The following is a 57370-nucleotide window of genomic DNA, read 5'->3' on the forward strand; positions in this document are numbered from 1 at the left end:
TCGTGCGCGACATCGTGGAGACGCTCCCTCCGCCCATTGACGCCCCCTGGCACGTTGTCGAGCCCGTCGCGCCCCTGCTCGATGAGCGCGAGCTCTACGGTGCCGTGCCCGTCGATGTGCAGGAGAGCTACGACGTGCGGGAGGTCATCGGGCGCCTCGTCGACGGCAGCGAGTTCCATGAGTTCAAGCGGGAGTATGGCGAGACTCTCGTGACGGGGTTTGCGCGCATCCACGGGCATCCGGTCGGTATCGTCGCGAACAACGGCATCCTCTTCAGCGAGTCGGCGCAGAAGGGCGCGCACTTCATCGAGCTCTGCGACCAGCGGGGCACGCCGCTCGTCTTTCTCCAGAACATCTCGGGCTTCATGGTGGGGCGTGACGCCGAGGCCGGCGGCATCGCGCGGCACGGAGCGAAGATGGTGACCGCCGTCGCGACGACCCGCGTGCCGAAGCTCACGGTGGTCATCGGCGGTTCATTCGGTGCGGGCAATTATTCGATGTGCGGCCGGGCGTTCTCGCCGCGGTTCCTCTGGATGTGGCCGGCGGCCCGCATCTCCGTCATGGGAGGCCTGCAGGCCGCCTCCGTGCTCTCGACCGTGCGACGCGACCAACTTGAGGCGCGCGGCGAGAAATGGAGCGCCGACGATGAAGCGGCCTTCGCCCGGCCCATCGCAGGACAGTACGAGGCGCAGGGCAGCCCGTACTACTCGACCGGCAGACTCTGGGACGACGGCATCATCGACCCCGCCGACACCCGCACGGTGCTGGGGTTCGCCCTCGGGGTGTGCGCCGGGGCGCCCCTTCCCGAACCGGCCTTTGGCCTCTTCAGGATGTGATCGGCATGCACCCCCTGTTCGATGCCGTGCTCGTCGCCAACCGCGGTGAGATCGCCTGCCGCATCATCCGCACCCTCCGTCGGCTCGGCATCCGCTCGGTCGCCGTCTACAGCGATGCCGATGCGGATGCCCCGCACACGCGTCTCGCCGACGAGGCCGTGCACCTCGGCCCGGCCGCCGCGCGGGACAGCTACCTCAGCGTTGACGCGATCATGCGCGCGGTGGCGTCGTCGGGCGCCGGAGCGGTGCATCCGGGCTACGGCTTTCTCTCTGAGAGCACGGCGCTCGCCGAAGCCTGCGCCGCGGCCGGCGTGGTGTTCGTCGGGCCGCCCGTCGCGGCACTCGATCTCATGGGCGACAAGATCCGTGCGAAGGCCCGTGTCGCAGAGTCGGGGGTCGCCGTCATCCCCGGCGCTGGTGCCGCTGGGTTCGACGATGACACGCTCGTCGATCTGGCCGCGGGTGTGGGGTTCCCGCTCATCGTCAAGCCCTCGGCGGGCGGCGGCGGCAAAGGCATGCGCATCGTCGACAACCCGGCGCAACTGCGCGAGGCGCTGTCGGGGGCTCGCCGGGTCGCGCTCGCCGCGTTCGGCGGCGACGAGCTGCTGCTCGAACGTGTCATCACGGTGCCGCGGCACATCGAGGTGCAGGTGCTCGCCGACGCCCACGGCACGGTCGTGCATCTCGGCGAGCGAGAGTGCTCGCTGCAGCGTCGGCACCAGAAGGTCATCGAGGAGGCACCTTCGCCCCTGCTCGACGAGGCGACGCGGGCCCGGATGGGGGAGGCGGCGTGCGAGGTTGCGCGCGGCGCGGGGTATGTCGGCGCCGGCACGGTCGAGTTCCTTGTCTCGGCCGAGCGACCGGGGGAGTTCTTCTTCATGGAGATGAACGCCCGGCTGCAGGTCGAGCATCCCGTCACCGAGGAGGTCGTCACGATCGGCGGCGAACGCCTCGACCTCGTCGAGCAGCAGCTTCGCATCGCGAGTGGTGAAGCCCTCGGGTTCGCACAGCACGAGGTCGCACTCTCCGGGCACGCGATCGAGGCCCGCGTCTATGCAGAAGACCCGGCCTCGGGCTTTCTCCCGTCGACCGGCACGGTGCTCGCCTACGAACCGCCGAGCGGCACCGGCATCCGCGTCGACAGCGGCATCGTGAGCGGCTCCACGGTCACGAGCGACTACGACCCCATGCTGGCGAAGGTCATCGCCCGCGGCGCCGATCGCGGCGACGCCCTCCGCCGGCTCGACCGTGCGCTCGTCGACACGGTCGTGCTCGGAGTGCACCACAACATCGCGTTCCTCCGCGCGCTGCTCGCCGAGCCGGCCATGGTCTCGGGCGAGCTCGACACGGGGGTGATCGAGCGGATGCTGCCATCCCACGATTTCGGCACGGTGGAGCCCGCCGTGCTCGGCGTGGGGGCGCACGCGTTGCTCGACAGGAGCGGCGCCCCCGACGGCGGTCCGTGGCACCGTCGCGATGGGTGGCGCCTCGGAAAGCATCGCCAGGCGACCGTCATCGTCGAGGCGCGCGGTGTGCGCACGGCGGTGACGCCGGTGCCGGATGCATCCCTTGCGCACGTCCGCGACGGCGACACCGTCTGGATCGCGCACGAGGGCGACGCCATCGCCGTGCGACGCGTCACCCGCGAGGCGGCGCTCGCAGACCGGCTCGCCGCGATCGACCGGCCGAGCGGCGCCGCGAGCCCCGACGTGCGCTCGCCCATGCCCGGCACGGTCGTCGCGGTCGGCGCCAGGACAGGCGACGCGGTCACGGCTGGCCAGCCGCTCGTCACGGTTGAGGCCATGAAGATGGAGCATCCGCTCGTCGCCCCCACTGACGGCGTTGTCACGGTGCGCGTCAGCGTCGGCGACCTCGTGCGCCTCGACGGTGTCGTCGCGAACGTCCTCTCCGCAGCACCTACCGAGTCCGCAGCACCCACCCAGACTGACCAGCCACCGGCAGCCACAAGCGAGCCGGCCGCATCATCCGCCACGAGCACAGGAGCCCAATGATGAGCACGACCCTGACCCCCCGGGACACGACAGATTTCGACCTCAGCGAGGATGAGCGCGACCTCAGCGCCATGGTGCGCGAGTTTGCCGAGGAGGTCGTCGCGCCGGTGTCGTATGAGGCCGATCGCACGCACACGCTGCCGCTGGACGTCGTCGCGCGCATGGGGGAGCTGGGCCTCTTCGCGCTGCCCTTCCCCGAGGAGGTCGGTGGCCAGGGTGGCGACTACTTCGCGTTCTGCCTCGCGGTCGAGGCGATCGCGCGGGTTGACCAGTCCCTCGCGATCACGCTCGAGGCGGCGGTCGGGCTCGGCGCCATGCCGCTCTTCAGGCACGGGACCCCCGAGCAGCAGGCACGCTGGCTCCCCGACCTCCTCACCGGGCGCGCGCTCGCGGGCTTCGGCCTCACGGAGGCGGGCGCGGGCTCCGACGCGGGCGCGACCCGCACAACGGCACGGCTCGACGGCGACGAGTGGGTCATCAACGGCAGCAAGCAGTTCATCACCAACTCGGGCACCGAGATCACCTCATTCGTCGCGGTTGCCGCCGTGACGGGCACCGCCGTGATGGACACCGCGAAGGATGCTTCCGGTCGCGAGCGTCGCGAAATCTCCACCATCATCGTCCCCAACGGCACACCCGGGTTCACGGTCGAGGCCTCGTACGACAAGGTCGGCTGGCGGGCGTCGGACACGCACCCCCTGACGTTCGACAATGTCCGCGTGCCGGCGTCGAATCTGTTGGGGGAGCGGGGCCGGGGCTTCGCCAACTTTCTTGCGGCACTCGATGAGGGTCGCATCGCGGTCGCGGCCCTCGCGACGGGTGCCGCGGAGGGCTGCCTTGAGGAGGCGGTGCGCTACGCGAGGGAGCGCGTGGTGTTCGGTGTGCCGATCGCCTCGCACCAGTTCGTGGCGTTCACCATCGCGCGGATGCGGGCCCGCGTGCACACGGCCAGGCTCGCGTGGCACGACGCGGCACGTCGCCGCGATGCCGGTGCCCCGTTCGCCGAGCAGGCCGCGATCGCGAAGCTCACCGCGAGTGACGCGGCGATGGCGAACGCGCGCGACGCGACCCAGGTGTTCGGCGGCTACGGCTTCATGAACGAAAGCCTCGTCGGCCGCCACTACCGCGACTCGAAGATCCTCGAAATCGGGGAGGGCACCAACGAGGTGCAGCTCATGATCATCGCCCGCGCGCTCGGGCTCGGGGCCGGCAATGCGTGAGATCGAGCAGCGCGGGCTGTGGTTTGAGGAGTTCGAGGAGGGCGTGCGCTACCTTCACCGCCCCGGCCGCACCATCACGGAGGCCGACAATGTGCTCTTCACGACCATGACAATGAACACGCAGGCGCTCCACCTCGATGCGGCCTGGTCGGCGACGCAGCCCTTCGGTGAGCGCCTCGTCAACTCGATGCTCACGCTCTCGACCATGGTGGGGGCATCCGTCGCACAGCTCACGCAGGGCACGATCGTCGCGAACCTCGGCTTCGAGCGGGTCACGTTCCCGCATCCGCTGCACCTCGGCGACACCCTCTACAGCGAGACCGTTGTCATTGGCCTGCGGCGCTCGGAATCGCGCCAGGGCGAGGGCATCGTCACCCTCGAACACACGGGGCGTAACCAGGACGGCACGGTCGTCGGGGTGGCTGTGCGCAGTACCCTCGTGAGGTGCAAGGAGCAGCCATGACGTTCACGATGGGGCCCGCCATTCTCTTCTGCCCGGCCGACCGGCCGGAGCGTTTCGAGAAGGCGGCGGCACGGGCGGATGCCGTCATCCTCGATCTTGAGGATGCCGTCGCTGCCGACCACAAGGCGTCGGCGCGCGAAGCTGTGGTGGCATCATCGCTCGACGCCGACCGCACGATCGTGCGCGTGAACAGCACCCGGAGCCCTGAGTTTGCCGCCGACCTCGCGGCCCTCGAGCGCAGCGGTTACGACACCGTCATGGTCGCGAAAGTGCAGTCGCCCGAGGAGCTGGCGCCGCTCGCTGCCTTCCGCGTCATTGCGCTCATCGAATCGGCGGCCGGGGTGCTCGCGGCGCCGCAGATCGCGGCCCTGCCCCACGTCGTCGCACTGTTCTGGGGTGCCGAAGACCTCACCGTCTCGCTCGGGGGCACGAGCAGTCGCGGCCCCGACGGTCGCTACCGTGATGCGGTGCGGCTTGCTCGCGCGAGCATCCTCCTTGCGGCCCGCGCGCATGGCGCCGCCGCGATCGACGCCATCAACGTCGACTTCACCGACCTCGACATGCTCACGGAGGAGGCGACGGATGCCGCGGCGAGCGGTTTCACGGCAACCGCCTGCATCCACCCCGCCCAGGTCGAGGCGATCCGCTCCGCCTACCGCCCGGATGCCGCCCAGCTCGACTGGGCGAGGCGCGTCGTCGAGGCTGCCGCCACCAGCGCGGGGGCCTTCAGTGTCGATGGTGCGATGGTCGACGAGCCGGTCATCCGCCACGCGGAGGTGCTGCTGCGGCGGGCCCGCGCCGAAACGTAACGCAGGGGCCTTCGCTGAGGACTCGTCTGGCAGGCTGGGAAGAGATCCGCGCCCAGCGCGTTGGGTTCACTGCACGACACCCGGCCACAACCCTTTGGAGCCCCCATGACCTACGCCGTCACCGGCGCGACCGGCAAGCTCGGCCGCCTCGTCCTCGCCAGCCTGATCGAGCGCGGGGTCGCGCCGGGTGAGATCGTCGCGATCGGCCGCGACACGGCGAAGCTCGCCGATTTCGCCGAGCGCGGCGTCACGGTGCGCGCCGCCGACTATTCGGATGCAGCATCCCTCGACGCCGCCCTCGACGGCGTCGACCGTCTCCTGCTCATCTCAAGCAGCGAGGTCGGCCGTCGCGTCGCCCAGCACGGGAATGTGATCGAGGCGGCGAAGCGTGCTGGCGTTGGTTTCGTGGCCTACACGAGCGCGCCACACGCCGACACGACGAGCCTCGCACTCGCGCCGGAACACAAAGCGACGGAAGAGCTGGTGACGGCATCCGGCATCCCGTTCGCCCTGCTGCGCAACAACTGGTACACCGAGAACTACGTGCAGGTGGCTGAGCAGGCGAGCTACACGGGCCTCATCATTGCGAGCCTCGGCGACGGGCGCATCGCGAGTGCGAGCCGACGCGACTACGCGGAGGGCGCCGCCGCCGTGCTCACCGGGGAGGGGCACGAGGGCAAGACCTACGAGTTCGCGGGCGACCATGCGTGGGACTATGACGAGCTCGCCGTCGCCATCTCCGGCATCGTCGACCGCGAGGTCACCTACAAGCGGGTTTCGTCGAAGGAGCACCGCTCGATCCTCACGAAGGCGGGCCTCGACATGGGCACCGCAGGCTTCGTCGTCACGCTCGACACGAACACCCGTGAGGGGGCCCTCGCCGACGCAAATGACACACTCAGCGGACTCATCGGGCGGCCGACAACGCCGCTCGCCGAAGGCCTCGCCGAGGCTTACGCTGCGGCGCTGGATGCCAGGGAAGCCGCGGCTGCGGAGTAGGGCGCTATTCGTCGAACGTGTTGAGCAGGGAGTGCGCTGCCTTGTCGAGATACGACCACAGTGTCGCGTCGTCGAGGGGGCTCAACTCAAGGGTGTCGAGCGCCGCACGCATGTGGGCGAGCCAGCGGTCGCGGGCATCCGGATTCACCTTGTAGCCTGCGTGCCGCATGCGGAGCCGCGGATGCCCGCGCTGCTCCGAATAGGTGCTTGGGCCGCCCCAGTATTGCTCGAGAAACCCCGTGAGGCGCTGCACGGCACCCTCGAGGTCATCGGAGGGGTACATGGGCCACAGCACCGGATCGCTCTGCACGCCGTCATAGAACGCGCGCACGAGGCGTTCGAAGGTCGCCCGACCACCGACCTGCTCATAGAAACTGCCGCCGCCGGCGGCCGCGCCGTGCTCGCTTGAGCGCAGCGTCACCGGACTCTGTACGCCCATCGCGGGTGGGGGCGGAGCGCCATCCTGGCCAGCATTCACGTCGCTCATGTGGTGTCCTTGCGCGGCTTCGAGGTCTTTGAGGCTGGGGGCGCGGCATCCGTCACCGGCAGCGGGCGGGTGCGCGGTGGTCGCGCGCCGCTGACGCTCGTCGCGCCGTCATAGCCCTTGAGCACGACGCTGTTGAGCGCCGGAAGCTTCACGCCCATGTCATCGAGTGTCGACTTGAGGCGGGCGCGCAGTTCGCGCGCGACATCGTCTTTCGACCCCGAGCGGGTCTTCACGACAAGGCGCACGACAACGGCCTCGGCGGAGATTGACTCGATGCCCCAGATCTCCGGCTTCTCGAGGATGCGGCTGCGCCACTTCGAGTTCTGGTACATGTCGATGGCCGTCTCGAGCATGCGCTCCTGCACCGTCTCGACATCGGCCTCGTAGGGCACCGCGAGGTCGATGATGACGCGGGCCCAGCCCTGCGAGAGATTGCCGACGCGCAGAATCTCGCCGTTGCGCACGTACCAGAGGGTGCCGTTGACATCGCGCACCTGCGTGACCCGGATGCCGACCACCTCGACGACACCGGTCGCTGGCCCGAGATCAACGACGTCGCCGACGCCGAGCTGGTCTTCGGCGACCATGAAGATGCCGTTGAGCACGTCCTTTACGATGTTCTGCGCGCCGAAACCGAGACCAGCGCCGACCGCAGCGCTGATGATTGCGAACGCACCAGAAGCATTCGGAAACACGATGCTCACGAGCAGCAGCACCGCGATGATGACGATGACCGAGGTGACGGCGCCATTGAGCACGGTGCCGAGGGCGCGGGTGCGCTGCACGACGCGTGCCGCAGCGAGGGGTGACGAGAAGAGGGCGGCCGTGTCATCCACGTTCTGCTTCTTCTTCACCCCGCGCACCACCCGGTCGACGACGCGACGGATGATTCGCAGCAGCACCCAGTGCAGGGCAACAGAGACGACGATGACGAACAGCACCTTGAGGGGCACCTGCCATACGTCGATGAAGGCGAGGACGCCGGCCCAAAAGGCGGTCCAGTCGAAGGCTGCAGGCATCTCTTCCATCGGCCTCATTCTACCGAGCACGGCCCCGGGGTCTCCCGTGAGGGGACGCCGGGGCCATTACCCGAGGTCAACGGCTACTTCGCGTCGCGCTCCTGCACCCGCAACGCTCGCTCGACACCATCAAGGTTCTCGATGACGAGGCGGCGCAGTGCCGGGATCTCCTGGTTCGCGGCGAGCCAGGCGCGCGTCGCATCGACGAGCCCCTGTGAGGCGAGCGGCGTCGGGTAGAGCCCGACGACGAGTGCCGAGGCGATGCCGTAGCTGCGCGACTCCCAGAGGGTGAGCAGGCTCGAGAAGTAGCGCTCAACGATGGGCTCGAGCGAGGAGGAATCGTTGACGTGTTGCACGCCCATGCCCGTGTGGCGCACGATCATGTTCGGCACCGTGTCGGAGTCGACGATCGAGGCGAATGCTGCGAGCTTCGCGTCGGCGGTCGGAATCGTCGCCCGCGCCCGTGCCGCCGCTTGCTGGCCGTTCGCCGTGTTGTCCTTTTCGAGCGCTGCGGCAATCTCCGCCTCGCCCGCCGCACCATTCAACACGAGGCCCTCAAGGAGCTCCCAGCTGAGGTCGGTGTCGATCTCGAGGCCGCTGAGCGCGCTGCTGCCGTCGAGCAGAGCGCGCAGGATGGCGACGTGCTCCTCGGTCGAGGCGATCGCCGCAAAGAACTTCACGAACTGGAACTGGGCGTCCGAGCCGGCCTCGGCCGCTGTCGCGAGCGTCCACAGTTCGGTGCCGACCTGCTCGATCGTGGCGGCGCGCGATTCGGGAGTGACATACATGCGTGCGACCGTGAGCAACTGCGTCAGCGTCGTGCGGATCGTGGTCGACTCCGTCTCGCTCGCGATGTTGCCGAGCACGAGCTTCACGTAGTCGCTCGCCTTCGTCTCGGCGTCGCGCGTGGAGTCCCACACCGAACCCCACACGATCGCGCGCGCGAGCGGGTCTTCAATGTCGCGCAGATGCTTGAGGGCCGTCGCGATCGACTGCTCGTCGAGCCGAATCTTCGCGTAGGCGAGATCGTCGTCGTTGATGAGCACGAGCGCCGGTTTCTGAAGCCCGACAAGCTCGGGCACCTCAGTGCGGTCACCGCCGACATCGATCTCGACGCGGTGCGAGCGTGCGAGCTTCGCATCCGCGGCGTTGCTGCCGAGCTCATAGAAGCCGATCGCAAGGCGGTGGGGGCGGATCGTCGGGTAGTCAGCCGTCGCGGACTGCACCACTGAGAACGCCGTGATGCGGCCGTCGGCATCCGTCTCAATCTCGGGGCGAAGCGTGTTGACGCCCGCCGTTTCGAGCCACACCTCCGACCACGTTGAGAGGTCGCGGCCGCTCGTCGTCTCGAGTTCGCGCAGCAGGTCGATGAGCTCGGTGTTGCCGAACGCATGCTTCTTGAAGTATGCGGCGACACCGGCAAAGAACGCCTCCTCGCCGACCCACGCCACGAGCTGCTTCAGCACCGATCCTCCCTTGGCGTAGGTGATGCCGTCGAAGTTCACCTGCACGTCTTCGAGGTCGTTGATGGTCGCGACGACGGGGTGGGTCGATGGCAGCTGATCCTGGCGATACGCCCAGCTCTTCTCCATCGCCTGGAAGGTCGTCCACGCCTCGGTCCACTCGGTCGCCTGGGCCGTCGCGATCGTCGATGCCCACTCGGCAAACGACTCGTTGAGCCAGAGGTCGTTCCACCACTTCATCGTGACGAGGTCGCCGAACCACATGTGGGCGAGCTCGTGCAAGATCGTGACGACGCGACGCTCCTTGATGGCATCCGTCACCTTGCTGCGGAACACATAGGTCTCGGTGAAGGTGACGCAGCCCGCGTTCTCCATCGCGCCAGCGTTGAACTCGGGCACGAAGAGCTGGTCATACTTCTCGAAGGGGTAGGCGTAGTCGAACTTCGCCTCGTAATACTCGAAGCCCTGACGGGTCTTCTCGAAGATGTAGTCGGCGTCGAGGAACTCGCGCAGCGAGCGGCGGCAGAAGACCCCGAGCGGGATGGTGCGACCGTCGGAGCTCGTGAGCTCGCTCCGCACGACGTCATATGGGCCGGCGACAATTGCCGTGATGTACGAAGAGATGCGGGGCGTGGGGGAGAAGCGCCACGTGCCGACATCGCCGTCGATCTCGGGCTCGGGTGTCGGCGAGTTCGAGACGACCTGCCACGCCGCGGGAGCCGTGATCGTGAAGGTGAACTCGGCCTTGAGGTCGGGCTGCTCGAACACGGGGTAGACGCGACGGCTGTCCGGCACTTCAAACTGCGAGTAGAGGTACACCTCGCCGTCAACGGGGTCGACGAAGCGGTGCAGGCCCTCGCCGGTGTTCGTGTACTCCATGTCGGCGTCGATCGTGAGCACGTTGTGCTCGGCGAGGTCGTCGAGACGGATGCGGAGGCCATCGGCGGCCGCGACATCCACCGAGGCACCGTTCAGGGTGATGGCGTGCACCGTGCGGGTGATGGCGTCGATGAAGGTCGATGCACCGTCGGTCGCGCTGAAGGTGACGGTCGTCGTGCTGCGGAACGTCTCGGCGCCCGTCGTGAGGTCGAGGGCGATGTCGTAGGACTCGACCGAGAGGAGTGCGCTGCGCTCCTGGGCCTCGAGGCGTGTGAGATTGTCTCCGGGCATGGGGGTGCTCCTCTTGTCTGGTCGAATGTCGTCGGGGTGCGATGGCATTCGGCGGCCGGTGAACGCCGCTTCCGATCGACGTCGTGCGTGATCGTCGGGCGTCGCGAGCCAGCCTAGCCGGGGGAGTCAGGCCAGTGTCGACCCCGAATGCGACAGGCGCGCTGCCACGGTGTGCTCATCGACCCGGTTGCGGCTGAGGAGCGCTTCGCAATCGTCGATCGTCGTGGCGAGCATCAGCCGGAGAAGGGCATCGGGGGAGTCGATGCACGCCTCGGCGGCACCGAGCACGGCGGTGCTGACGATGGAGCGCCCGCGGCGAGAGAACGACACGGGGCGCCGGACTTCGATGCTCGCGCTGAAGTCTTTGGCCCACGCCATGGCGAGGGGGGCGACTCGTTCGGCATCGGCGATCAGCGCGTGCGCCTGCTCGGTGAGGCCTCCGGCATCGTCGAACGCCGAGCGGCACGCGAGCACACCGACCGCGAGCGTGCGCTGTCGCGACTCCGCGACGACACCGATCGGGGTCACGGCCGCGCGGAGCGCAATCGCCGCGTCGAGCGCGGGTTCGTCGCCGTCGAGCCCCACGACCGACGGCACGAGCGTGGCGAGCGCCTGGCGCCCCCGGTCGCTTGTGAAATCGTTCACCCCGCGGGCAAGGAAGGCGAGAAGCGGATGCGTGCACTGCGGATGATCGCTCCACCGTTCGCCGGCGAGATACGACGCGAACTCCATGAAGCATGCGCCCTGTTTGGGGCGGCGATGCCGACCTCTCGCCAGCATCGGCACGAAGCCGGGCGCCTCCCAGGAGTCGTGGTCACTCGATCCGCTCATGCGACACCTCCATGTCACGCCGGATGCGCTTCTTCTTCAAGTGTGCGCTCGCTCACGGCGGAATACCAGCCCCCGCCCCAATAGCGTTGACGTATGACCGACACCACTGCCTCAGCCCCCACCCGCGTCGACTTCTGGTTTGACCCGTCTTGCCCGTGGGCGTGGATGACGAGCCGCTGGGTCGGCGAGGTCGAAACGCTCCGCAACCTCGACGTGCACTGGCACATCATGAGCCTCGCGGTGCTCAATGAAGACCGCGAGGACATGCCGGAGGAGTACCGGCAGTTCCTTCCTCGCGCGCTCAAGTACACGCGACTCGTCGCCGCAGTCGCCGCCCTCGAGGGTGAGCAGATGGTGAAGCCGCTCTATGACGCGCTCGGCACCCGCATCCACCTTGGCGAAGCAAACGACCCCGATGTGGTCATCGCGGAGTCGTTGTCGGCACTGGGTCTCGACGCCGCGCTCGCTCGCCACGCCGACAGTGACGAGTTCGAGCCGCAGCTGCGCGCGAGTCACGCCGAGGGCCTCGCGCTCGTCGGTCAAGACGTCGGCACGCCGATCGTCGCCGTGAACGGGGTTGCCTTCTTCGGGCCTGTCCTGTCGCCGGCACCGAAGGGGGAGCAGGCCGCGGCCCTCTGGGATGGGGTCGTCGCCGTCGCCTCCTACGACGGGTTCTTCGAGCTCAAGCGCACCCGCACGCGCGGCCCCCAGTTCGACTGAGTCTCGCGGCTCGACGCTCCATCAGCGCTCAATACACTGGGTGTATGCGCATCCACATCGCCACCGATCATGCTGGTCTCGACTTCAGCCGGCACCTGCAGGAGCACCTCGCGGGGGCCGGGCATGAGGTCGTCGACCACGGGCCGGTCCAGTACGACGCGCTCGATGACTACCCCGCGTTCTGCATTGCCGCGGCGCGTGCGGTCGCGCGCGATCAGGCGGCCGGCATCGATGCGCTCGGTGTTGTCTTCGGCGGTTCGGGCAATGGCGAGCAGATCGCCGCGAACAAGGTGACGGGCGTGCGTGCGGCGCTCGTCTGGAGCACCGCGACGGCAGAACTCGCCCGCGAGCACAACGACGCCAACGTCATTTCGATCGGAGCGCGCCAGCACCCCGTCGACGATGTCGTCTCGTTCATCGACACCTTCATTGCAACGCCGTTCACGGGTGAAGAGCGCCACGCTCGGCGCATCGCCCAGCTCGGCGAATACGAGACGACCGGGGCGATCGCCGGCCACACGATCGACTGAGCTCGAATCCCGTCCCATGCCAGAGGGTCATTCCGTTCACCGAATCGCGCGGCAGTTCGCCCTGCATTTCGTTGGCCACGAGGTCGCCGTGTCGTCGCCCCAGGGGCGCTTCGCCGCTGGGGCTGCACAGCTCGACGGGCACCGACTGATCGAGTCACTCGCGGTTGGCAAGCAGTTGTTTCTCGCCTTCGATCACGACCTCTGGCTTCGGGTGCATCTCGGGCTTTATGGCGCGTGGGATTTTGCCGGTGACATCACCGCCGACGCGACCACGGCATCCGCTGGCGGGCGAATGGGGCAGACCAACCAGCACGGCACGGTCTTGGATGCTGCGCCCTCAGCCGAGTTCGAGGGCATCGTCGCGGGTGCCGCGGGCGCGCGTGGCGAGAACGAGGCGAGCCTGAGGAGCATCGGCGCACCCCGACGGTCGCGACTCCGCATGGCGGAGAACGAGACGCTGAAGGAAGTTGAGGGCGAGTGGCCGCCCGAGCCGATCGGGCAGGTCCGCGTGCGGCTCCTGACCGAGGCTGCCGTCGCCGATCTCCGCGGGCCGACCGCGTGCGAGGTGCAGTCACCCGAGGAGACGGCAGCATCGATGGCGAAACTCGGGCCCGACCCCCTCGTCGGCGATGTCGCAGAGGGGGAGGAGCGCTTCGTCGCTGCCGTCCGCACGACGTCGACGCCGATCGGCCTGTTGCTCATGGACCAAAAGGTCGTGAGCGGCATCGGCAATGTGTATCGCGCCGAGATGCTGTTCCGCGCAAGACTCGACCCCTACACGCCGGGAAAGCTCGTGCCAGACGAGCTCGTGCGCGCGCTGTGGGCCGACTGGGTGCACCTGCTGACGATCGGCGTCGAGACCGGCCAGATGTTGACGATGGATGGGCTCACGGGAGACGCCTATCGTGCCGCGCTTGCGAGCCGCGACGATCGGCACTGGGTCTATCACCGCGAGGGGCAGCCGTGCCGCGTGTGCGGCACCCACATCATGATGGCGACGGCTGCGGGGCGCAAACTGTATTGGTGCCCGCAGTGCCAGCGGTAGCAATCCGGTCGCAGCATCTTCACGTCCAGCCGAAGAGTGTCAGGCTGGGCACATGAGGCGCACACCCCACTACATCGTGACCGACCCCGACGAGGTCAAGCGCCTCATCCGGGGCAACCCTTGGGCGACCGTTGTTGCCCACACGGCGAAAGGTCTCGTCGCCTCGCACTACCCGGTCATGCTCGAGGAGGGTCGAGACGAGATCACCCTGGTGAGCCACGTCGGCCGTCCGGATGATCGGGCGCTCGAACTTGGCGCCGGCGAGATCATGATCATCATCCAGGGGCCACACGGGTATGTGTCGCCCGGCTGGTACGACGGCGCCCCGTCCGTGCCGACCTGGAACCATGTCACCGCGCACCTCTGGGGCGTGCCAGAAATCCTCAGCGACGACGAGAACTGGCGCATTCTCGGCGACCTCGTTCACCACTTCGAAGACGGTATGCCGCATCCGAACCTGCTGGAACACAACGAGGAGTACGGCCGGCGCATCATGTCGGGCACCGTCGGGTTCCGCTTCGTCGTCACCCGGTTCGAGGCACGCGCCAAGCTGAGCCAGGACAAGTCGGAGCAGGTCGTCGACTCCGTCATCGAGAACCTCGCGCACGGTGATCACTACGCCAGCCCCGAGTTGGCTGACGAGATGCGTCGAGTCCACGGCGGCGCCGATGAGTGAGGCCGCTCCTGATGCGCCAGTCGTTCTTCGCAATGCCCGACTGACGCTCGGGTCAAATCGCGCGCCCGTTGATATCGCCATCGAGCGCGGGCGCATCACCCGCGTGGGCACCGTCGACGGGTTCGCAGGGCAAACCATCGACCTGGACGGCCGCTCGGTTGTGCCGGGGCTCTGGGATCAGCACACGCACATGAGCCAGTGGGCGCTCCGCACGCACCGCCTCGACATCGCCGTCGCCGGGTCTGCTCGCGAAGCGGCGGCCATGGTGGCCGAAGCACTCGCTGCGACGCCGCCCGAGATCGGGCCAGACGGCGACCCCGTCACGTTCGTCGCCAACGGCTTTCGCGATGCTGTCTGGCCGGATGCCCCGAACCTCGCCGACCTCGATGCGGTGAGCGGCAGCATCCCGGTCGTGCTCATCAGTTTTGACCTCCACGCAACCTGGCTGAATACCGCCGCGCTCGATCGCTACGGTTACTCCGGGCATCCGACTGGGCTGTTGCGTGAAGCCGAAGCCTTCGATATCGAGCACCGCGTCAATGCGGTACCCGATGTGATCCTCGACGCCTGGGTTGCCGAGGCGGCGAAGGGTGCAGCGCAGCGTGGCGTCGTCGGTGTCGTCGATCTCGAAATGACCTGGAATCTCGACGCCTGGCAGCGACGCATCGCGGCCGGCCTCACCCATCTTCGGGTCGAGTTCGGCATCTACACGGAGCACATCGAGCGCGCCATCGGCCTCGGACTCACGACCGGGCAGCAACTTGGCGAGCTCCTCACGGTCGGGCGACACAAAATCCTCACGGATGGCTCGCTCGGCACCAGGACCGCCTACTGCTTCGATGAATATCCGGGCCTTGAAGGCCACCCGCATTCACGCGGGCTTCAGACGGTGACCCCGGCCGAGCTCCTGCCACTGCTCAGCCGCTCGGCGGACGCCGGCATCCTCGCGACCGTGCACGCGATCGGTGACCACGCAAACTCCCACGTGCTTGATGTATTCGAGCAGCTCGGCACCGCCGGCCGCATCGAGCACGCCCAACTGCTCACGCCCGAGGATGTCGTGCGCTTCGGTGCGCTCGGCATCGAGGCGAGCGTGCAACCCGAACACGCCATGGATGATCGCGACATCGCCGACCTCCACTGGCAGGGCCGCACACACCGGGCCTTCCTGCTCCGCTCGCTGCTCGATGCTGGTGCCACACTCCTGCTCGGCTCGGATGCGCCCGTCGCTCCGCTCGACCCGTGGGTCACGATGAGCGCCGCTGTCGGTCGTGCCCGCGATGGACGCGCGCCGTGGCATCCGGAGCAGGCAATCTCGGTCGACGAAGCCCTCGCGGCGTCCGTGCGCTCGAGCATCGCGGCGGGGGAGCCCGCCGACCTTGTCGTGCTCGACGCCGACCCGCATGCGCTCGATGCGGATGCGCTCCGCTCGATGCCGGTGGCGGGCACCATGCTCGGCGGTCGTTGGACGCACCGCTCGGCAGGGATTGCGTGAGCACGCAGGCGCAGGGAACCAGCGCGAGCGGACTCGCGGCCGAGCGCCCGCGCTTCGCCGTCGGCTCGCCCGACGACATCCTTCAGCGGGCGAGTTCCGTGCCCGAACAGCACGATTTTCCTTCCGTCGATGAGCTTGTCGCTGCTTTCAGTGCCATTGAGGCTCGGGCACCGGGGCTCGTGACCTCGCAGCGCATCGGTACGAGTCGCCTCGGTGAGCCCATTCGCATGTACACGATTGGGTCGGGGTCGCACTCACATCTCGTAGTTGGTGGGGTCCATCCCAATGAACCGATCGGTGCCTGGACTGCGACGCATCTGCTTGAACAGCTCGTGAGCGATGAGGCACTCCGCAAGGGCCTCGACGCCACCTGGCACATCGTGCCCTGTATTGATCCTGATGGCGCGCGGCTCAATGAGGCCTGGTTCAAGAATCCGGGTGACCGCGCGCACTACGCCCGCAACTTTTATCGCCCGGCGCCAGACGAGCAGGTCGAATGGACCTTTCCCTACGCCTACAAGAAGGCACAGTTCGACCGGATGCTGCCAGAGACGCGGTCGCTCATGCACGCGATCGATCACGCCAAGCCGGCCCTGTACGCATCACTGCACAACGGCGAGCTGGGCGGCGCCTACTACTACGTGTCTCGCGACGTCCCCGAAATCTACGACCTGCTGCAGCGGATACCGCAGTCGCTCGGAATCCCGCTTGACCGGGGCGAACCGGAGGCCGGCCACCTGCGCGAGGTCGCGCCGGCGATCTTTCTCACCGGCCCGCTGTCTGAGGTCTATGACTGGCGCGAGTCGCTCGGGCTCGACCCGTATCCTGCCGGGTCGGGCGGCGATGACTCGACCTCGTACGCCTCGAAATACGGAACACTGTCGATCATCGCTGAGCTGCCGTACTGGCGGCACCGCGCTGCCGACGACCTGTCGGCGGTCGCCGAGAGTTACGCCTCCGTGCTCCGGCGTTCGGGCGCGATGCTGCAGGAGGCTGGGCGTCTCTTGACTGAGGTCTTTGACCAGGTCGCGCCGCATCTCACGCCCGATAGCCCGTTCTTCCGAGCCAGCAGGCGCTTCATCCCCATGGTCGGCGCGGTTGGTGATGCCACGCTCGCGCGAGCTGAACAGCCGGGCACCGAGCGGAGCGCTCGACGTGCCGAGGTGGCGGGGTGCGAAGAGATCGTGCACATGTATCGCCTTCGCTATGGCGGGATGCTCCTGCGGGCGTGTGCGGCGGAGCACGCCGCCGGTGGAGCGCCCGCCGCTGTGTCGGCTGCCGTGCCTGCGGCTGTGCCCGTCGCTGTGCCGGCCGCTGTGCGCTCCGCGGCCGAGCGATTCGAGACGATCTACGCGTCGTGGATTGAGGATGCGACGGCCGCTGATGATGCAGAAGTCATCCCTATTTCGGCGCTCGTTGGGGTGCAGTACGGTGCCATCCTCACTGCCGCGAGCCACCTTGCCACCGCTCACCGTGCCGAGGGTCACCATGCCGCCGGTCAGCCCACGTCCGGCGACGAACGGTCTGCCGTCTAGCGGAGCGAGGCGATGGTGTGCGCGATGCGTTTGGCGTCGCGCAGGCGGTGTTCGTAGCGCACGGCGATGGCCATAACGATGGCACCGCCGATGCCGGCCCAGATGTACCAGTCGGCGAGTTCGTAGACGGCGCGGATTTGGGGCGCGAAGGTGCGCAGCGCGTGGATGATGACGACGACGGTGCCGATGATGAACGGCGCCTGCAGTCGGAGGAAGGTCGCCGCGATGATGACGAGCACTCCGATGACCCCGAGCAGCACGAGCCGCCAGACGGGAGCGTCGACGGTGGTGGCGACAAGGCTTGGCAGCAACAGGAGTGCGACGCCGGGCGCGAGGTGCGGCCAGCTGCCGGTGCTCGGCCTGCGGGCGAGGGTCAGGCCACCGCTGACGATGAGGGCGATCGCGCTTGGCACCGTGACTTGCTCGATGTGGTCGACCGCCTCGACGACCATGCCCGCGAATGCCGCGATCCCCGCTAGCGCGATGACGATCCATGAGGTGGTGCCGCCGTGCGACGTGCGGTGCCGCACGAAGGCGATCGCATGTACCGCTGAGAGCACACCGACGGCCGCGGTGATTCGGATGACGCTGCGAAGGTCGTCGGGTTGGGCGACGACGGCGGCGATCTCGGCGATCGCTGCCATGGTGACGGCGATTCTGGCAAGCCAGGCGGCGTCGACGGTTCGTTTCGCTTTCAGGATGATGGCGCTCACCCCAAGCGCGACGACGCCGGGAGCCAGCCACGCCTCGAGGGTGGCGCCGTCACTCGTGAGGGTGTCTGCCAGCCGCAGGCCCGTGACCAACAGGGTCCCCACGGCGCCGGCGGCTCCGGCGGCGAGGGCAAGCTCGAGAATGCCGGTGGTGCCGGCCGATGGCTCGCCATGAGGCGCTCGGGCGGTGACGACGCTCGCGGCGAGCAGGAGCGCGATCGATGCTGCGAGGGTCGCGATCGCACGAGTGAACTCGGTGGAGGTGTCGCCGCTCGCAGAGGCGAGGGGCACGATTGCGAGGAGGAGCGCGAAGAAGGTGAGCCAGGCGGCGGCGGTGAAACGCTCGCCGAGGCGTCGCGCGCGACGCACGATCAGGAGGGCGATGAGGAGGAGCGCGGCGGCTGGTGGGAGCACATAGGCCTCTGGATTCGTCACCGCTTCTTGATCGAGAGCCCACCACAGTGCGGCGGTCGCAAATGTAAGGGCGAGCCATCCGAGGTGTCGGCGCTGCGATGTCGAGCCGATGAGGCCGTCGGGACTGGTCGCCACAACACCTATGGTGATCGCGGTGAGCGCAAGGGCGAGCCAGCCTTCGCTGAGGTCGCCGACGAGTGCCGCGATGAGGGTCGGCACGAGGGCGAGCGCGACGCCGAGATCGATCGCCGATCGGCGCACGGTGCGCGCACGAATCACGCTGAAGAGAGCAAGCCCGGCAACGAGCGCCGCGGCGATGGCGGGCGCTAGCCACCGTGCTGACGTGTCGGGTGCCGCCACTGTGGCGATGGCGCTGAGCGTGTAGGCGACTGCCGGAGCCAGGAGCCCCGGCGTGACGATGCGTGTCGCCGACAGGGCGTCGGCCGCTGTGTTGTTGACGGCGGTGGTGTCATCGTGCGTTTCGGAGGAGCGGGCCCACGCCAGCAGCGCGATCGTGAAGATGGCGCCGCCGGCGATGGTGGCGGCGGGCAGCGTCATTTCTGGCCCCCACGCCCAGGCTCCGAGGGTCGCAGCGCCGATGCCGGCGAGGAGGGCGAGCCACAGCGCGACGAGCCGTTCGGCGTGCGCAAGCGTTGTCTGACGTACCGCGCTGATGGCGGCGATGACCGAGGCGACGGCAACAACGCTCGGCGCGATCGCATCCGAACTGCCCGTGATCTGTTCGCCTCCGACGCCGGCCGCAATGAGGGCGATCGTCACGGCGAGACCGACGAGGAGGCTCCGCACCCAGAGCATCCGCGTGGTGTGCCGGGCAGAGATCGCCGCGATGGCAGCGATGGCGCTCGCGACGGGCCAGGTCGGTTCGGTGCTCCAGCCTGCGACCCACATCATGCCGATTCCGCCGATTGCCGCCACGATCGCGGCGATGCGGAGTACCCCTGGCCGGAGCAGAAGCAGGAGGAGCGCCGCGATGCCGATAATCGCCCACCCGGCGATGGCGATGCCCGTTGCGGCAAAGAGTGGGGGCAGCGTGAGGAGTACAGTCGCGGCGGCCGTCGTGAGCGTGAGGAACACCCATTGGCGGCGATGCTGTTCCAGGATCCTCAGGATCAGCCCTGCGGTGAGCAGGCCGAGCGCAAGCACGATGGCCGAGTCGAATTGCTCCAGGCGCAGCATTGGGGTGAACGCCACCGCGGAACTCATGGGAGCGAACGGGCTCAGCAGGTATGGGGCGCTCTCGGCGATGGCGACCCCGACGGCCACGAGCACAGGGAACGCGGCGACGACGGCTGCGGCGCCAGTCGCGGTGCCCACTGCGCGGGTCGCTCGCCCCGTGGTGGTCCGGCGGAGCAGGGCGAGCAACACAACGGCGAGCAGCGCCGGAGCGGCCGCGAACGTCACGCGAAGCCGTGTCTCGTCGTCAAGCGCGTCTGTGCCGAAGGTGATGGCGGCGAGAGCGGTGAGGGCCCCGGCCGTGCTTGCCGTGATGATCGCCATCACTCGGTGATAGGTCGGGTCAGAGACGCGCAGGTGCAGCGCGGAGAGGAGGGCGGCGACGGCGGCGCAACCGAGCACAGCGAAACCGACACCGAAGCGGGGTTCGATGCCGAAGGCGGCGACTGTTGCCGCGCCGAGGGCTGGCGCGCTGACGGCGGTGACGAGCACGCGTTCCGGCAGCGCCATCCGCCTGGCGTCGCCGTCGCCGTCGCCCCGCAGGATGGCGGTGTGCTGCACGGTGCCCGAGAGTGCCATCGCGAGGGCGACGATGTAGGCGGCGACGGCGAAGTCCGAGGCGTCGAAGTCTGCAGCGTCGACAAGGCCGGCGACGAGCGTGCCGACCCCGGGCACGACGACGGCGTAGCCGACGAGGCTTGCCGCCCTCACCCCCGCGAGGCGATACCAGGCGACGAAGAGCGCGGCACTGCCGAGCAACACGACGCCCCAGTACAGGCGTGCGTCGGCAGAGTCGAGACCGAAGAGTCCATTCGCGCGGAGGGCGAAGGCATCGAGGTAGACGAGGAGGAGGGCGAAGACGGCGACGGCCTCACCGCTCGCGCTGAGGCCGCGGCGTCGGAGGAGTGTTGCCGCCGCGAAGGCCGCGAGCGTGAGGGTGCCGATGATAATCGAACGCCACACGAGCCCGTAGTTGATGAACGCGAACACCATAAAGAACACCGCGAAGACAGAGAGCAGAGAGATCCCTGTCACGAGCAGGGCGATCTGCACCCCCGAGCGGCGGCCGGTGCGGGGCGGCGGTGGCGACGAAGCATCCTGCGGCGGTGGCGCTTGTGAGGCCTGTGGTGCTTGAAATGCCGGTGGTGCGGCAGGGGCGGTGGTTGCGGGTAGCGCAAGGAGGGCAGGTTCGACTCGGGGCGCGGCCGGCACCGATCGTGCAGCCGTAGCGAGGGCGCGCATTCGCCCCATGAGCGACACGCGATCGTCGAGCAGCGCGGCGGCCCGCGCCGAAAGGTCAGCGAGCTCTGTCGCGCCCGCCTGGCTCAAATCGAGGTGGCACGAATGGCACGTCGTCGATCGGAGGGGGGCGAAGCAGGCGGGGCACAGCGTTGTGTCGCGAAGCTCTGCGGTGCTGCGGGGCATTACTGTGCGCGCTGCGGGTTCGGATTGCGGATGCGACGTGCCGCCTGAGTTCGCAGTGTTCACGTGCCACCTTCCGCTTGAGTTCGCCCGACTCTATCGGGCGGCAGAAGCGGCCGGGGGCAGACCTAGCGGAGCTGTGCAAAAGCGGAGCTGTGCAAAAGCGGCGCTGCACTCAGCGGCGCAGGAGAGTTGACTAGGGGCGGCCGACGAACGGTGTGCGGTAGGCGGTGGAAACCTGAATCTCGGGCCGGGGTGCCTGCACTTCGTTGGTCCACATCATGCCGTTCCACCAACGAACCTGGGGAAGGCCGAGCGGGTCGTGATACCAGCCGGCTGGGGCACCAGTCGTGGTGGCGCTGTCGAAAATTGCGGTAGAAGACATCGGGTGGCTCCTGGTGGCGGGTCGGCAGAGTCGGGGGGTCTGCGCGAGGTGATCGGGATTCTCTGATGGTAGCCCCCACTACGGGGGACATTACAAGAGCGCGCGGGGTACATTTCGCCCCCGGATGGGGGAGCCCCGAAGGGGGGAGGACCGCTCGGTCGCTCGACTGTCGGTGGCGTGTGGATACAATCGTCACCTGCCCAGCTACGGTGCTCGGGGTGGTCCGGCATGGTTCGTGCCGCGGTCCGAGGCTGAAAACCTCCAGCAACTTCTCCACAGAAGCCTGGAGGTTTCCTTTTGTCCCAGCGCACCACATCCACTGTCAGCCGGTGGTGGACGCTCGCCGTCCTCTCCCTCACCCAGCTCGTCCTCGTGCTCGACGGCACAATCGTCACGATCGCGTTGCCAGAGGCCCAGCTTGAGCTCGGGATGTCTGATTCCGAACGCCAATGGGTTGTCACCGCCTATGCGCTCGCGTTTGGTGCACTCCTGCTCATCGGCGGCCGAGTGTCTGACTATTGGGGTCGCAAGCGCGCGTTCGTGCTCGGCATGCTGGGATTCGGCGCGGCATCCGTCTGGGGCGGGTTGGCGCAGGGCGGTGGCGAGCTCATCGCGGCACGCGGGCTGCAGGGCCTCTTCGCCGCAGTGCTCGCGCCCGCGGCCCTTTCGATGCTCACGGTGGCGTTCCCCTCGGGTCGCGACCGCAACGTCGCCTTCGCGGTGTATGGCACGATCGCCGGCACTGGCGCGGCGATCGGCCTCGTGCTCGGCGGCGTGCTCACCGAGTTCGTCGGCTGGCGCTGGTGCCTGCTCGTGAACATCTTTTTCGTCGTCGCAGGCCTGCTCGGCGCGCTGTTCGTGCTCAAGGAGAGCAAGCCGGACGGGAGCCCGAAGCTCGATGTCTGGGGTGCAGTGACGGTGACGCTCGGTCTCGGCGCGGTCGTCTACGGGTTCACCCTCGCGGAGCACGGCTGGGGAGCGCTCGACACGGTGGCGTTCCTCGCCGTCGGTATCATCCTCCTCGCTACCTTCGTGTGGATCGAGTCGCGGGTGACCAGCCCGATCTTGCCGCTCCATCTGATCCTCCACCCCGTGCGCGGGGCGGTGTTCATCGTGCAGGCGTTGATCGGCAGCGTCATGACCGGCACGATGCTGTACCTCGCGTACCACTTCCAGCTGGTCATGGGCATGAGTCCGCTCGTCGCGGGGCTTGCGACGGTCGTCATGACGGGCGTGACCTTGGCGTCGGTCCCGTTCGCGACGCGCGTGCTCACCGCGTTCGGGCCGAGGCCACTCATGGTCGGCGGGCCCCTTGTTGCGGCGATCGGGCTGCTCTACCTCAGCAGGGTTACCGCAGACGGCAGCTATGTCGTCGAGGTGCTGCCCGCGCTCGTCGCGCTCGGCATCGGGTTCGCGATGCTGTTCGCCACACTGCAGAACCTCGCGCTCTCGGGGGTCGAACCCGAAGATGCTGGGGCCGCTTCTGCCACCGTCAACTCCATGATGAACATCGGGGGTTCGATCGGGCTCTCCGTCTTTACCGTCATCTATGCCGGCGTTGTCGGGTCAGGCTCGGCGACGGATGCTTCCACCTCGGCACTGGCAGCAGGGCACTCCGCGGTGTTCGTCGCCTCCGCCGTCGCAATGGGCCTTGCGGCGCTCGTCTCGGCGCTGCTCATCCGCGGCACCAAGGAGCAGCTCATGCCGCACGCCGGGGAATCTCATGCCGGGGAGTCGCATGCCGGGGAGTCTGTGGAGGGGATGACGGGAATCGAACCCGCGTAATCAGTTTGGAAGACTGAGGCTCTACCATTGAGCTACATCCCCGTGCCGCCTGGTCTACAGGCGCGCTCAGCCATCCTAATACACGGCTGGCTTGACCCTGTGCGGGGCACGAGGTGCTGTCGGCTAGACTTGCCGAGGCCCATTTTGGGTATCGCTGGTTTTAGCGGGGCGTAGCTCAGGTTGGTAGAGCGCTCGGTTTGGGACCGAGAGGTCGCAGGTTCAAATCCTGTCGCCCCGACACATTCCCAAGACGCATGACGTCGACAACGAACATCCAGGAGAGTGCAGCACGTGAAGACCACGGTGGAGAAGCTGAACCCGACGCGCGTCAAGCTCGTCATTTCGGTTAGCCCAGAAGACCTCAAGCCCAGCATTGACCACGCCTACAAGCACATCGCTGAGCAGGTCAACATCCCGGGGTTCCGCAAGGGCAAGGTGCCACCCGCCATCATCGACCAGCGTGTTGGTCGCGCCGAGGTGCTCAACCACGCCGTCAATGAGGGTCTCGACGGCTTCTACCGCACTGCGGCAGAAGAGCAGGGCCTGCGCCCCCTCGGTCGGCCTGAGGCCGACGTCACCGGCCTCCCAGAGCTCAAGGACTTCTCGGGCGACCTTGAGGTCACTGTCGAGGTCGACGTGCGCCCTGAGTTCACGCTTCCCAAGCTTGACGGTCTCAAGCTCACGGTCGACGCCGTTGAGGTGGGCGACGACGAGGTCGAGGCTGAGCTGCAGAACCTGCTCGCCCGCTTCGGCACGCTCGTCACGGTCGATCGCCCGGCCAAGACCGGCGACTTCGCGCAGATCGATCTCGTCGCCACGATCGACGGCAGCGAGGTCGACACTGCCAAGGGCATCTCCTACGAGCTCGGCTCCGGTGAGCTCATCGACGGCATTGACGAAGCGCTCGACTCGCTCACCGCTGGCGAGAACACCACGTTCGAGGCTCCGCTGCTCGGCGGCGACAACGCCGGCCAGAACGCCCTCATCAGCGTCACCGTCCTCGCCGTCAAGGAGCGGGAGCTCCCCGCCGCTGACGACGACTTCGCGCAGATCGCCAGCCAGTTCGACACAATCGACGAGCTCAAGGCCGACCTTCGCGAGCAGCTCGGCAAGTCGAAGGTCTTCGGCCAGGGCACGCAGGCTCGCGACCAGATCGTCGAGAAGCTGCTCGAAAAGGTCGAGATCCCTGTTCCCGAGAAGCTCGTCGAGGCCGAGGTGCACCGTCACCTCGAAAACGAGAACCGTCTCGAAGACGACGAGCACCGCGCCGAGGTCGTCGAGTCGAGCGAGAAGACGTTCCGCACGCAGATCCTGCTCGACTCGGTCGTCGAGGCCGAAGAGATCAAGGTCGGGCAGAACGAGCTCACCCAGTACCTCATCCAGGGTGCCGCCCAGTACAACATGGAGCCGGGCGAGTTCATCCAGATCCTCGACCAGAACGGCCAGATCCCCGGCATGATCGCCGAGGTCGCCCGTGGCAAGGCGCTTGCCAGCGTCCTGTCTAAGGCGAAGGTCGTCGACAGCAACGGCAAGGATGTCGACCTGTCGTCGTTCACGGCCGGCATCGACGACGCGGGAGCCGACGTCGAGTTCCCCGCCGTCGACGAGCACGACCACGACCACGAGGGTCACAACCACTAGCATCCGGTTGCCTCTCGGCAATCCCGACGGGCCCGCGCATCACGCATGCGCGGGCCCGTCGGCGTCTGGCCGGGTGAGCACGACACCATGGCACAGGTGTGCGGCGGGCGGCACGCGGCATCCGCGGGCTTTGCCGACAGCGAACGTGGCAGGGTCGGGGTGCCCGCCTCAGATAGATTCGACATACGCGAAAAACTGAAATGGAGCGTAGGCAATGGCCCAACCGGCATTGGTCAGCAGTGTGTTCGACCAACTCCTCAAGGACCGCATCATCTGGCTCGGCTCAGAGGTGCGCGACGACAACGCGAACGAGATCTGCGCCAAGATTTTGCTGCTCGCGGCGGAGGACTCGAAGCGCGACATCTATCTCTACATCAACTCCCCGGGTGGCTCGATCACCGCGGGAATGGCGATCTACGACACGATGAAGTTCGTTCCGAACGACATCGTCACCGTCGGCATCGGCCTCGCCGCCTCGATGGGGCAGTTCTTGCTCTCGTCGGGCACCAAGGGCAAGCGCTACATCACGCCAAACGCGCGCGTGCTGCTGCACCAGCCCTCCGGCGGCTTCGGTGGCACCTCGGCCGACATCCAGACCCAAGCCAAGGTCATCCTCGACATGAAGCAGCGGATGGCCGAGCTCACGGCCGCGCAGACCGGCAAGACCATCGAGCAGGTGCTCAAAGACGGCGACCGTGACAACTGGTTCACCGCCCAGGAGGCGCTCGAATACGGCTTCGTCGATCACCTGCGCGAGTTCGCTTCGGATGTCGCGGGCGGCGGAGGCACCGACATCGCGGCCTCAGTGGCCGAGGCGAAGGAGTAGTGGCCATGGAATTCACCAACCCTTCGATAGGACAGGCTTCGATGCTCAATGCACCCATGCCAGGCGGCATGGCCCGCCCGGCGGAGTCCCGCTACATCCTCCCCAGCTTCGAGGAGCGCACGGCCTACGGCTACAAGCGGCAGGACCCATACGCGAAGCTCTTCGAAGACCGCATTATCTTCCTCGGTGTGCAGATTGACGACGCTTCGGCCGATGACATCATGGCCCAGCTGCTCGTGCTCGAGAGCCAGGATCCCGACCGCGACATCGTGATGTACATCAACTCACCCGGTGGCTCGTTCACCGCGATGACGGCGATCTACGACACGATGCAGTACGTGCGGCCGCAAATCCAGACGGTTGTGCTCGGCCAGGCGGCCTCCGCCGCGGCGGTCATCCTCGCGGCGGGCAGCCCCGGCAAGCGTCTCGCCCTGCCGAACGCCCGCATCCTCATCCACCAGCCCTCCGCTGGTGACTCGGGTCGCGGCCAGGCGTCGGACATCGAGATTCAGGCCCGCGAGATCCTCCGCATGCGCGGCTGGCTCGAGGAGACGCTCGCGCACCACTCCAACCGCAGCAAGGAGCAGGTGAACAGCGACATCGAGCGTGACAAGATCCTCAGCGGTTACGAGGCGCTCGATTACGGTCTCGTCGACCAGGTGCTCACCTCGCGCAAGAACGTGCCGGCGATCGTCAAGTAGTCGCCGACGCAAACGAAGGGCCCCATCACCTCGGTGATGGGGCCCTTCGACGTGTGGCCTGAGCCGCGGATCAGTCCTTGCGGCGAGTGAGCAGCAGGATGATCCCGATCGTGACCACCACGACGATGGCGCCACCGACGATCCACGGGATCGCGGCATCGATCGCCGTCTGACTGTCGCCGCCTTCGGGCCCTGCATCCTCTGACGGTGAGGCGGATGCCTCGGGCTCAGCACTCGGCGACACACTCGCTTGCACCTCTGCTGCGCCGCACACGGGTGCGACCGGCGACCCTGCGGCCACGTCGGTCTCCGCTGCCGGCTCCCACGTGAACGGGATGACTCCGGAGATGGTGTGGCCGTCTTCTGAGACCGCCTGCCAGGTGAGGGTGTAGGCGCCTGCTGCCCCAAGTTCCGCGGTCATGCGTGCGCTCGGCCCGTCGATGGTGACGCATCCGTCGCCGTAGAAGAGGCCGTCGGCATCCGTCACTTGGAGCGCTGCCGCGCCGGTGGCGAGCAGTGGGGCATTGGTGGTGATGTCGAATTCGGCGGGCAGTTCGGTGAGCACCGAACCTTCTGCGGGTGTCGAGGAGATGAGCGAGTTGTGGCCGCTCGCGCTGGATCCCATGCCAACGACGGAGGCGAGCGTCACCGTGAGGATTGCGCCGACGATCGCGAGCGTTCGCGCGATCGTGGTGCCGATGGTGAGGCTCATGGTGCGAGTTCCTTTCGACAAACGGGCCAACTGGTGGCGACGTTTGTTCGGTGTATCAACGATACGCGTGATGGCAGCCACTAGCGATTCCCTGCCTCGCGACGAGCGGAGATACCGAGCGCAAGGCCCGCGGCGCCGAGCGCGAGCGCACCGATGCCGAGCCAGCGCGCAATCGGGTCGTCACTCGCCTCGGTGGCCGCAGCCTGTGGCTCGCTCGTGTCGTCGGCGGTCGCCTCGTGGCCGTGCTCGTCGCTCGGCGTCGCCGCAGTGAGGGTGAGCGTCGGTGCCGGATGCGCTGGTTCTTCTTCTCCGGCTTCGGCGATCTCCGCCCAGTTGGTCGAGCCGACCTCGCACGTTTGGAGTGCGGGGATGGCGACGGCGTCGCCGGCGTCTCCCTCCGGCAGCTTCACCGAGAGCTCGAAGGTGTCGCGGAGGCCGTCCGCGAGCGGCGTGATCGCGGTGTAGACGATTGTCGTGTCGGTCTCCGTGATGGTCCACCCGGCGTTCACCGTGGGGGTCGCTGACTCGATCGAGTCTGGCAGCGTGAACGCCACCGAGGTGGTCGGCGACCCCTCGCATCCGTGACTGACCGAAAAGGTCAGCACAGAATACGAACCCGCCGAACTATTCGATGGGGTCACGCTGACGTGGGCGTGTGCCGAGAGGGGGGCGGCGATCGCGAAGACGAGGCCGGTGCCGATGGCAGCGATGGAGCGTGTTGTGGTGTTCATGAGTTTCCTTGCATGCAGAGTTGGCCGGAGTTTTGGCCGGTGAATGGATGGCTCGGGCACGCGTTCGAGCGGGCGCACCCGTGTGGGCGTGCCGCATCGATGAGGTGAGACTCAGGCGTGCAGGGGAGCCATCGGTGGTCCGCGATGCCGCAGGAATCCGATGAGGGGAGCAAGGTCGCGCAGCGGGATGTGTTCGCGCCACTGGGCGATGAGTTTGGGGGAGCGGAGGGGGCGCGTCGATGCCATCGCGACGGCGGTGCGGAGCGCCCGCGTCCCGGCGCGAACCGCAGAAATCACGGGTCGAACCGCAGAAAGCAGGGCTGTAACGGTGCGCTCCGCGAAGAGCATCACCGCGACCGTGACGGCGGCGGCCGCCGCGTGCGACAGCACCATGAGCGGATCGGGAGGCAGCGTCAGACTACTCTCCGACGAGGAGAATGCCGTGACCGTGATCGCGGCGCCGTGCGAATGGTGCCCAACGGCGGTCGTGGTCGAAGTGCCACCGGGGGTTGCCGCGGTGCCGAAGAGGCTGAAGAGGCCGTGATAGAGCAACTGGCTCGCAGTGACGGCGATGATGAGGCGCGCCCGAGAGAGCCGGCCGGCGAGCGCGATGCAGAGGGGTCCGGAGAGGGCGATGGCGAGCACGATTGCGACCATCGGGGGCCGCCCACCGTCGGCGATAACGTGTGAGAACGCGGCGGCATAGGTGGCGAAACCAGCGACGGCCCACCCACGGCCGAATCGCGCCCAGCGACCGGTCATCCCAGCGCCCCCACATTCTTCGACTCGTCGCTCACCAGTCTAGCGATGGCAGACGTGAGTATTTCTTTGTGGGTGATTCCGCCAGTCGGCAGCGCAGTGTCGCCCGATCGGGTTAGGCTCATACCCACGATTCCAATTGATGGAGGAGGGGGCGCATGGCTCGAATTGGCGAGAGTGCCGACCTGCTGAAGTGCTCATTCTGCGGAAAGAGCCAAAAGCAGGTCCAACAGCTCATTGCGGGCCCCGGCGTGTACATCTGCGACGAGTGCGTCGAACTCTGCAACGAGATCATCGAGGAGCGCCTTGCCGAGGCCGGCGAGGTCACCACGAGCGAGTTCGATTTGCCGAAGCCGCGCGAGATCTTCGACTTCCTTGAGGAGTATGTGATCGGCCAGGAGAAAGCCAAGAAGGCCCTCTCCGTCGCCGTGTATAACCACTACAAGCGCATCCGTGCGCGGAACACGATCGCACCGGCCGATGCCGCGGTCGACGACGTCGAGATCGCCAAGTCGAACATCCTGCTCATCGGCCCAACAGGGTGCGGCAAGACCTACCTCGCACAGACGCTCGCAAAACGCCTTAATGTGCCCTTCGCGGTTGCGGATGCCACGGCCCTCACCGAGGCGGGCTACGTCGGTGAAGACGTGGAGAACATCCTTCTCAAGCTCATCCAGTCGGCTGACTATGACGTCAAGCGGGCCGAGACCGGCATCATCTACATCGACGAGATCGACAAGATCGCTCGCAAGGCCGAGAACCCTTCCATCACCCGCGATGTCTCTGGCGAGGGTGTGCAGCAGGCGTTGCTCAAGATCATTGAGGGCACGGTCGCGTCAGTGCCGCCGCAGGGTGGCCGCAAGCATCCGCACCAGGAGTTCATCCAGGTCGACACGACAAACGTGCTCTTCATTGTCGCCGGCGCGTTCGCCGGGCTCGAAGAGATCATCTCCCAGCGGGCGGGCAAGAAGGGCATCGGCTTCGGTGCCCCGCTGCACAGCAAGGGTGATGACATCAACCTCTTCAGCGAGGTGCTGCCAGAAGATCTGCACAAGTTCGGGCTCATCCCCGAGTTCATCGGCCGGCTTCCCGTCGTCACGACCGTCACCCCGCTCGACCAGGTCGCGCTCATGGACATCCTCACGCAGCCGAAGAATGCGCTCGTGAAGCAATACCAGCGCATGTTCGATATCGATGGTGTCGAGCTTGAGTTCGAGCGCGATGCGCTCGAGGCGATTGCCGACCTCGCGGTGCTTCGCCAGACCGGCGCTCGCGGCCTCCGATCGATCATGGAGGAGGTGCTCGGCTCCATCATGTTCGACGTCCCCTCCGACGACGACATCGCGCGGGTCGTCGTCACCCGCGAAGCGGTGCTGACGGGCGCCGCGCCGACGATCGTGCCACGCAAGCTTTCGCGCCAGGAGAAGTCTGCCTAGTCGGACCGGAGGCCGCAGCAGCGTCTTCCAACCCATCTCCGCAGGGATCGTCGCGGCAGTCAGCGGCTTCGCATCGTCGTTCGCGCTCGTCGTTGCCGGGTTGCAGGCCGTCGGGGCGAGTGATGCCGAAGCCTCATCCGGTCTCCTCGCCCTGTGTGTTGTCGCTGGTCTCGTGACCATCGGGTTGTCGTGGCGGTATCGGCAGCCGATCTCGATCGTGTGGTCGACCCCTGGGGCGGCGGTGCTCGTCGCGGCGGGCAGTGGGGGCGCGAGCTTCGCGACAGCGGTCGGCGCGTTCATGGTGAGCGGCGTGCTCATCGCACTGTGCGGCCTATGGCCGGCGCTCGGGCGGGCGATCACCAGCATCCCGACCCCGCTCGCGAGCGCCATGCTCGCCGGCATCCTGTTTCCGATCTGTTTGGCGCCCGTGACGGCAGTGACCGAGCATCCGCTGCTTGCGGTGCCGATCATCCTCGTGTGGCTGGTGCTCTACCGCCTTGCTCCGCGGTGGGCAGTGCCCGCCGCCATGGTTGTCGCCATCATCGTGATCGTGCTCGCGGCTGGCACCGATTGGCTCGGGGGAGACGGTATCGCCCCCGTGGTCGTCGCCGTCGTTCCGGAGTTCGACCCGCTCGTCGTCGTCAGTCTCGGTCTGCCGCTGTTTATCGTCACGATGGCCGGTCAGAATGTGCCCGGCTTCGTCGTGATGCGCAGTTTCGGCTATGCGACGCCTCCACGGCCCGTGTTTGTGTGGACCGGCCTCGGTTCTGCGGCGGGGGCGATGCTCGGAGGGCACGCCGTCAATCTCGCGGCAATCACGGCGGCGATCTCGGCGAGCCCCGAAGCGCATCCAGAACCCTCGAAGCGCTGGATTGCGGGCATCAGCAGTGGCGCGACCTTCCTCGTGTTGGGGCTCGGTGCCGGCATCGCGACCGCGGTGGTCGCGGCCGCCCCATCGATCCTCATCCTCGCCGTCGCGGGCCTCGCCGTTCTTGGCGCCCTCATCAGCTCGATCACCTCGGCGCTGGAGTCACCGCGCGATCGCGTCGCGGCGATCTCGACGTTTCTTGTCACTGCGTCAGGGCTCACGTTTCTTGGCATCGGCTCGGCCTTCTGGGGGCTCCTTGTCGGCGCCGTCATCATGCTCTGGCTGGGGTGGCGCCGACGCTGAGGTGCTGCGCTGAAGCTTGAGCTTGAGCTGGAACTGAAGCTGAGGCACTGCGGCTGAAGCTGCGGCGCCGCACGCTCGGCGCTGCGCGCTCAGGCCCCGTCGAGGCCGCGGCGACGGAGGAGCGGTTCGATCTCCGCCGTGCGTCCACGAAAATCGCGGTATGCCTCAAGTGGGTCTTTCGAACCGCCAACGCCGAGGAGGCGACGGCGGAAGCGATCGCCGTTCTCACGGGTGAGACCGCCGTGCTCGGCGAACCACTCGACCGTGTCGGCATCGAGCACTTCACTCCAGATGTACGAGTAGTAGCCTGCGGAGTAGCCTCCCGAGAACGTGTGAGCGAAGTACGCGCTGGAGTAGCGCGGGGGGATCGCACTGCTGCGGAGGCCGACCTGCTCGAGGGCCTGCGCTTCGAAGGCCGCGACATCCTCGATCGTGTCTGCCGTCGTGATGCGGTGCCAGGCTTGGTCGAGGAGGGCTGCGGCGAGATACTCGCTCGTGGCGAAACCCTCATTGAACTGCTCGCTCGCCCGCAATCGTTCGACGACGGAGTGGGGGAGAGGCTCCCCGGTCTCGTAGTGCACGGCGTAGCGCTCGAGCACGTCGGGCCAAAGCATCCACATCTCGTTGACCTGGCTGGGAAACTCCACGAAGTCGCGGAACACATTCGTGCCCGAAAACTTGGGGTAGTGCGCCGTCGCGAGGAGGCCGTGCAGCGCGTGACCGAACTCGTGGAAGAGGGTGGTCACCTCATCGAGTGTGAGGAGGGTGGGCGAGCCTGGCGACGGCTTGGGCACGTTGAGGTTATTGACGACGACGGGCGGATGTCCCAGCAGGCCGCTCTGCGACACGATGGGGTTCATCCACGCACCGCCGCGCTTCGAGTCGCGCGTGTAGAGGTCGAGCACGAAGAGGCCGAGGGGGGCGCCGTCGTCGAAGACCTCGAAGACGCGTGCCTCCGGGTGGTAGGCCACGAGATCAGTCCGCTCGGCAAAGGTGAGACCGTAGAGGCGTTCGGCGGCGAAGAACACCCCGTCTCGCAGCACGCGCTCCGCCTCGAACCACGGGCGCAGCGCGCTCGAATCGACGTCGTAGTCTCGCTGGCGCACCTGCTCCGTGTAGTAGGCCCAGTCCCAGGCCTCGATGGGGTGGCCGGCAAGCGCCTCGAGTGTGGCCTGTTCGACTCGCGCATTGCGCGCGGCGGCCGGCGCGAGCCGGCCGAGCATTTCGGCGACGGCCTCGGGGGTGCGCGCCGTTTGGTCTGCCGTGATGAACGCCGCGTGGCTGTCGAACCCGAGGAGCTGTGCGCGCTCGGCCCGCAGTCGGGTGATCTCGAGCACGAGCGCACGGGTGTCGTTGGCGCCGCCGCGGGAGCCGCGCGAGAGCGACGCCTCCACGATCCGCTGGCGAGAGTCGCGACGCGTGAGCCGCGCGAGCACGGGGTGGCCGGTGGGCAGCACAAGGTTCACCAGATAGCCATCGACCCCACGCTCGGCGGCAGCGGCGGATGCTGCGGCGATTTCGCTCTCGCTGAGGCCGTCGAGTTCGTCGGCACGTTCGAAGATGACGGCGAGCTCGTTGGTATCGGCGAGCAGGCGCTTCTCGAATCGGGTGGCGAGGGTCGAGAGGGCGCCGTTGAGCTCGCGCAGCCGTGTCTTGTCGGCGTCGTCGAGGCCAGCGCCGGCGAGGGTGAACTCGGTGTGGTGGCGTTCGACGAGGTAGCGGGTTTCCGCGTCGACGATGTCGTCGCGGCGGTCGTGGACGGCCGCGATGCGCGCGAACAGGCGGGCGTCAAGCTGGATGGCGTCATCGTGGTCGGCGAGTCGCGGGGCGAGGGCCTCTTCGAGCTCGGCGATGAACGGGGTCGAATCGGCCCACGACCGGGTGAAGAAGATGGCACGCACGCGGTCGAGGGTTGCCCCACTGCGTTCAAGGGCGACGAGGGTGTTCTCGACGGTCGGGGCCTCGTCATTCGCGATGATGGCATCGATTTCGGCGCGCTGCTCGAGCATGCCCGCTTCGAAGGCGGGGAGGAAGTGTTCGTTGCGGATGTCGGCGAATGGCGGCAGTTGGTATGGCAGTGTGCTCGGCTCAAGCAGTGGATTCGGCATACGCTCCACTCTAGAAGGAGTCGATATGAGCCCCGCACCGCAGCCATCCGAAGAGCGTTACACGCACGGCCATCACGAGAGTGTGCTTCGCTCACACGCGTGGCGCACGGTTGAGAATTCCGCAGCCTACCTCGCGCCCGACCTCGTCAGCGGTCGCACGGTGCTTGATATTGGCTGTGGGCCCGGCACCATCACGGTCGACATGGCGCGGCGGGTCGCGCCCGCGCGAGTCATCGGGCTGGATGCTGCCGAGGAGGTTATCGAGAAGGCGCGGGCTCACGCCGCGGATGAGGGTGTCGAGAACGTCGAGTTCGTGGTCGGCAACGCGTATGACATCAGATTCGACGGTGATTCGTTCGACATTGTGCACGCGCACCAGACGCTGCAGCACCTCGCCGACCCTGTCGCGGCGCTGCGCGAGATGCGCCGGGTGGTCTCGCCGGGCGGGGTCGTTGCCGCCCGCGATGTCGACTACGCGGGCACCATGGTGACGCCAGCGACGACGGGCCTCGACGCCTGGGCGTCGCTCTATCAGCGCGTGCATCGGTCCAACGGTGGTGACCCCAACGCCGGACGCTCGCTCAAGGTGTGGGCGCGCGCGGCTGGCTTTGCGACTGTCGAGAGCAGTGCATCCATCTGGTGCTTCGCCTCGGATGATGAGCGCGCCTGGTGGGGTGGGCTCTGGCGGGATCGCGCCCTGCAGTCTGCCTTTGCGAGCGATGCTCTCGACAAGGGGCTTGCAACACTCGACCATCTGACCGCGATCTCGACCGCCTGGGATGAATGGGCGGCGTCGCCGGATGGCTGGATGGGGATGCCGCACGGCGAGGTGCTCTGCCGCGGCTGAGATTTCGCGCGAAAACTCGGGCTTGCGCTGCCACTACTTAGCGCTACTATGTACTGGTAGCTAGTAACACTGAGTAGTGCGGAAGAGGTGCCAAATGGGGCGACAGATCACGGAGATGCTCAAGGGCACGCTCGAGGGCATTGTGCTCGCGCTGCTCGTGGGGAGTCCTGCCTACGGGTACGAAATCACGACGCTGCTGCGTGCGCAGGGCTTCACCGATATCGCCGAGGGCACCGTGTATGCACTGCTCGTCAGGATCGAGCAGAAAGGTCTCGTCGACGTCGAGAAACGACCGTCGGAGAAGGGGCCACCGCGCAAGGTGTATTCGCTCAACGACCAGGGCAGGGCAGAGCTTGAGGAGTTCTGGAAGACCTGGGGGTTTCTTTCCGAGCGGCTAGAGCAACTTCGAGAACGAGAGGCATGAAAAATGGGCGTTTCAGATTTCACAGCGAAAGTGATCGGTGAGAAGCGCCGGTGGCGCGAATACCGGGCACGGGTCAAACGACTCCCGGGCGGGTACCGAACTGCGGCCGAGGGCCTTGAGCACTACCTCCTGAACTTCGGGCCAGCGGATGGCAACCTCGCCGCGACCATGTTCGAAGACCTCGCCGACCTCTTTGAACAGGCCGCCATCGACGCCACACCCATCAGGGAGATCGTCGGTGACGACCCGATCGAGTTCATCGAAACATTCTTGAAGAACTACTCGAGCGGCGGGTGGGTCGATCGTCAGCGAGCCAAGCTGATCAAGGCGATCGACTCCGCGGTGGACGAGGAGTCGACACCATGAATGCCGAGGTGGCCCGCCCGGATGCTGCGATCCGGGTCGCCGGGTTGGAGAAGGCCTACAAGCAGCTCAGGGTGCTTCGTGGCGTCGACTTCGAGGTGGCGCCAGGCAGCATCTTCGCCCTCCTCGGTTCGAATGGAGCGGGCAAGACGACGATCGTGCGCATCCTCTCCACTCTCCTGAAGGCGGATGCTGGCACCGCGACCGTGAACGGCTTCGATGTCGCGCAGCATCCGCTTCGGGTCCGAGAGTCGATCAGCCTCACCGGCCAGTTCGCCGCGGTCGACGAGATCCTCACGGGGCGCGAGAATCTCATCCTCGTTGCTCGCCTGCGACACCTCAGCGACCCCGGCACGATCGCCGATGACCTGCTCGCGCAGTTCGGGCTCGCGGATGCGGCATCCAGACGTGTCGCAACCTACTCGGGAGGCATGCGCCGGCGCCTCGACATTGCGATGAGCCTCATCGGCGAGCCGAAGGTGATCTTCCTCGACGAGCCGACCACAGGCCTCGACCCCGAGGCGCGCCTCGACGTGTGGAAGGTGATCAGAGCGCTGGCGCACGCCGGCACCACGGTGCTCCTCACCACGCAGCATCTCGAGGAGGCGGAGCATCTCGCCGACCGCATTGCGATCCTCCACGAGGGGCAGATCATCGCAAACGGCACGCTCGGCGAGCTGAAGCAGTTGCTGCCCCCAGCGACCGTCGAATACGTAGAGAAGCAACCGTCGCTCGAGGACATCTTCCTCGCCCTCGTCGGGCGCGACGCAACAGACACCGGAGCGACTCGGGAGGACACGCCATGACCACGCACTTCTTCGCCGACACGGGGGTGTTGCTCGGTCGCTCGCTGCGGCACATCTTCCGCAGTGCTGACACGATCATCACGACTGCGATCACCCCGATCGCCATCATGCTGCTCTTCGTCTTCGTGTTGGGCGGCGCGATCGAGACCGGCACCGAGAACTACGTGAACTACCTCTTGCCGGGCATCATGCTCATTGCGATCGCATCCGGGGTCGCCTACACGGCGTTCCGCCTGTTCGGCGACCTGCAGAGCGGGCTCTTCGAGCGGTTCCACTCGATGCCCATAGCGCGGTCGTCGGTGCTCTGGGCTCACGTGCTCACCTCGCTGGTGGCGAACGCGATCGCGGTCGTAATCATCGTGCTCGTCGGGCTGCTGATGGGGTTCCGCACGGGGGCGGGCCCGCTCGCGTGGCTTGCGGTCGCGGGCATCCTGACACTCTTCACCCTTGCCCTCACGTGGATCGCCGTGCTCGCGGGTCTCTCGGCGAAGACGGTCGACGGGGCGAGCGGGTTCTCCTACCCGCTCATCTTCTTGCCGTTCATCAGCTCGGCGTTCGTGCCGACCGAAACGATGCCTGGCCCGGTGCGGTTCTTTGCCGAGCACCAGCCGGTCACCGCGATCGTCGACACCATCCAGAACCTGTTCGCACAGCGGCAGGTCGGCGATGAGATCTGGGTCGCCCTCGCCTGGTGCCTTGGCATCCTCGTCGTCGCGTATTTTGCCGCCATCACGGTGTACCGGCGCAAGGTGGCCTGAGCGGCCATCTGTGCGCCGAGGTCACGGTTGCGGGAGCTGTTGCAGGGCGGCGTTCAGCAACTCCGGCAAAGCGGGCAGCAGGTACGGTGCTGCGCCGAGCAGCGCGAGATTGAGCACCACCACGCTCCAGAACGCCCTCTGGAACGAAATTTTCACGGTCTTGTGCCGGAATCTCTGCTGGGCGAGGAGCCCACCAGGCCACCCGCCGAGCGCGTCGAAAAAGAGCAGCCTGAGTTCGGGAACGCGTCGCCGCCCGGTTCCAGCGAGTGACTTGTCGATCGCGTAGCCCGAGTAGGACGCGATGCTCGCCACCCCGTAGAGTCCGATGATCCACTCCCAGGCGATGCCCTCGCCGACCACGAAGATCGCGACCGCGCCGAGGGTGATGAGTGCGATGAAGGCACCCACTCGACGCCCCGTCTCGAATCGGGACGAACCCCGCGCACGATCGCCGTTGCCAAACGAATTTCGGACGCCTCCCGCACGATAGGTGAGCCGATGAGCCCGAGGGCGCCCGTGTGCATCGATCGACTGGGAATACTCCACCGCATCGCCAATCTGCGGTCTGCGCCTGGCGGGAAACGCGGAGATGTGGGCAAAAATGCGAGTCTCACCGTAGTCCGAGGTGATAAAGCCGAACCCGCGATCGTCATTCCACGCTGTCACGGTGCCGCGGGCGCGAGAGGTCTGGTCGGTCACGAGCAGATCGTATCGGTCCCTGCGCGCACTCAGGCGGGCGGGGTCACCACGGCGGTGCCCTCGCCCGTGAGGCGCACGACGGTGCCATCATCGAGTTCCGCGATCGGTCGACCCTCGAGCCAGGTGAGCGTCCAGCGCCAGACCGTCGGGTCGAAATCGGCGGATGCGAGGGCGAGCAGTTCGGCATCGACCCCGGCAATCGCGTCCCGCACGATGGCTGGCAGGCGCTCGGGTGCCGCACCGCCTACCGCCCATCGTGTGCCGAGCTGCATCAGGAGGGCTGTTCCGCGAGCACGATGTCGGTGACCGCGAGGGCCTCCGCCTCTGTGAAGTGCAGCGTCTCGATGCGCCCGACTGCCTTGAGGTCGTCCTCGGCGAGGCGGAGCAGGGCGAGCTGCTCGGCCGGTGCCGCGATGACGGCCGAGGTGACGGGCGTTTTCTGCGAGGCCTTCGCATCCGTCTTGGCGCGGCGGATGCCGATGAGGGCAGCGCTCACCGCTCCGAGCAGGCCGGTGGGCGCATCCGTGCCCGGTGCGACCGGCCATTCGGCCGTGTGGATGGAGTCGTCATGCGTCCACGACCACACCTCCTCGGTCGCGAAGGGGAGGAAGGGGGCGAGCAGGCGGAGCATCACGTCGATCGCGCTGCGGAGGGTGAGCACGGCGCTGGCCTGGCCCTCCGGGGGCGATGCACCGTAGGCGCGCTCTTTGACGAGCTCGAGGTAGTCGTCGCAGAAGGTCCAGAAGAACTGTTCGGTTGTCTCGAGCGCTCGGGCGTGGTCGTACTCGTCGAACGCGGTCGTGGCCGTCGCGACAACCCGGTGCAGCTCGGCGAGCACATCGAGGTCGAGCGGGGCGGTGATGGCGTGGTCGCCGCCTGGGAGCTCATAGGAGTACGCGAACTTCGCCGCATTGAGCACCTTGATGGCGAGCCTGCGGCCGATCTTGATCTGCTTCGGGTTCTGCGGGTCGAACGCGGCATCCGTGCCGAGCCGGCTCGATGCCGCCCAGTAGCGCACCGCGTCGGAGCCGTGGTCGTCGAGCATGCCCGCCGGGGTGACGACGTTGCCCTTCGACTTCGACATTTTCTTGCGGTCGGGGTCGACGATGAAGCCGGAGATCGCGGCATGCTTCCACGGGGCGACGCCGCCGTGCTCAAGCTGCGAGCGGAGCGCGGTCGAGAAGAGCCACGTGCGGATGATGTCTTGCCCCTGCGGGCGCAGATCGTACGGGAACACGAGATCGAAGAGCTCCGGGTCGGACTCCCAGCCTCCCGCGAGCTGCGGGGTGAGCGACGAGGTCGCCCAGGTGTCCATGACGTCGAGCTCGCCGATGAAGCCGCCGGGCACATTGCGCTGCGACTCCTCGAAGCCGGGTGCGGCATCCGATGACGGGTCGACCGGGAGCTGCTGCTCGCTCGGCACGATGGGGGAGTCGAACACGGGGTTGCCGTCGGCATCGAGCCGGTACCAGACGGGGATCGGCACACCGAAGAACCGCTGACGGCTGATGAGCCAATCGCCGTTGAGGCCGTTGACCCAGTTCTCGTAGCGCACCTTCATGAACTCCGGATGCCACGCAATCGTCTCACCGAGGGCGACAAGGCTGTCGCGCAGCTGTTCGTCACGCCCGCCGTTCGTGATGTACCACTGGCGGGTCGACACAATCTCAAGCGGCTTGTCGCCCTTTTCGAAGAACTTCACGGGGTGCGTGATGGGCTTGGGGTCGCCGATGAGCTCGCCGCTCTCGCGGAGCAGATCGACGACGGCCTGCTTGGCGCTGAAGACGGTCTTGCCGGCGAGCTGCGCGTACGCGGCGCGGCCGGCCTCGCTCTCGATCGCGTCGGGCGCTTCGCTCACGATGCGGCCGTCGCGGCCCATGATGGTGCGGTTCGGGAGGTCGAGTTCGCGCCACCAGATCACGTCGGTGAGGTCACCGAACGTGCAGATCATGGCGATGCCTGAACCCTTGTCTTTCTGCGCGAGGTGGTGTGCGACGACGGGCACCTCGACGCCGAAGACGGGGGTGGTGACGGTCGACCCGAAGAGCGCCTGGTAGCGCTCATCATCCGGATGCGCGACCAACGCGACGCACGCCGGCAGCAGTTCTGGCCGGGTCGTCTCGATGTGGATGTCTCCAGCTGGGCCGTGGAATGCAAGCCGGTGGTATGCACCCGGCTGCTCCTTGTCCTCGAGCTCGGCCTGCGCGACGGCCGTGCGGAACGTGACATCCCACAGGGTTGGGGCATCGGCCTGGTACGCCTCGCCGCGCGCAAGGTTGCGAAGGAAGGCGCGCTGGGCGGTTGCCTGCGACTCTGGCGCGATCGTGCGGTAGGTCTGGGTCCAGTCAACGCTGAGGCCGAGCTTGCGCCACAACGCTTCGAACTGCTGCTCATCTTCAACCGTGAGCGTCTCGCACAGCTCGACGAAGTTGCGACGGCTGATGGGCTTCTGGTCGGCCGCCTTCGAGCTCTTGTTGTCGCCGCCCTCGAAGGGCGGCACGAACTCGGGGTCGTAGGGCAGGGTCGGGTCGCAGCGCACGCCGTAGTAGTTCTGCACGCGGCGCTCGGTCGGCAGGCCGTTGTCGTCCCAGCCGATGGGGTAGAAGACGCTGCGCCCGCGCATGCGCTGGTAGCGGGCGACGACATCCGTGTGGGTGTAGCTGAAGACGTGGCCGATGTGAAGCGAACCGGAGGCCGTGGGCGGCGGGGTGTCGATCGAGTAGATGGTGTCGCGCGTCGCGTGCTCACGATCGAAGCGGTAGGTGCCCTGCGACTCCCAGGTGGGGGCCCACTTCTGCTCGAGTCCTTCGAGGGCGGGCTTGTCGGGGATGGCGTCGGCCATGGGATGCTCCGGTTCGATGTGTGCGGCACCGTGTCGATGGTGAGATGCCTGAGTGTTGGTTGCGTCAATCGTACCGGAGGGTCGTTCAGGGCTCGGCGATGCCACCGTTCTGCCTCGCTGCCGAGAGCACGACCGAGAGCGCCGAATTGAGATAAGGGGAGAGCGCCCCCCGCGACGAGCCAGCCTCAGCCCACTCCTGCGCACCAGCGGTCGCAGCACCGAGCAGCGCATACGCGGTGGCCTGCGCGCGGGGCGCCGTCACGCCGGCACGGAGAAGGTATTCGCGCACGCTCCTGGCACCCCGGATGAGGCGGGCGACGGCGGATGCCTGCAGTTCGGCGACACTCCCGATGAGCTCGTGCTGCGTGAGCACGAAGGGCACGCTCGCTGGCCCGAACTCGGCGGCGAGCGTGCGGAAGACGCCGGCGACGGCCGAGAGCGGCTCGGCCGCAGCATCCGCTTCGAGCAGCGAGTCCAAGTGGTCGAGCGTCGCGTCGAGTTCGACCCAGAAGACATCGCCCTTCGCGTCGAAATAGTTGAAGAAGGTGTTGCGGCTCACGCCGGCGCGGCGCGTGATGTGCTCGACGGTGGTGCGGGCATAGCCCTGCTCGAGGAACAGCTCGAACGCGGCATCCTGCAGCAGTTCCCGCGATGCGGCGGGTGGTCGACCGCGAGTATGGCCGGGCGGGCTGCTGGTCATGATCACTCCGCGAAAGGATGCAAGCGCGGAATCGCATCGACGAGACGCTGGGTGTACTCGTGCTGTGGTGCCGCGAAGAGTTGGGCGGGCTCGCCCTCCTCCACGATACGGCCATCGCGCATGACGGCGACACGGTCGCTCATGTGGCGCACGACGCCGAGGTCGTGCGAGATGAAGACATAGGCGAGGCCGAACTCCCGCTGGAGGTCATCGAGCAGGTCGAGCACGATGGCCTGCACCGACACATCCAGCGCCGAGACGGGTTCGTCGCACACGATAACGCTCGGCCGCGCGGCGAGGGCTCGCGCGATCGCGACGCGTTGCCGTTGCCCACCCGAAAGGTGGAGGGGACGACGCCCGAGCACGGTCGAGGGCAGCCCAACCGCGTCGAGGAGTTCGCTCACTTGCACCGAGCTCCCGGCCGCACCGCTCTCCGCGGCCCGCGTCGCATCGCGGAGGATTCGACGCACGGTGTGCCGCGGGTCGAACGAGCTCAGCGGGTCTTGATACACCGCACCGAGCAGATGTCGCCTGGGGCGACGGGCGGCCTCCCGGATGCCGCTGAACCGCTCGCCGTGGAGCATCACCTCGCCATCATCAGGCTCGATGAGACCGAGCATCATGCGGGCGACCGTCGTCTTGCCCGAACCCGACTCGCCGACGAGCCCGAGGGTCGTGCCGGGCGCGAGCGTGAGGAACACGGCGTCGACCGCAAGGAGCGCGGGGGCGTGAGGCCGGGCGAAGCTCTTGCTCACGGCCCGCGTCTCGAGCACGGGCGCGGTGCCCGCCGCCGGCCGAATGATGGAGCTGAAGGGTTCGCGTTCGAGCAGGCTCAGGCGCTCTCCGCGCGGCACGCCTGTCGGCACCGAACGGATGAGCTGGCGCGTGTACTCATGCTGTGGGTGCTCCAGCACTGCCGCCGTCTCGCCGTACTCGACGATGCGCCCATCCCGCATGACGGCGACCCGGTCGGCGATCTCCCGCACGACCGCGAGGTCGTGGCTGATGAGCAGCAGCGCGGTGCCGGATGCGCGGAGCCCATCGAGCAAGCGCAACACCTGCGCCTGCACGGTGACGTCGAGGGCCGTCGTCGGCTCGTCGGCGATGATCACGCTCGGCTTCGCCGCGATGGCGCTCGCAATGAGGGCGCGCTGTCGCAACCCGCCGGAGAGTTCGCCGGCGCGCTGCAGCATCCGTATCTCTGGGTCTGGCATGCCGACCTCGGTGAGCGCTTCGAGCACGCGCTCACGACGGTGGGCAGGCGTCATGGTTGTGTGGAGTCGCAGGCTGTCGGCGATCTCGCGGCCGATCGGGCGCAGCGGGTCGAGCGAGACGAGGGCGTCTTGCAACACGAGGCCGATCTCGCTGCCACGGATGCGCCGCCAGTCACGGGCGTTAGCGCTGAGCAGTGATCGCGGGCCGAGTTCGAGCCGCGCCGCCGTGACGTTCCCGCTCGTCAGGCCGAGGAGCGCCCGCGCAGTGACGCTCTTGCCCGAACCGGATTCCCCAACGATCGCGAGGCATTCGCCCGCATCGAGCGTGAACGACACGTCGCGCACAGCCTCGACCCCGGCGAATGACACGGCGAGCCCTTCGACCCGCAATATCGGCCCCGTCGTCTGCGGCAGCGTCATGATTCTCCCCGCCGCGTTCGTGCCTGAATGCTCCGGCCGAGCGCCGTCGCGGAGGCGGCGGTTGCGACGATCGCGAGCCCTGGGAACACTGTCATCCACCAGGCCACGCTGATGTAGGGGCGGCCGGCGGCGAGCATGGCGCCCCACTCGGCGGCGGGCGGCACGACCCCGAGCCCGAGATAGCTCAGCGACGACGCCCAGACGATTGCCTGGCCAACGCCGAGGGTGGCGAGCACGAAGACGGGGGCGACGGCGTTCGGCAAGATGTGGCGGCCCAGAATTCGCGATGGGCGCTCACCGAGCACAACGGCCGCCTCGACATAGCCGGAGCGACGGACGGCGAGGATGCGGCTGCGGATGATGCGCGCATAGCCCGGCGCGGTCGAGAGCCCGACGGCGATCGTGGTGGTGACGACGCCCGGCCCGGCGATGGCGATGAAGACGAGGGCAAGGAGCAGGCCCGGCAGGGCGAAAAGCACTTCGGTGACGCGGGTTGTCGCAAAATCGAACACTCGGCCGCCGACCGCGCCGAGGGTGCCGAGCACGAGCGCGAGGCCGATGCCGATCGCGGTCGCGGCAAGGCCGATGAGCAGCGACTGGGCGGTGCCGTGCACGACGCGGGTGTAGACGTCGCGCCCCGATTCGTCGGTGCCGAAGGGGTGGGCCCACGACGGCGGGCTGAAGGCATCCGCCGGCGCGATGGCGAGCGGATTCCCCGGAGCAAGCAGATTCGGCGCGAGCGCCGCGACGATGATGATCGCGATGATGCCGATGCTCACGAGCTCGCCGAGTGTCGGCCGTGCCCCCGTGCGAGCGCGCACCCGTGTCGCGGTGAGGTCCGGGCGGGGGGCGTCGAGCGCTGGCGTGCTCACGATGCCTTCAGCCGTGGGTCGGCAAGCCGGTCGATCGCGTCGGTCGCGATCGTCACGATCACGAAGGCGAGAGCCGAGACGAGGGCGATGCCGGTGACCATGGGGATATCGCGGGCGGTCACGGCGTTCATGAGACTGCGGCCGAGCCCCGGCCTCGCAAAGACGGTTTCGACGATGACGGCGCCACTGAGCAGAGCGCCGAACGCCCACCCGGAGAGCGAGATGGCTGGCAGCGCAGCGTGCCGGATCGCATGCCTCCAGCGCACCCCGTTCTCGCTTTCGCCGCGCGCCCGTGCGGAGGTGACGAACGGCGATTCGAGGGCGTCATCGAGCGACTCCCGCATCACCTGGGCGAGAAAGCCGGCGAGCGGCAGCGCGAGCGTGAGCACGGGCAACACGAGCCCGGCGGGCCCAGACACGCTCACGGGGGGCAGCCAGCCGAGGGTCGTACTGAAGAGCAGGATGAGCATCGACGCGAGCCAGAAGTGCGGCACCGCGGATGCCACGACCTCGAGCCCTGACGCGAGCGCCCGCCCGATCCGGCTGCCGCGGGTCGCCCACGTCGCGAGCGCGAGCGCGATGACCCACGCGACGGCGAGCGAGAGCACGGTGAGCAGGAGGGTTCCCCAAAACTGCTGGCCGATGAGCTCGAGCACGCCCCGGCGTAGGGAGTACGAGGTGCCCAGGTCGCCCACCAGGAGGCGCCCCAGCATGAGCAGGTACTGCTCTGCGAGGGGTCGGTCGAGCGCGTGCTCTTCGCGCACGAGCGCGAGCGCCTCCTCCGACGCTTGCGAGCCTGGCCCGCCGAGCAGTGCCTCGGCGGGATCGCCAGGCACGAGCCGGAGCGCGAAGAAGATGAGCGTCGCGATCGCCCAGAGCACGAATGCGCCGCCCGCCACCCGCAGGGCGATCCAGCGCAGCATCGTCAGCGGGTGAGCCAGGCGTCGAGGAACGTCGGCGTCGAGACGGTGGGGAGTGCCCGCATGCCCTGCACCGCTGAGGAGTGAAGGTAGTGGTTCTGCTGGTCGTAGAGGGGCAGCACGTAATAGCCGCTCAGCACGATCTCCTGAGCCTCGGCATACAGCTCGGTGCGCAGCTCCGGCTCGGTCGTCTCGCTCGCCTCGGTGAGCAGTCGGTCGAGCTCGGGGTCGCTGAGCTGTGCCAGGTTGGCAAAGTAGCCGCTCGGCGCCGGGACGATCGAGTCGGAGTGGTACAGGATGCGGAGCACATCAGGGCCGACCTTGGTGTACGGGGCGCTCACGAGGTTGTACTCGTCTGCCGCCAGGGCGCCATACCAGCTTGAGAGGTCGAGCGGCTCAAGCACGACCTCGAATCCGACCTCCTTGGCGTTCGCCTGGATCTGTTCGAAGAGTGACTGCTCTGCAGGCACCGATTGGTTTGTGCTGACCGGAAACTGCACGCTAAGGCGTTCGCCGTCGCGCATCCGGACGCCATCCGTGTCACGCTCGCTCCAGCCGGCCTCGTCGAGCAGCGCCTCGGCGGCGGCGAGATCCTCTTCGAAGTACTCGGGCAGGGAGAGCGACTCCGCTTCGACGCTCGAAAGCACGCTGTAGGAGCGGTCGGCCGTGCCGAAGAACAGTGCCTCGATGCCGGCGTTCACCGATGCCGAGCGCACGAACGCCTCACGCACCCGTTCGTCATCAAAGGGCGCCTTCGAGGAGTTCAGCTCGATGCGGTTCGACGCTCCGGGCCGGGGCGCCGCAATCGCCGTGATCTCTCCGCCAGCGGTCGCGGCGGCGAGCGAATCGGGTTGCGGGTTGTCGATCACATCGACCTCGCCCGACTGCAGCGCGGCGTAGCGCGATGCGGCGTCGGGAATGAAGCGCCACTCGATGCCGTCGAGCCAGGCGGTGGAGTCATTCTCGGCATCCTGCGGGGCCGACGTGTAGTCATCGTTGCGCACGAGCGTGATGCTGTCTTGACGAGTCCAGCTCTCGACGATGAACGGCCCAGTGCCGACGGGGGACTCGCAGTTCGTTGCCTGGTCACGCTCGAGCGCCGTCGGTGACTGGATGCCCAGCCACGGCATCGAGAATGACTCGAGCAGCGCGCTGTCGGGTGAGGAGAGCGTCAGGCGAAGGGTGAACTCCTCGGTGGCTTCGGCCGCCGTGATCTTGCTCACCGCGAGATACCCGGTCGAGGATCCTGTCTCCGGGTCTTGCAGGTGGGCGATGTTCGCTGCGACCGCAGCAGCATCGAGCGGGGTGCCGTCGGTGAACTGCACATCGTCCCGAATCACGAACTCCCAGCTCAGGCCGTCGGCGCTCTCCTCCCACGACTCGGCGAGCCACGGCAGAATCTCGCCATCGCTGCTCTTTGAGACGAGCGATTCGATGTACTGCGTGGCAAGGAGCGCCTGCGGGTAGTTGCCGCCAACGTGCGGGTCGAGGCAGGTGGGTTCGGCGTCACCGGTCGCGTAGACGAGCGTGCCGCCGCGCGTGGGCTCCTCCGATTCGGTGGGGGTGCTGGCGCAGCCTGCAACGAGGGCGAGAACGAGTGCGGAACTCCCGCAGATGGTCATGATGCGGGCGGCGCGGAGCATGCGATCCTCACGGTTCGAAACGACTGATGTCAGGAAAGTGGCCCGCGCTCCTTAGATCAACTCGGTACAACAATCCCAACGATCCAGCATACTGCCGAGACGACGATGACCCGACCAGACCCCCGGCCGGGCCATCGTCAAGTGGGCAACGATCAGTCGCGTCGCTCCGCAAGGCGATCAGAGAGCTTCCACGTCGCGGGGATGACGGCGGTCGCGATAGCCGCTTTCACGATGCCACCGATGATGAACGGGTAGAGACCCCACGCGAGGGTCTCCTCAAGCGTGCCGCCCAGTGCGATGCTGAGGCCGACGAGGCCGAAAGCGAAGATCACAATCGTGCCCGCGCTGAACGACACGGCGGCCCCGAGGAACTTCTTGTCCCAGTTGCGCTGTGCGAGCCACCCGGTGAGGGCTGCGGCGACAACGAAGCCGATGATGTAGCCGCCGGTCGCGCCGAAGAGCACCTCGGGGCCAGATGCACCCTCGCTGTAGACGGGCAAGCCAACGAGGCCGAGGGTGAGGTAGAGCGCCATCGAGAGGGCGCCGCGCGTCGCGCCGAGCGTGCTGCCGACAAGCAGCACGGCAAGAGTCTGCATCGTGATCGGCACCGGCTGCATCGGAATGTACAGCTGCGAGGCGAGCGCGGTGAGCACGGCGCCAGCAGAGATCAGCACGAGGTCCGTTGCGATGCTTCGGGTGAAGAGACGGTCGGCGAGAGTGGGGCGGCCGTAGCTGAGGGTCAAAGTCGACACGCTGCGATCCTTCCGGGGCAGGTGGTGCAGGTGGCCGCCCGGGTCGGGCGCAGGATTCCTCGCCCATAGTAGGGGGTTTCGGGCGCAGCGCGGCGTTCCTCCACATTCTCCGAGCGTTTGGGCCCCGGCACGAGTGCCTGTGTAAGGCTGCAGTCAGCGCGGGCAATCACCCCCGGAACGCTTCGAGCATTGCTCGCGCCCCACCGATCGAAGGAGCGCGAAATGGCCGGCGAGACCAGACTCTCAAGCGGAACCCTCACGACGAGACAGGGGCATCCGGTTGTCGATAACCAGAACACCCGCACGATCAGTGCCCGCGGGCCGGCAACCCTCGAGAACTACCAGTTTCTCGAGAAGATCAGCCACTTCGACCGCGAACGCATCCCTGAGCGTGTCGTCCACGCGCGGGGGTTCGTTGCCTACGGCACCTTCACCGCAACCGGCACGGTGGGCGGGGAGCCAATCTCCCGCTTTACCCGGGCGAAGCTCTTTCGGGAGCCGGGCAAGCAGACGGATGTCGCGATCCGCTTCTCGACCGTCATCGGCGGTCGGGACTCCTCCGAGGCCGCCCGTGACCCTCGCGGCTTCGCCGTGAAGTTCTACACGGAAGACGGCAACTGGGATCTCGTCGGCAACAACCTCGCGGTGTTCTTCATCCGCGATGCACTGAAGTTTCCCGACGTGATCCACTCGCTCAAGCCTGACCCCGTGACGTTCCGGCAGGAGCCGGCCCGTATCTTCGACTTCATGTCGCAGACGCCCGAAGCGATGCACATGCTCGTGAACCTGTTCAGCCCGCGCGGCATCCCCGCGAACTACCGCAGCATGCAAGGGTTCGGCGTCAACACCTACCGCTGGGTCAACGCTGAAGGGGAGAGCCACCTCGTCAAGTACCACTGGCTGCCGCGGCAGCCCGTCGCGAGCCTCACGGAGGCGGATGCCGCCGTCGTGCAGGGCGCGGACCTCGGTCACGCCTCCAAAGACCTCCACGACGCGATCGAAGCGGGCGACTATCCCGAATGGGAGCTGCACGTGCAGCTCATGAGCGACGACGAGCATCCGGAGCTCGACTTCGACCCGCTCGACGACACAAAGGTCTGGCCAGAGAACGAATTTCCGACCCATCACATCGGCACAATGACGCTCAATCGCAATGTGGAGAACTTCTTCGCCGAGAACGAGCAGATCTCCTTCGGCACCGGTGTGCTCGTCGACGGGCTCGAATTCTCGGACGACAAAATGCTCGTCGGTCGCACCTTCTCCTACAGCGACACGCAGCGCTATCGCGTCGGCCCGAACTACCTCCAGCTCCCCGTGAACCAGGCGAAGAACGCGAAGGTCGCGACCAACCAGCGTGACGGCCAGATGACGTACCACGTCGATGGTGCCGGCGAGAATCCCCACGTCAACTACGAGCCGTCCATCACGGGCGGGCTCAGCGAGGCCCCGCGCGAACACCAGTCGGAGATCGGGCCAGAACTCCACGGCCGTCTCGTTCGTGCACGGTTGCCGCGCACCAACGACTACACGCAGGCGGGCCAGCGCTACCAGCTGCTCGAACCGTGGGAAAAAGACGACCTCGTCAACAACTTCGTCACCCTCATCAGTGAGGCCGCTCAGCCCGTCCAGGAGCGCATGCTCTGGCACTTCTACCTGTGCGACGACGAACTCGGCGCGCGAGTGGGCGAAGGTCTCGGCATCCGGCTCGAACAGATCGCCGACCTCGGCCCGCTCGCGACCCAGACGCTGAGCGCCGACGAGATGCAGCGCATCGAGAACCTCGGAAACAACGGAACACGGGATGTCACGGGGCTGCAGATGACCCACTGCGTGCCGAACACTCGGGGCACCGTCGTCGGCTGAGCGTCGCCCAGCCCCGCCCGTCGACTATTTGGCTCGCTGTGCAGAGAAGGCGGCGATGAGGCGGGTGGCATCGTCGGAGCGGAATGCCGCGGCGATCGTCCTCGCCTCATCATCGAGCGACGACTGCACGTCGCGGAGCGGCGCCGCGCGCAGGAGGCGTCGGGCCTGACCGTAGGCGCCAGGGGCTCCAGTGAGCCAGTGATCGGCGATCTCCCGCGCCCGAGTGCCGATGTCATCGAGCGCGACGACCTCTGTCACAAGACCCCACTCGAGCGCCTCTGCCGCCGAAAGACGCCGGTTGCTCAGCACAAACTGGAGCGCGCGACGCATGCCGACCGCCTCAGGAAGGAGCGTGCTCACCCCGCAATCCGGGGTGAGGCCGACCGCCGCGTAGCGTGAAGCGAAGAACGCCGAATCGGCGGCAATGATGTAGTCGGCCGTGAGCATGAACCCCACGCCGCCACCCGCCACCGCGCCCTGCACCGCGGCGACGATCGGCTTGCCGCCGTGCCGGTAGAGGGCGTGACCCTCGTGGATGATGTCGGCGAGCCCGTCGATCGTCGCATCGTCGTAGGCGTCGCCGGCCATCGCCAGCACGTCACCCCCAGCGCAGAACGCCGTGCCAGCAGCATCGAGCAGCACCGCGTGCACATCGTCGCGGCTCGTCACCTCAGCGGCGATGTCGCGCCAGCGTCGCGCCGCAGCCTCATCAATCGCGTTGAGCCGATGCGGCCGGTTCATCGTGACGCGGGCGAGCCCATCGGTCACCGAGAGGACGATTGCATCGTTCGGAGGGCTTGTGTTGGCGTCGTTGCCGGTGGTGTTTTCAGTCATCGTGTTGTGAGCGTAGCGTCCGCGATGCGTTCGACGGCGAGCGTTAGCACTTCTTGGGAACATCCGAAGTTGAGACGCGCAAAACCTGTGCCCTGTGTACCAAACCCAGGACCCGGTGCCAACGCCACGCGCGCTGCCGAAAGGATGCGACGCCCCGGGTCATCGCCCAAACCCGACTCCGAGAAATCCACCCAGGCGAGAAAACTCGCGACCGGCTCGCGGTAGTGCGCTGCAGGCAGGTGCTCGGCGAGAAGGCGGGTGAGCAGCATCCGGTTTGCCTCAAGTGTCGCGATCGCCTCGTCGAGCCATGGGGCCCCGTGATCGAACGCCGCGATGCTCGCGTGCACCCCGAAATGGCCGGTGCGCCAAAACACCTCCTGGTACATGCCATCGACGATCGCGCGCACGCGTGGCGACGCAGAAACGATAAGCGCGCACTTGAGCCCCGCCAGGTTGAAGGCTTTGCTCGCCGAGGTGATCGCGACACCGTGTTCGCGCGCCGCCTCGCTCACCGTCAAGAAGGGGATGTAGTGACCGTCGCTGTGCGTGAGGGGCGCATGAATCTCGTCGCTGATGATCATGGCGCCGTGCCGTTCGGCGATCGCGGCGAGGGCCTCAAGTTGCGCCCGCGAGTGCGGGAGCCCCAGCGGGTTGTGCGGATTGCAGAGCACCATCGTCTTCGCACCAGAAGCGAACGCGTCGTCGATGCGGTCGAGGTCGAGCTCCCACGTGGTGCCCGTGTCGAGGAGCGGCACCTCGACAATGTCTGCTCCCGCCTCGCGCACGAGATCGAAAAACGGGGGATAGACGGGAGGAGTGATGATCACGCCATCGCCCGGCTCGGTGACCCGCCGCAGGCACTCCACGATGCCCATGCTCACGTCGGCGGTCGTGCGCACGTGTGCCGGATCAACCACCCAGCCCCAGCGTGCGAGCGCGAACCGGCTGAACGACTCAGGCAGCTCCGGCCCGCCCGAGGTATACCCCGTGTCGTTGAGGCGGATGCGCTCGTGCAGCGCCTCCGCGATCGGCTCGGCGAGCGCAAAGTCGAGTTCCGCGACGAAGAGCGGGAGCACGTCATCCGGATGCGTGCGCCACTTCACGCTCGTGCGCTTGCGGAGGTCATCGAGAGACTGTGCGGTGACTGCCATGCATCCAGCATCCCACCGGTGCCTGCGGATTCTGCTGGTCGCCGCGTCGCCCGCGTGTGCCGCTCCGCCCGCGTCGCCCGCGTGTGCCGCACCGCTTCGGCGGGTGTTTCTTGCGGGGGTGGGCGAAACTTCACCCGCCCCCGCAAGAAACACCCGCTCAACACCGGTCGGGGCGCCGCCAGGGGCACCACCACGGCCAGCCAGAGGCACCACCACGCCCGGCCAGGGCTCCTCCACACCGTCGGCCGGCGCCAGCACCACCCGTGCCGCTGCAGTCGGGCGTTGCGCGAAGCCCGAGATCGCCATGATCGAGCACTGTCGCGCGCAGCGGACTTCCTCATCAGACGGCGGGATGCAGTCACGGTCGGAACCCCTGACTCAGCCCTGCGTCGAGGCCTGTCGAATGGCACCATCGTGCGGGTCTCGACCGGAATCTATGCCCCCGCCGCGGAATGGGCCGCACTCGACGGCCTCGCGAGGCACCGTGCACGCGTCACCGGTGCGGCCGAGCGGATGCGGGAACCGAGAGTCTTTTCACACTTTGCCGCTGCAGCACTCTGGGGCATCCGGATTCTCGGTGAATGGCCCACACAGGTGGACATCACCATTGGGAAGGCAAGTGGCGGACGCTCCGACGGTGGGTTTCGGCGGCGCTGTACGGCGATCGACGCGGAGCACGTGACATCCATCCACGGATGCCTCGTGACGACGCCGGAACGCACCGTGATCGACCTAGCGCGCGAACTGCCGTTCGCTGATGGGGTTGTCGCGATGGACTCCGCACTCCATCGCAAGCGTCGGCTGGCGCCGCTCACCACGCGCGAGCAGCTCCTCGAGACGGTGGGGTCGCTGCGGGGTCGGCGTGGGTGGCGTCGCGCGGCAGCCGCAGCCGAGTTCGCCACAACACTGTCGGATTCGCCTGCCGAGTCGTGGAGCCGGGTCGTCATCCACCAGCTTGGGTTTCCCCGACCGGTGTTGCAGAAAAGCTTCCGGCTCGATGGACGAACCGCCGAGGTCGATTTCTTCTGGGAGGAGTTCGGTCACGTGGGCGAGTGCGACGGCCGGTCGAAGTACGACGACCCCGCGTTGTTGCGAGGAAGGACCCCTGCGCAGGTGTTTCTCGAGGAGAAGGAGCGCGAGAACGAGATTCGACGGCAGGTGCGGATGTTCTCCCGCTGGGAACCGCGCGAGTTGCGCCGGCCGCGCAGCCTGTGGGAGCGCCTCACCCGCGACGGCTTGCCTTGCTCGCGGCCGCAGTTCGAACTGTCTTCGGTGCCGGGTCAGCAGCCGGGCCCGGTCGGGTTCTGAATGCAGTCCTTGCTCACAAGCACCGTCTTCACCCGGAACGCCGACGCCGTGAGCGTCGACTCGACCGACAGGGTTCCGGAAATCGAGTGCCACTGATTGTCGGAGTGGAACGCGTAGCGCGTGCTGTAGATGACCGACGCGGTGATCGTATACGAACCGGATTCCCGGTACACGTGACTCGTCGGGGTGCTGGCGAACTCGACGAGCCCCAAGTCGTCCCACGTCGCGCCACCAGTCCCGGTCGACACGACGGTGCCGTCGCCGAAGTCGAAGCGATAGCCGACCGGGGTGAACTCGACGGATGCGGGGTCACCGAGCAGCAGCCCGGTGCGAACATGCGTGCCGGCGCCCGCGATGAAGTTTGTGGGAAGCCCAACCGCGATCCAGGTCGCGGGCTCCATCGCCAACGTTGGTGCGGCGGCGCCGAACGACACCATGTCGCTGATGCGCGGGCCGCGTCGCACGCTGACGCACAGGTCCGAGGTGGCGTCGGTGCAGGTGAAGTTGATGCCGTCGGTCGTGCCGGTGAAGATGTCTGTCTCGACGCGAGCATTCGACTCGGTGCCGTCACCGTCTGAGGCTGCCCGGTCACCCTGCGCGGGAGCTCCGGGAGTGGTCTCGGCTTCGAGCGTCACCGAATCGCTGTCGTCGTCGTTCGCGGCGCTCACGCAAACCCCATACTTGCGGTCTTCTTCGGAGCACTGATCTTGTGCGTGAGCGACCATCGTGGATGCGAGAACTGACATGTTGATCAGGAGGACGGCGATCAGCAGCTTGAGTCGGACCATAGCTCCATGCTTTCGAGACGAAGGCTGTCGCCGTTCGTTGAGGTAAGTGCGGCTTCGAAGCGCTGACGGTTGGGGACATGGGAAAGGTCGAGCTCAGCATTCGCTTCGAATACGGTGCGGCTCGAGTAGTCGAGGCAGGTGGTCACCATCACGGTGGTTTTCTCGGATGAACCGAACCACTGCTGCAGTTGGGTGTCGCTGAACTCGATGGAGCCAGTCTGTGATCTCTGGGCAGCGGCAAACCGAGTGAACGAATCGAGCTCACCCTCCAGCGCTTCTTCGGAGACGACGTCGGCGATTCGTTCCGGATCGGTGCCACCTTCTTGCAGGATTTGGTTGGTCACGGCCCAAAACGCCGCAAGCGCCTCCTCCGCCGCGGCCAACGCTTCTTCGTCGGAGTCGAAGAGTGCCGCGCTCGCCGAGGGTGTCGGTGTGGGCGTTGGGGTCTGCTGCCCGCAGGCTGCGAGGAGGAGCACACACGCCACGGCGAGCGGCACAGTGCGTCGAAGTGTTCGCATCCGCCGACGCTATCGGTGACGCCCGAGCCGCGGCATCCGTTGTCCACAGCCGGGTGGCCTGCTGACCCATTCGGCGGCGCAGCGTGCACGCGGTATCCTTGATGCACAGGCGTTGATCCGGCTATCACCGGGGAGCTTTCGGCAGAACAGCGGATGCTTCGGTGCCCGCTCACTAGAACCGAACGGGTCTGGCCCGTCACAGCCAATGAACAAGCGGTCGCATTGCGGGTGGAGACGCCGGTGTGTGGCAAGCGGGGTGGTACCGCGGTGGTGAGCAGATCATCCGCCGTCCTCGTGCAGCATCGTCACTGCCAGGAGAAGATTTGAGCTACCCGCGCCCCGCCCACGACGGTTCATCGGCCACCCCGGTGACCCCGAGCCCCGACTTTCCGGCGATTGAGGGCAACATCCTCGCGTTCTGGAAGGGCGACGAGACGTTCCAGGCATCGATCGACAACCGTGACGGTTGCGAGGAGTGGGTCTTCTACGACGGACCCCCGTTCGCGAACGGGCTCCCGCACTACGGTCACCTGCTCACGGGGTATGCGAAGGACCTCTTTCCGCGCTATCAGACGATGCGCGGCAAGCAGGTGCACCGTCGCTTCGGCTGGGACACGCACGGTCTGCCGGCCGAGCTCGAGGCGATGCGCCAGCTCGGCATCACCGAGAAGCAGCAGATCGAGGACATGGGCATCGGGGTTTTCAATGCGAAGGCCCGCGAGTCGGTGCTGGAGTACACGCAGGAGTGGCAGGAGTATGTCACCCGGCAGGCGCGCTGGGTTGATTTCGACAACGACTACAAGACCCTCGACGTCACGTTCATGGAGAGCGTGCTTTGGGCGTTCAAGCAGCTCCACGACAAGGGGCTCGCATATGAGGGCTTCCGGGTGCTCCCGTACTGCTGGAACGACGAGACCCCCCTTTCCAATCACGAGCTCCGCATGGACGACGACGTCTACAAGATGCGCCAGGACCAAACCGTCACGGTGACGTTCCCGCTCGTCGGTGAGAAGGCCGAGGCGCTGGGGCTCACCGCGGTGCGGGCGCTCGCCTGGACGACCACCCCGTGGACCCTCCCGACGAACCTGGCGCTCGCCGTCGGCCCCGCGATCGATTACGCCGTCGTGCCGAGCGGTCCGCTCGGTGGCGGCGATGGCGCTGCTGAGGGTGTCGCCGACTACCTGCTCGCTGCAGACACGGTGGCGGCGTACGCCAAAGATCTCGGCTATGAGAGCGCAGCGGATGCTACGGCCGCCGTTCGTCGCACCGTCAAGGGCGCCGAGCTCGGCGGGGTGCAGTATGACCGGCTGTGGGATTTTTACGCCGACGTCGCGACGTATGGCACCGAGAGTGCGTGGCAGATCCTCGTGGCCGACTATGTCGCGACCGGTGAGGGCACCGGCATCGTGCATCAGGCGCCCGCCTACGGCGAGGACGACCAGGTCACGACGGCGAAGGCGGGTATCCCGGTCATCATTTCGGTCGACGAGGGCGGGCGGTTCCTCAGCGCCGTCGAGCCGGTGGCGGGCCAGCAGGTGTTCGAGGCCAACAAGCCGCTGACCCAGCTGCTCAAGGCCGACGGGCGTCTGCTGCAGCAGAAGAGCTACGAGCACAGCTACCCGCACTGCTGGCGGTGCCGCAAGCCGCTCATCTATAAGGCAGTGTCGAGCTGGTACATCCGGGTCACGGAGTTTAAAAGCCGCATGATCGAGCTCAATGAGCAGATCACCTGGGTGCCGGAGAATGTGAAGGACGGGCAGTTCGGCAAGTGGCTTGAGAATGCCCGCGACTGGTCGGTGTCGCGCAACCGCTACTGGGGTTCGCCGATCCCGGTGTGGAAGAGCGATGACCCCGACTACCCGCGCGTTGATGTCTACGGCTCGCTCGCCGAGATAGAGGAGGACTTCGGCAGGCTCCCGCTCAATGAGGCCGGCGAACCCGACCTGCACCGGCCGTACATCGACGACCTGACGCGCCCGAACCCGGACGACCCGACCGGTCGCTCCACCATGCGCCGCATCGAGGATGTCTTCGACGTGTGGTTTGACTCCGGGTCGATGCCGTATGCGCAGGTGCACTACCCGTTCGAGAACCGTGAATGGTTCGAGAGCCACAACCCGGCCGACTTCATCGTGGAGTACATCGGCCAAACCCGTGGCTGGTTCTACCTCATGCACGTGCTGTCGACCGCGCTCTTCGACCGTCCGGCGTTCAGCAATGTCATCAGCCACGGCATTGTGCTCGGCAACGACGGCCAGAAGATGTCGAAGTCGCTGCGCAACTACCCCGACGTGAACGAGGTGTTCGAGCGTGATGGCGCCGATGCGATGCGCTGGTTCCTCATGTCGTCGTCGGTCATCCGCGGGGGCAACCTTGTCGTGACAGAGGAGGGCATCCGTGAGGGTGTTCGGCAGTTCTTGTTGCCGCTGTGGAGCACCTACTACTTCTTCACCCTCTACGCGAATGCCGCAAAGGAGGGCGGATACGAAGCGCAGTGGCGCACCGATTCGAGCAATGTGCTCGACCGCTACCTGCTCGCCAAGACGCGCCAACTGGTGACGGATGTCACGTCGCACCTTGACGCACTCGACTCCCCGCTCGCGGCTGCTGCGCTGCGTGACTTCGCCGATGTGCTCACGAACTGGTATGTGCGGCGCAGCCGTGACCGCTTCTGGAGCGGCACCGATACCGAGGCATTCGACACGCTGTTCACCGTGCTGGAGACGCTCACGCGGCTGGCGGCGCCGCTCGCGCCGCTCGTCACGGAGTCGGTGTGGCAGGGCCTCACTGGGGGCCGCAGTGTGCACCTCAGCGATTGGCCTGACGCTGCGGCGTTCCCGGCTGATGATGTGCTCGCGACGACGATGGACCGCGTCCGAGAGATCGCGTCAGCTGGTCTTGCGCTGCGCAAGGCGACGGGCAAGCGTGTGCGCCTGCCGCTCGCGAGCCTCACGATCGTGAGCGACGATGGCGACCGCCTCAGTGAGTTCTCGTCGATCGTGCGCGATGAGCTCAATGTCAAGGACGTCAGGCTCGAGCCGCTCGGCGAGGACAGCCTTGGCGCGTTCGGCATCGAGCGCAAGCTCACCGTCAACGCTCGGGCGGCCGGGCCTCGCATCGGCAAGGCCGTGCAGCAGGTCATCGGTGCAGCGAGGGCGGGGGATTGGGCGCCGCAGGGGGAACATGTTGTCGTCGGTGGCATCGAATTGCTGCCGGGGGAGTTCGAGCTTGAGCTCACCGCCGGCTCGTCGGATCGCGCCATCACCTTCCTCCCCGGCGGCGGCTTCGTGCTGCTCGAAACGGCGACGACACCCGAGCTGGAGGCCGAGGGCCTGGCGAGGGACATCATCCGCGCCGTGCAGGACGCACGTCGCGCTGCCCGCCTCAACGTGAGTGACCGCATCCGTCTCGAACTGTTTGTCGAAAGCGATGCGGATGCCACGGCCATCGAGTCGTTTGTCGAGCTCATCTCGGGCGAGACGCTCGCCCGCGCCACCGAGATTCGCCGCGGTGCTGGCGCCGAAGCGTTTGGTCGGGTCGGCGCCCAGCGAGCCGAGATCCGCGCCGCACAGTATTCCAACGTCGCTCGCATTGTGATCGACGTCGAACGATGGGGAGCCACTATCGATGTCTGATCGCCAACCACTCTCAGACGACCCGGAACTTTCCGACGACTCGCTCCTGCAGTCGGAGGCCGACGCGGTGTATGCCGCCCTCCTCGCCCGCGTGGGCGAGTCCGCGCCGCGCGTGCGCTTGGAGCCGACCCGGCGTGCCGCCGCGCTGCTGGGGGATCCGCAGTCGTCTGCCCCGGTCATCCACGTTGCTGGCACGAACGGCAAGACGAGCACGACCCGCATCATCGACAGCCTGCTGCGCGCCCACGGGTTGCGCACGGGCGTGCTCACGAGCCCGCACCTGCGCCGCGTCAACGAACGCATTCTCATTGATGGCGAGCCGATCAGCAATGAGGCGCTCATCGCGAACTGGCGCGACATCACCCCCTACCTCGAGCTTGCCGATTCGGAGCTCGAGATAGCGGGCGAGGAGCCATTGACGTTCTTCGAAGCGCTCACGCTGCTCGCCTTCGTGAGTTTCGCCGACGCACCGGTCGATGTCATTGTGCTCGAGACCGGCATGGGCGGCGAGTGGGATTCGACGAACATTGCGGATGCCGCGGTCGCCGTGATCACACCGATTTCGCTCGATCACATGCACCGTTTGGGTTCGACGGTGAGCGAAATCGCCCGCACGAAGGCCGGCATCATCAAGGCTGGATCGATTGTGGTTTCCGCACGACAGGATGCCGCGGCGCTCACGGAGCTGCAGTCGCGCGCCGATGCGCT

Annotated in this window: 50 protein-coding genes and 2 tRNA genes (2 of these 52 only partly in view); 28 read left to right on the forward strand and 24 right to left on the reverse strand. The window is 67.1% G+C overall.

What is annotated here, in order from left to right:
* The 6 genes from ACY48M_RS02720 to ACY48M_RS02745 form a co-directional block, all read left to right on the forward strand.
* A protein-coding gene (locus tag ACY48M_RS02720; RefSeq protein WP_462818704.1) for a carboxyl transferase domain-containing protein crosses the window boundary here: on the forward strand, positions 1-836 show its 3' portion. 772 nt of this gene lie to the left of the window's left edge; 836 of the gene's 1608 nt are visible here — the last part of the coding sequence; its start codon lies beyond the left edge, outside the window; its stop codon occupies positions 834-836.
* A gap of 5 nt (positions 837-841) precedes the next feature.
* Positions 842-2848, forward strand: a complete 2007-nt coding sequence (locus tag ACY48M_RS02725) for an acetyl/propionyl/methylcrotonyl-CoA carboxylase subunit alpha (protein ID WP_462818705.1) — start codon at positions 842-844, stop codon at positions 2846-2848.
* The gene (locus ACY48M_RS02730; protein ID WP_462818706.1) at positions 2848-4068 is read left to right on the forward strand and encodes an acyl-CoA dehydrogenase family protein; all 1221 of its coding nucleotides are present in this window, start codon (positions 2848-2850) and stop codon (positions 4066-4068) included. The genes ACY48M_RS02725 and ACY48M_RS02730 overlap by 1 nt, the downstream gene beginning before the upstream one ends.
* Entirely contained in the window at positions 4061-4531 is a 471-nt protein-coding gene (locus tag ACY48M_RS02735) for a MaoC family dehydratase (RefSeq protein WP_462818707.1), read from the forward strand. The genes ACY48M_RS02730 and ACY48M_RS02735 overlap by 8 nt, the downstream gene beginning before the upstream one ends.
* Positions 4528-5340 (forward strand): HpcH/HpaI aldolase/citrate lyase family protein, encoded by an 813-nt coding sequence (locus ACY48M_RS02740; RefSeq protein ID WP_462818708.1) that lies wholly within the window; start codon positions 4528-4530, stop codon positions 5338-5340. Before ACY48M_RS02735 ends, ACY48M_RS02740 begins: the two co-directional genes overlap by 4 nt.
* A 105-nt stretch (positions 5341-5445) precedes the next feature.
* Positions 5446-6339, forward strand: coding sequence for an SDR family oxidoreductase (locus ACY48M_RS02745; RefSeq protein ID WP_462818709.1), 894 nt, complete (start codon positions 5446-5448; stop codon positions 6337-6339).
* A gap of 4 nt (positions 6340-6343) precedes the next feature.
* On the opposite strand, the gene ACY48M_RS02750 is transcribed toward ACY48M_RS02745, so the two are convergent.
* The 4 genes from ACY48M_RS02750 to ACY48M_RS02765 form a co-directional block, all read right to left on the reverse strand.
* Positions 6344-6826 carry a globin gene (locus tag ACY48M_RS02750; protein ID WP_462818710.1) on the reverse strand — a complete coding sequence of 161 codons (483 nt, stop codon included), beginning with the start codon at positions 6824-6826 and terminating at the stop codon, positions 6344-6346.
* The gene (locus tag ACY48M_RS02755; protein WP_462818711.1) at positions 6823-7854 is read right to left on the reverse strand and encodes a mechanosensitive ion channel family protein; all 1032 of its coding nucleotides are present in this window, start codon (positions 7852-7854) and stop codon (positions 6823-6825) included. Before ACY48M_RS02755 ends, ACY48M_RS02750 begins: the two co-directional genes overlap by 4 nt.
* Before the next feature lie 74 nt (positions 7855-7928).
* Complete coding sequence (pepN, locus tag ACY48M_RS02760; protein WP_462818712.1) at positions 7929-10478, reverse strand: aminopeptidase N; 2550 nt, start codon at positions 10476-10478, stop codon at positions 7929-7931.
* A gap of 126 nt (positions 10479-10604) precedes the next feature.
* Positions 10605-11309, reverse strand: a complete 705-nt coding sequence (locus ACY48M_RS02765; protein WP_462818713.1) for a hypothetical protein — start codon at positions 11307-11309, stop codon at positions 10605-10607.
* A gap of 93 nt (positions 11310-11402) precedes the next feature.
* Here ACY48M_RS02765 and ACY48M_RS02770 point away from each other — a divergent pair, with 93 nt between their 5' ends.
* The 6 genes from ACY48M_RS02770 to ACY48M_RS02795 are packed head-to-tail and all read left to right on the forward strand — an operon-like array spanning position 11403 to position 17310.
* Positions 11403-12029, forward strand: coding sequence for a mycothiol-dependent nitroreductase Rv2466c family protein (locus ACY48M_RS02770; RefSeq protein ID WP_462818714.1), 627 nt, complete (start codon positions 11403-11405; stop codon positions 12027-12029).
* A 44-nt stretch (positions 12030-12073) separates the two neighbouring features.
* The gene (locus ACY48M_RS02775; RefSeq protein WP_462818715.1) at positions 12074-12559 is read left to right on the forward strand and encodes a ribose-5-phosphate isomerase; all 486 of its coding nucleotides are present in this window, start codon (positions 12074-12076) and stop codon (positions 12557-12559) included.
* A gap of 16 nt (positions 12560-12575) precedes the next feature.
* Positions 12576-13604, forward strand: coding sequence for an Fpg/Nei family DNA glycosylase (locus ACY48M_RS02780; protein WP_462818716.1), 1029 nt, complete (start codon positions 12576-12578; stop codon positions 13602-13604).
* Positions 13605-13656: 52 nt separating this feature from the next.
* On the forward strand, positions 13657-14280 hold the full coding sequence (locus tag ACY48M_RS02785; RefSeq protein ID WP_462818717.1) for an FMN-binding negative transcriptional regulator: 624 nt from the start codon (positions 13657-13659) through the stop codon (positions 14278-14280).
* On the forward strand, positions 14273-15775 hold the full coding sequence (locus ACY48M_RS02790) for an amidohydrolase (protein WP_462818718.1): 1503 nt from the start codon (positions 14273-14275) through the stop codon (positions 15773-15775). Before ACY48M_RS02785 ends, ACY48M_RS02790 begins: the two co-directional genes overlap by 8 nt.
* On the forward strand, positions 15772-17310 hold the full coding sequence (locus ACY48M_RS02795) for a M14 family zinc carboxypeptidase (RefSeq protein ID WP_462818719.1): 1539 nt from the start codon (positions 15772-15774) through the stop codon (positions 17308-17310). Before ACY48M_RS02790 ends, ACY48M_RS02795 begins: the two co-directional genes overlap by 4 nt.
* On the opposite strand, the gene ACY48M_RS02800 is transcribed toward ACY48M_RS02795, so the two are convergent.
* Both ACY48M_RS02800 and ACY48M_RS02805 read right to left on the reverse strand, forming a co-directional pair.
* Positions 17307-21116: an SCO7613 C-terminal domain-containing membrane protein gene (locus ACY48M_RS02800; RefSeq protein ID WP_462818720.1), complete on the reverse strand. Its 3810-nt coding sequence runs from the start codon at positions 21114-21116 to the stop codon at positions 17307-17309. The two genes, ACY48M_RS02795 and ACY48M_RS02800, sit on opposite strands and share 4 nt — an antisense overlap.
* A gap of 130 nt (positions 21117-21246) precedes the next feature.
* A complete protein-coding gene (locus ACY48M_RS02805; protein WP_462818721.1) occupies positions 21247-21435 on the reverse strand; it encodes a DUF2510 domain-containing protein in 189 nt (62 codons plus the stop codon).
* Positions 21436-21732: 297 nt separating this feature from the next.
* On the opposite strand from ACY48M_RS02805, the gene ACY48M_RS02810 reads away from it, so the two are divergent.
* Positions 21733-23220: an MFS transporter gene (locus ACY48M_RS02810; protein ID WP_462818722.1), complete on the forward strand. Its 1488-nt coding sequence runs from the start codon at positions 21733-21735 to the stop codon at positions 23218-23220.
* Here ACY48M_RS02810 and ACY48M_RS02815 read toward each other — a convergent pair.
* A tRNA-Gly gene (locus ACY48M_RS02815) sits at positions 23189-23262 on the reverse strand. The two genes, ACY48M_RS02810 and ACY48M_RS02815, sit on opposite strands and share 32 nt — an antisense overlap.
* A 122-nt stretch (positions 23263-23384) precedes the next feature.
* On the opposite strand from ACY48M_RS02815, the gene ACY48M_RS02820 reads away from it, so the two are divergent.
* From ACY48M_RS02820 to ACY48M_RS02835, 4 genes are all read left to right on the forward strand, one after another.
* Positions 23385-23458 (forward strand) — tRNA-Pro (locus ACY48M_RS02820).
* Between the two features lie 53 nt (positions 23459-23511).
* A complete protein-coding gene (tig, locus tag ACY48M_RS02825) occupies positions 23512-24861 on the forward strand; it encodes a trigger factor (RefSeq protein WP_462818723.1) in 1350 nt (449 codons plus the stop codon).
* A 214-nt stretch (positions 24862-25075) separates the two neighbouring features.
* Positions 25076-25687, forward strand: coding sequence for an ATP-dependent Clp protease proteolytic subunit (locus tag ACY48M_RS02830; RefSeq protein WP_462818724.1), 612 nt, complete (start codon positions 25076-25078; stop codon positions 25685-25687).
* A gap of 41 nt (positions 25688-25728) precedes the next feature.
* Positions 25729-26388: an ATP-dependent Clp protease proteolytic subunit gene (locus ACY48M_RS02835; protein ID WP_462819243.1), complete on the forward strand. Its 660-nt coding sequence runs from the start codon at positions 25729-25731 to the stop codon at positions 26386-26388.
* Positions 26389-26458: 70 nt separating this feature from the next.
* On the opposite strand, the gene ACY48M_RS02840 is transcribed toward ACY48M_RS02835, so the two are convergent.
* The 3 genes from ACY48M_RS02840 to ACY48M_RS02850 all read right to left on the reverse strand — a co-directional run bounded on the left by ACY48M_RS02840 (position 26459) and on the right by ACY48M_RS02850 (position 28593).
* Positions 26459-27100 (reverse strand): copper resistance CopC family protein, encoded by a 642-nt coding sequence (locus ACY48M_RS02840; protein ID WP_462818725.1) that lies wholly within the window; start codon positions 27098-27100, stop codon positions 26459-26461.
* A gap of 80 nt (positions 27101-27180) precedes the next feature.
* Complete coding sequence (locus ACY48M_RS02845) at positions 27181-27831, reverse strand: YcnI family copper-binding membrane protein (RefSeq protein ID WP_462818726.1); 651 nt, start codon at positions 27829-27831, stop codon at positions 27181-27183.
* A gap of 111 nt (positions 27832-27942) precedes the next feature.
* Positions 27943-28593 carry a hypothetical protein gene (locus ACY48M_RS02850; RefSeq protein WP_462818727.1) on the reverse strand — a complete coding sequence of 217 codons (651 nt, stop codon included), beginning with the start codon at positions 28591-28593 and terminating at the stop codon, positions 27943-27945.
* Between the two features lie 155 nt (positions 28594-28748).
* Here ACY48M_RS02850 and clpX point away from each other — a divergent pair, with 155 nt between their 5' ends.
* Both clpX and ACY48M_RS02860 read left to right on the forward strand, forming a co-directional pair.
* On the forward strand, positions 28749-30026 hold the full coding sequence (gene clpX, locus ACY48M_RS02855; protein WP_462818728.1) for an ATP-dependent Clp protease ATP-binding subunit ClpX: 1278 nt from the start codon (positions 28749-28751) through the stop codon (positions 30024-30026).
* Positions 30027-30072: 46 nt separating this feature from the next.
* Entirely contained in the window at positions 30073-31197 is a 1125-nt protein-coding gene (locus ACY48M_RS02860) for a benzoate/H(+) symporter BenE family transporter (protein ID WP_462819244.1), read from the forward strand.
* Between the two features lie 89 nt (positions 31198-31286).
* On the opposite strand, the gene ACY48M_RS02865 is transcribed toward ACY48M_RS02860, so the two are convergent.
* Positions 31287-33305: a M3 family metallopeptidase gene (locus ACY48M_RS02865; protein ID WP_462818729.1), complete on the reverse strand. Its 2019-nt coding sequence runs from the start codon at positions 33303-33305 to the stop codon at positions 31287-31289.
* Positions 33306-33330: 25 nt separating this feature from the next.
* Here ACY48M_RS02865 and ACY48M_RS02870 point away from each other — a divergent pair, with 25 nt between their 5' ends.
* From ACY48M_RS02870 to ACY48M_RS02890, 5 genes are all read left to right on the forward strand, one after another.
* Positions 33331-34152: a class I SAM-dependent methyltransferase gene (locus ACY48M_RS02870; protein WP_462818730.1), complete on the forward strand. Its 822-nt coding sequence runs from the start codon at positions 33331-33333 to the stop codon at positions 34150-34152.
* Positions 34153-34246: 94 nt separating this feature from the next.
* Positions 34247-34576, forward strand: a complete 330-nt coding sequence (locus tag ACY48M_RS02875) for a PadR family transcriptional regulator (protein ID WP_462818731.1) — start codon at positions 34247-34249, stop codon at positions 34574-34576.
* Between the two features lie 3 nt (positions 34577-34579).
* Positions 34580-34942 carry a DUF1048 domain-containing protein gene (locus ACY48M_RS02880; protein WP_462818732.1) on the forward strand — a complete coding sequence of 121 codons (363 nt, stop codon included), beginning with the start codon at positions 34580-34582 and terminating at the stop codon, positions 34940-34942.
* Complete coding sequence (locus ACY48M_RS02885; protein ID WP_462818733.1) at positions 34939-35745, forward strand: ABC transporter ATP-binding protein; 807 nt, start codon at positions 34939-34941, stop codon at positions 35743-35745. The genes ACY48M_RS02880 and ACY48M_RS02885 overlap by 4 nt, the downstream gene beginning before the upstream one ends.
* A complete protein-coding gene (locus ACY48M_RS02890) occupies positions 35742-36503 on the forward strand; it encodes an ABC transporter permease (RefSeq protein WP_462818734.1) in 762 nt (253 codons plus the stop codon). The genes ACY48M_RS02885 and ACY48M_RS02890 overlap by 4 nt, the downstream gene beginning before the upstream one ends.
* 21 nt (positions 36504-36524) lie before the next feature.
* Here ACY48M_RS02890 and ACY48M_RS02895 read toward each other — a convergent pair whose 3' ends face one another.
* The 9 genes from ACY48M_RS02895 to ACY48M_RS02935 all read right to left on the reverse strand — a co-directional run bounded on the left by ACY48M_RS02895 (position 36525) and on the right by ACY48M_RS02935 (position 46565).
* Positions 36525-37202: a DUF1294 domain-containing protein gene (locus ACY48M_RS02895; protein ID WP_462818735.1), complete on the reverse strand. Its 678-nt coding sequence runs from the start codon at positions 37200-37202 to the stop codon at positions 36525-36527.
* A gap of 29 nt (positions 37203-37231) precedes the next feature.
* A complete protein-coding gene (locus tag ACY48M_RS02900) occupies positions 37232-37474 on the reverse strand; it encodes a hypothetical protein (protein WP_462818736.1) in 243 nt (80 codons plus the stop codon).
* Positions 37474-40044 carry a valine--tRNA ligase gene (valS, locus tag ACY48M_RS02905; protein WP_462818737.1) on the reverse strand — a complete coding sequence of 857 codons (2571 nt, stop codon included), beginning with the start codon at positions 40042-40044 and terminating at the stop codon, positions 37474-37476. The genes ACY48M_RS02900 and valS overlap by 1 nt, the downstream gene beginning before the upstream one ends.
* An 85-nt stretch (positions 40045-40129) precedes the next feature.
* On the reverse strand, positions 40130-40744 hold the full coding sequence (locus tag ACY48M_RS02910; RefSeq protein ID WP_462818738.1) for a TetR/AcrR family transcriptional regulator: 615 nt from the start codon (positions 40742-40744) through the stop codon (positions 40130-40132).
* Positions 40745-40746: 2 nt separating this feature from the next.
* Positions 40747-42378 (reverse strand): dipeptide ABC transporter ATP-binding protein, encoded by a 1632-nt coding sequence (locus tag ACY48M_RS02915; protein WP_462818739.1) that lies wholly within the window; start codon positions 42376-42378, stop codon positions 40747-40749.
* The gene (locus ACY48M_RS02920) at positions 42375-43250 is read right to left on the reverse strand and encodes an ABC transporter permease (protein WP_462818740.1); all 876 of its coding nucleotides are present in this window, start codon (positions 43248-43250) and stop codon (positions 42375-42377) included. The genes ACY48M_RS02915 and ACY48M_RS02920 overlap by 4 nt, the downstream gene beginning before the upstream one ends.
* Positions 43247-44173 carry an ABC transporter permease gene (locus ACY48M_RS02925; RefSeq protein ID WP_462818741.1) on the reverse strand — a complete coding sequence of 309 codons (927 nt, stop codon included), beginning with the start codon at positions 44171-44173 and terminating at the stop codon, positions 43247-43249. Before ACY48M_RS02925 ends, ACY48M_RS02920 begins: the two co-directional genes overlap by 4 nt.
* Before the next feature lie 2 nt (positions 44174-44175).
* Complete coding sequence (locus ACY48M_RS02930) at positions 44176-45813, reverse strand: ABC transporter substrate-binding protein (RefSeq protein WP_462818742.1); 1638 nt, start codon at positions 45811-45813, stop codon at positions 44176-44178.
* Between the two features lie 152 nt (positions 45814-45965).
* Positions 45966-46565, reverse strand: a complete 600-nt coding sequence (locus tag ACY48M_RS02935) for a biotin transporter BioY (RefSeq protein ID WP_462818743.1) — start codon at positions 46563-46565, stop codon at positions 45966-45968.
* Positions 46566-46787: 222 nt separating this feature from the next.
* Between ACY48M_RS02935 and ACY48M_RS02940 the strand changes: the two genes are divergently transcribed.
* Positions 46788-48428, forward strand: coding sequence for a catalase (locus ACY48M_RS02940; protein ID WP_462818744.1), 1641 nt, complete (start codon positions 46788-46790; stop codon positions 48426-48428).
* A gap of 24 nt (positions 48429-48452) precedes the next feature.
* Here ACY48M_RS02940 and ACY48M_RS02945 read toward each other — a convergent pair whose 3' ends face one another.
* Both ACY48M_RS02945 and ACY48M_RS02950 read right to left on the reverse strand, forming a co-directional pair.
* The gene (locus ACY48M_RS02945) at positions 48453-49262 is read right to left on the reverse strand and encodes an enoyl-CoA hydratase/isomerase family protein (protein WP_462818745.1); all 810 of its coding nucleotides are present in this window, start codon (positions 49260-49262) and stop codon (positions 48453-48455) included.
* Positions 49259-50413, reverse strand: a complete 1155-nt coding sequence (locus ACY48M_RS02950) for a MalY/PatB family protein (RefSeq protein WP_462818746.1) — start codon at positions 50411-50413, stop codon at positions 49259-49261. The genes ACY48M_RS02945 and ACY48M_RS02950 overlap by 4 nt, the downstream gene beginning before the upstream one ends.
* Before the next feature lie 414 nt (positions 50414-50827).
* On the opposite strand from ACY48M_RS02950, the gene ACY48M_RS02955 reads away from it, so the two are divergent.
* Positions 50828-51721 (forward strand): hypothetical protein, encoded by an 894-nt coding sequence (locus tag ACY48M_RS02955; RefSeq protein ID WP_462818747.1) that lies wholly within the window; start codon positions 50828-50830, stop codon positions 51719-51721.
* Here ACY48M_RS02955 and ACY48M_RS02960 read toward each other — a convergent pair.
* Together ACY48M_RS02960 and ACY48M_RS02965 are read right to left on the reverse strand one after the other, a co-directional pair.
* Positions 51694-52509, reverse strand: coding sequence for a PKD domain-containing protein (locus ACY48M_RS02960; protein WP_462818748.1), 816 nt, complete (start codon positions 52507-52509; stop codon positions 51694-51696). The two genes, ACY48M_RS02955 and ACY48M_RS02960, sit on opposite strands and share 28 nt — an antisense overlap.
* Positions 52488-53027: a hypothetical protein gene (locus ACY48M_RS02965; RefSeq protein WP_462818749.1), complete on the reverse strand. Its 540-nt coding sequence runs from the start codon at positions 53025-53027 to the stop codon at positions 52488-52490. Before ACY48M_RS02965 ends, ACY48M_RS02960 begins: the two co-directional genes overlap by 22 nt.
* Positions 53028-53350: 323 nt before the next feature.
* Between ACY48M_RS02965 and ileS the strand changes: the two genes are divergently transcribed.
* Positions 53351-56662 carry an isoleucine--tRNA ligase gene (ileS, locus tag ACY48M_RS02970; RefSeq protein WP_462818750.1) on the forward strand — a complete coding sequence of 1104 codons (3312 nt, stop codon included), beginning with the start codon at positions 53351-53353 and terminating at the stop codon, positions 56660-56662.
* On the forward strand, positions 56655-57370 hold the 5' portion of the coding sequence (locus ACY48M_RS02975) for a bifunctional folylpolyglutamate synthase/dihydrofolate synthase (protein WP_462818751.1). The gene runs 679 nt beyond the window's last position; 716 of the gene's 1395 nt are visible here — the first part of the coding sequence; the start codon lies at positions 56655-56657; the stop codon falls past the right edge of the window. Before ileS ends, ACY48M_RS02975 begins: the two co-directional genes overlap by 8 nt.

Source organism: Homoserinimonas flava (assembly GCF_054969005.1).

Coding starts and splice junctions, on each gene's coding strand:
- ACY48M_RS02875 (WP_462818731.1), top strand. CDS start 34,247: ATGGGGCGACAGATCACGGAGATGCTCAAGGGCACGCTCGAGGGCATT.
- ACY48M_RS02775 (WP_462818715.1), top strand. CDS start 12,074: ATGCGCATCCACATCGCCACCGATCATGCTGGTCTCGACTTCAGCCGG.
- ACY48M_RS02965 (WP_462818749.1), bottom strand. CDS start 53,027: ATGCGAACACTTCGACGCACTGTGCCGCTCGCCGTGGCGTGTGTGCTC.
- ACY48M_RS02735 (WP_462818707.1), top strand. CDS start 4,061: ATGCGTGAGATCGAGCAGCGCGGGCTGTGGTTTGAGGAGTTCGAGGAG.
- ACY48M_RS02945 (WP_462818745.1), bottom strand. CDS start 49,262: ATGACTGAAAACACCACCGGCAACGACGCCAACACAAGCCCTCCGAAC.
- ACY48M_RS02805 (WP_462818721.1), bottom strand. CDS start 21,435: ATGTCTTCTACCGCAATTTTCGACAGCGCCACCACGACTGGTGCCCCA.
- ACY48M_RS02925 (WP_462818741.1), bottom strand. CDS start 44,173: ATGCTGCGCTGGATCGCCCTGCGGGTGGCGGGCGGCGCATTCGTGCTC.
- ACY48M_RS02910 (WP_462818738.1), bottom strand. CDS start 40,744: ATGACCAGCAGCCCGCCCGGCCATACTCGCGGTCGACCACCCGCCGCA.
- ACY48M_RS02885 (WP_462818733.1), top strand. CDS start 34,939: ATGAATGCCGAGGTGGCCCGCCCGGATGCTGCGATCCGGGTCGCCGGG.
- ACY48M_RS02840 (WP_462818725.1), bottom strand. CDS start 27,100: ATGAGCCTCACCATCGGCACCACGATCGCGCGAACGCTCGCGATCGTC.
- ACY48M_RS02780 (WP_462818716.1), top strand. CDS start 12,576: ATGCCAGAGGGTCATTCCGTTCACCGAATCGCGCGGCAGTTCGCCCTG.
- ACY48M_RS02750 (WP_462818710.1), bottom strand. CDS start 6,826: ATGAGCGACGTGAATGCTGGCCAGGATGGCGCTCCGCCCCCACCCGCG.
- ACY48M_RS02880 (WP_462818732.1), top strand. CDS start 34,580: ATGGGCGTTTCAGATTTCACAGCGAAAGTGATCGGTGAGAAGCGCCGG.
- ACY48M_RS02740 (WP_462818708.1), top strand. CDS start 4,528: ATGACGTTCACGATGGGGCCCGCCATTCTCTTCTGCCCGGCCGACCGG.
- ACY48M_RS02835 (WP_462819243.1), top strand. CDS start 25,729: ATGCTCAATGCACCCATGCCAGGCGGCATGGCCCGCCCGGCGGAGTCC.
- ACY48M_RS02790 (WP_462818718.1), top strand. CDS start 14,273: ATGAGTGAGGCCGCTCCTGATGCGCCAGTCGTTCTTCGCAATGCCCGA.
- ACY48M_RS02755 (WP_462818711.1), bottom strand. CDS start 7,854: ATGGAAGAGATGCCTGCAGCCTTCGACTGGACCGCCTTTTGGGCCGGC.
- ACY48M_RS02845 (WP_462818726.1), bottom strand. CDS start 27,831: ATGAACACCACAACACGCTCCATCGCTGCCATCGGCACCGGCCTCGTC.
- ACY48M_RS02785 (WP_462818717.1), top strand. CDS start 13,657: ATGAGGCGCACACCCCACTACATCGTGACCGACCCCGACGAGGTCAAG.
- ACY48M_RS02730 (WP_462818706.1), top strand. CDS start 2,848: ATGAGCACGACCCTGACCCCCCGGGACACGACAGATTTCGACCTCAGC.
- ACY48M_RS02770 (WP_462818714.1), top strand. CDS start 11,403: ATGACCGACACCACTGCCTCAGCCCCCACCCGCGTCGACTTCTGGTTT.
- ACY48M_RS02745 (WP_462818709.1), top strand. CDS start 5,446: ATGACCTACGCCGTCACCGGCGCGACCGGCAAGCTCGGCCGCCTCGTC.
- ACY48M_RS02960 (WP_462818748.1), bottom strand. CDS start 52,509: ATGGTCCGACTCAAGCTGCTGATCGCCGTCCTCCTGATCAACATGTCA.
- pepN (WP_462818712.1), bottom strand. CDS start 10,478: ATGCCCGGAGACAATCTCACACGCCTCGAGGCCCAGGAGCGCAGCGCA.
- ACY48M_RS02940 (WP_462818744.1), top strand. CDS start 46,788: ATGGCCGGCGAGACCAGACTCTCAAGCGGAACCCTCACGACGAGACAG.
- ACY48M_RS02900 (WP_462818736.1), bottom strand. CDS start 37,474: ATGCAGCTCGGCACACGATGGGCGGTAGGCGGTGCGGCACCCGAGCGC.
- ACY48M_RS02890 (WP_462818734.1), top strand. CDS start 35,742: ATGACCACGCACTTCTTCGCCGACACGGGGGTGTTGCTCGGTCGCTCG.
- valS (WP_462818737.1), bottom strand. CDS start 40,044: ATGGCCGACGCCATCCCCGACAAGCCCGCCCTCGAAGGACTCGAGCAG.
- ACY48M_RS02915 (WP_462818739.1), bottom strand. CDS start 42,378: ATGACGCTGCCGCAGACGACGGGGCCGATATTGCGGGTCGAAGGGCTC.
- ACY48M_RS02765 (WP_462818713.1), bottom strand. CDS start 11,309: ATGAGCGGATCGAGTGACCACGACTCCTGGGAGGCGCCCGGCTTCGTG.
- ACY48M_RS02865 (WP_462818729.1), bottom strand. CDS start 33,305: ATGCCGAATCCACTGCTTGAGCCGAGCACACTGCCATACCAACTGCCG.
- ACY48M_RS02870 (WP_462818730.1), top strand. CDS start 33,331: ATGAGCCCCGCACCGCAGCCATCCGAAGAGCGTTACACGCACGGCCAT.
- ACY48M_RS02725 (WP_462818705.1), top strand. CDS start 842: ATGCACCCCCTGTTCGATGCCGTGCTCGTCGCCAACCGCGGTGAGATC.
- ACY48M_RS02850 (WP_462818727.1), bottom strand. CDS start 28,593: ATGACCGGTCGCTGGGCGCGATTCGGCCGTGGGTGGGCCGTCGCTGGT.
- ACY48M_RS02930 (WP_462818742.1), bottom strand. CDS start 45,813: ATGCTCCGCGCCGCCCGCATCATGACCATCTGCGGGAGTTCCGCACTC.
- clpX (WP_462818728.1), top strand. CDS start 28,749: ATGGCTCGAATTGGCGAGAGTGCCGACCTGCTGAAGTGCTCATTCTGC.
- ACY48M_RS02950 (WP_462818746.1), bottom strand. CDS start 50,413: ATGGCAGTCACCGCACAGTCTCTCGATGACCTCCGCAAGCGCACGAGC.
- ACY48M_RS02830 (WP_462818724.1), top strand. CDS start 25,076: ATGGCCCAACCGGCATTGGTCAGCAGTGTGTTCGACCAACTCCTCAAG.